The organism is Bacillus thermotolerans (assembly GCF_000812025.2).
Classification (GTDB): Bacteria; Bacillota; Bacilli; order Bacillales; family Domibacillaceae; genus Quasibacillus; species Quasibacillus thermotolerans.
Window position 1 is genome coordinate 114,969 of the sequence record NZ_JWJE02000001.1, and the last position, 57,671, is coordinate 172,639.

General features: G+C 44.0%; 60 protein-coding genes and 1 other annotated feature (2 of these 61 cut by a window edge). Of the genes, 54 read left to right on the forward strand and 6 right to left on the reverse strand.

Features of this window, described 5'->3' with window-relative positions:
• The 5 genes from ctaD to QY97_RS00590 form a co-directional block, all read left to right on the forward strand.
• On the forward strand, positions 1-737 hold the final stretch of the coding sequence (gene ctaD / locus QY97_RS00570; RefSeq protein WP_039231894.1) for a cytochrome c oxidase subunit I. Its footprint begins 1,141 nt before the window's first position; the window shows 737 of its 1,878 coding nt (coding positions 1,142-1,878); its start codon lies beyond the left edge, outside the window; it ends in the stop codon at positions 735-737.
• Positions 737-1,366, forward strand: a complete 630-nt coding sequence (locus QY97_RS00575; protein ID WP_039231897.1) for a cytochrome (ubi)quinol oxidase subunit III — start codon at positions 737-739, stop codon at positions 1,364-1,366. The genes ctaD and QY97_RS00575 overlap by 1 nt, the downstream gene beginning before the upstream one ends.
• A gap of 4 nt (positions 1,367-1,370) precedes the next feature.
• Positions 1,371-1,703, forward strand: a complete 333-nt coding sequence (gene ctaF / locus QY97_RS00580) for a cytochrome c oxidase subunit IVB (RefSeq protein ID WP_039231899.1) — start codon at positions 1,371-1,373, stop codon at positions 1,701-1,703.
• A gap of 165 nt (positions 1,704-1,868) precedes the next feature.
• A complete protein-coding gene (gene ctaG / locus QY97_RS00585; RefSeq protein ID WP_039231901.1) occupies positions 1,869-2,777 on the forward strand; it encodes a cytochrome c oxidase assembly factor CtaG in 909 nt (302 codons plus the stop codon).
• A gap of 174 nt (positions 2,778-2,951) precedes the next feature.
• The gene (locus tag QY97_RS00590; protein WP_039231903.1) at positions 2,952-3,413 is read left to right on the forward strand and encodes a DUF420 domain-containing protein; all 462 of its coding nucleotides are present in this window, start codon (positions 2,952-2,954) and stop codon (positions 3,411-3,413) included.
• A 48-nt stretch (positions 3,414-3,461) separates the two neighbouring features.
• Here QY97_RS00590 and QY97_RS00595 read toward each other — a convergent pair whose 3' ends face one another.
• A complete protein-coding gene (locus QY97_RS00595) occupies positions 3,462-3,821 on the reverse strand; it encodes a YugN family protein (protein WP_039231905.1) in 360 nt (119 codons plus the stop codon).
• A gap of 262 nt (positions 3,822-4,083) precedes the next feature.
• On the opposite strand from QY97_RS00595, the gene QY97_RS00600 reads away from it, so the two are divergent.
• Positions 4,084-5,142: a CAP domain-containing protein gene (locus tag QY97_RS00600; protein ID WP_039231908.1), complete on the forward strand. Its 1,059-nt coding sequence runs from the start codon at positions 4,084-4,086 to the stop codon at positions 5,140-5,142.
• Positions 5,143-5,182: 40 nt separating this feature from the next.
• On the opposite strand, the gene QY97_RS00605 is transcribed toward QY97_RS00600, so the two are convergent.
• Positions 5,183-5,671, reverse strand: a complete 489-nt coding sequence (locus tag QY97_RS00605) for a PaaI family thioesterase (protein WP_039231911.1) — start codon at positions 5,669-5,671, stop codon at positions 5,183-5,185.
• A gap of 182 nt (positions 5,672-5,853) precedes the next feature.
• Between QY97_RS00605 and ylbD the strand changes: the two genes are divergently transcribed.
• The 5 genes from ylbD to QY97_RS00630 all read left to right on the forward strand — a co-directional run bounded on the left by ylbD (position 5,854) and on the right by QY97_RS00630 (position 7,815).
• Entirely contained in the window at positions 5,854-6,201 is a 348-nt protein-coding gene (gene ylbD / locus QY97_RS19415) for a spore coat protein YlbD (RefSeq protein WP_052725829.1), read from the forward strand.
• Positions 6,202-6,231: 30 nt separating this feature from the next.
• On the forward strand, positions 6,232-6,513 hold the full coding sequence (locus QY97_RS00615) for a YlbE-like family protein (protein WP_046128529.1): 282 nt from the start codon (positions 6,232-6,234) through the stop codon (positions 6,511-6,513).
• Between the two features lie 45 nt (positions 6,514-6,558).
• Positions 6,559-6,963 (forward strand): hypothetical protein, encoded by a 405-nt coding sequence (locus QY97_RS00620; protein WP_046128530.1) that lies wholly within the window; start codon positions 6,559-6,561, stop codon positions 6,961-6,963.
• Between the two features lie 77 nt (positions 6,964-7,040).
• Positions 7,041-7,490 carry a YlbF family regulator gene (locus tag QY97_RS00625; protein WP_039232217.1) on the forward strand — a complete coding sequence of 150 codons (450 nt, stop codon included), beginning with the start codon at positions 7,041-7,043 and terminating at the stop codon, positions 7,488-7,490.
• A gap of 49 nt (positions 7,491-7,539) precedes the next feature.
• Entirely contained in the window at positions 7,540-7,815 is a 276-nt protein-coding gene (locus QY97_RS00630; protein WP_039231914.1) for a YlbG family protein, read from the forward strand.
• Between the two features lie 32 nt (positions 7,816-7,847).
• Here the strand turns inward: QY97_RS00630 and QY97_RS00635 are convergent, their stop codons facing one another.
• On the reverse strand, positions 7,848-8,237 hold the full coding sequence (locus tag QY97_RS00635; protein ID WP_039232221.1) for a DUF7147 family protein: 390 nt from the start codon (positions 8,235-8,237) through the stop codon (positions 7,848-7,850).
• A 392-nt stretch (positions 8,238-8,629) separates the two neighbouring features.
• Here QY97_RS00635 and rsmD point away from each other — a divergent pair, with 392 nt between their 5' ends.
• Both rsmD and coaD read left to right on the forward strand, forming a co-directional pair.
• The gene (gene rsmD, locus QY97_RS00640) at positions 8,630-9,184 is read left to right on the forward strand and encodes a 16S rRNA (guanine(966)-N(2))-methyltransferase RsmD (protein WP_039231915.1); all 555 of its coding nucleotides are present in this window, start codon (positions 8,630-8,632) and stop codon (positions 9,182-9,184) included.
• A 17-nt stretch (positions 9,185-9,201) separates the two neighbouring features.
• Complete coding sequence (gene coaD, locus QY97_RS00645) at positions 9,202-9,690, forward strand: pantetheine-phosphate adenylyltransferase (RefSeq protein ID WP_039231917.1); 489 nt, start codon at positions 9,202-9,204, stop codon at positions 9,688-9,690.
• A 101-nt stretch (positions 9,691-9,791) separates the two neighbouring features.
• Here coaD and ylbJ read toward each other — a convergent pair whose 3' ends face one another.
• A complete protein-coding gene (gene ylbJ, locus QY97_RS00650; protein ID WP_039231922.1) occupies positions 9,792-11,009 on the reverse strand; it encodes a sporulation integral membrane protein YlbJ in 1,218 nt (405 codons plus the stop codon).
• 197 nt (positions 11,010-11,206) lie between these two features.
• Between ylbJ and QY97_RS00655 the strand changes: the two genes are divergently transcribed.
• The gene (locus QY97_RS00655) at positions 11,207-12,001 is read left to right on the forward strand and encodes a patatin-like phospholipase family protein (protein WP_039231924.1); all 795 of its coding nucleotides are present in this window, start codon (positions 11,207-11,209) and stop codon (positions 11,999-12,001) included.
• A complete protein-coding gene (locus QY97_RS00660) occupies positions 11,991-13,025 on the forward strand; it encodes a SepM family pheromone-processing serine protease (RefSeq protein WP_039231926.1) in 1,035 nt (344 codons plus the stop codon). Before QY97_RS00655 ends, QY97_RS00660 begins: the two co-directional genes overlap by 11 nt.
• Before the next feature lie 52 nt (positions 13,026-13,077).
• Here QY97_RS00660 and QY97_RS00665 read toward each other — a convergent pair whose 3' ends face one another.
• Complete coding sequence (locus tag QY97_RS00665; protein ID WP_039231930.1) at positions 13,078-14,286, reverse strand: nucleotidyltransferase; 1,209 nt, start codon at positions 14,284-14,286, stop codon at positions 13,078-13,080.
• Positions 14,287-14,490: 204 nt separating this feature from the next.
• Between QY97_RS00665 and QY97_RS00670 the strand changes: the two genes are divergently transcribed.
• From QY97_RS00670 to QY97_RS00680, 3 genes are all read left to right on the forward strand, one after another.
• On the forward strand, positions 14,491-15,018 hold the full coding sequence (locus QY97_RS00670; RefSeq protein ID WP_039231933.1) for a YceD family protein: 528 nt from the start codon (positions 14,491-14,493) through the stop codon (positions 15,016-15,018).
• 66 nt (positions 15,019-15,084) lie between these two features.
• Complete coding sequence (gene rpmF, locus QY97_RS00675; RefSeq protein WP_039231936.1) at positions 15,085-15,258, forward strand: 50S ribosomal protein L32; 174 nt, start codon at positions 15,085-15,087, stop codon at positions 15,256-15,258.
• A gap of 139 nt (positions 15,259-15,397) precedes the next feature.
• Positions 15,398-16,156, forward strand: coding sequence for an enoyl-CoA hydratase/isomerase family protein (locus tag QY97_RS00680; protein ID WP_039231939.1), 759 nt, complete (start codon positions 15,398-15,400; stop codon positions 16,154-16,156).
• Between the two features lie 73 nt (positions 16,157-16,229).
• Here QY97_RS00680 and QY97_RS00685 read toward each other — a convergent pair whose 3' ends face one another.
• The gene (locus tag QY97_RS00685; RefSeq protein WP_039231942.1) at positions 16,230-16,685 is read right to left on the reverse strand and encodes a GNAT family N-acetyltransferase; all 456 of its coding nucleotides are present in this window, start codon (positions 16,683-16,685) and stop codon (positions 16,230-16,232) included.
• Between the two features lie 173 nt (positions 16,686-16,858).
• On the opposite strand from QY97_RS00685, the gene QY97_RS00690 reads away from it, so the two are divergent.
• The 36 genes from QY97_RS00690 to pyrF form a co-directional block, all read left to right on the forward strand.
• Complete coding sequence (locus QY97_RS00690) at positions 16,859-17,749, forward strand: 2-dehydropantoate 2-reductase (RefSeq protein ID WP_039231945.1); 891 nt, start codon at positions 16,859-16,861, stop codon at positions 17,747-17,749.
• Positions 17,750-17,824: 75 nt separating this feature from the next.
• Positions 17,825-19,453: a bacillithiol biosynthesis cysteine-adding enzyme BshC gene (bshC, locus tag QY97_RS00695; protein ID WP_039231947.1), complete on the forward strand. Its 1,629-nt coding sequence runs from the start codon at positions 17,825-17,827 to the stop codon at positions 19,451-19,453.
• A 302-nt stretch (positions 19,454-19,755) separates the two neighbouring features.
• Complete coding sequence (gene mraZ, locus QY97_RS00700) at positions 19,756-20,187, forward strand: division/cell wall cluster transcriptional repressor MraZ (RefSeq protein WP_039231950.1); 432 nt, start codon at positions 19,756-19,758, stop codon at positions 20,185-20,187.
• 22 nt (positions 20,188-20,209) lie between these two features.
• Entirely contained in the window at positions 20,210-21,145 is a 936-nt protein-coding gene (gene rsmH, locus QY97_RS00705) for a 16S rRNA (cytosine(1402)-N(4))-methyltransferase RsmH (RefSeq protein WP_039231952.1), read from the forward strand.
• Between the two features lie 21 nt (positions 21,146-21,166).
• Positions 21,167-21,523, forward strand: a complete 357-nt coding sequence (gene ftsL, locus QY97_RS00710) for a cell division protein FtsL (RefSeq protein ID WP_039231954.1) — start codon at positions 21,167-21,169, stop codon at positions 21,521-21,523.
• A complete protein-coding gene (locus tag QY97_RS00715) occupies positions 21,520-23,817 on the forward strand; it encodes a penicillin-binding protein (protein WP_082090056.1) in 2,298 nt (765 codons plus the stop codon). The genes ftsL and QY97_RS00715 overlap by 4 nt, the downstream gene beginning before the upstream one ends.
• Positions 23,818-23,909: 92 nt before the next feature.
• Entirely contained in the window at positions 23,910-25,826 is a 1,917-nt protein-coding gene (locus QY97_RS00720) for a stage V sporulation protein D (RefSeq protein ID WP_039231956.1), read from the forward strand.
• Positions 25,827-26,122: 296 nt separating this feature from the next.
• Positions 26,123-27,601, forward strand: coding sequence for a UDP-N-acetylmuramoyl-L-alanyl-D-glutamate--2,6-diaminopimelate ligase (locus tag QY97_RS00725; RefSeq protein WP_039231958.1), 1,479 nt, complete (start codon positions 26,123-26,125; stop codon positions 27,599-27,601).
• Position 27,602: 1 nt separating this feature from the next.
• Positions 27,603-28,577: a phospho-N-acetylmuramoyl-pentapeptide-transferase gene (gene mraY, locus QY97_RS00730; RefSeq protein ID WP_039231961.1), complete on the forward strand. Its 975-nt coding sequence runs from the start codon at positions 27,603-27,605 to the stop codon at positions 28,575-28,577.
• Positions 28,578-29,930 (forward strand): UDP-N-acetylmuramoyl-L-alanine--D-glutamate ligase, encoded by a 1,353-nt coding sequence (murD, locus tag QY97_RS00735; protein WP_039231964.1) that lies wholly within the window; start codon positions 28,578-28,580, stop codon positions 29,928-29,930.
• 66 nt (positions 29,931-29,996) lie between these two features.
• Complete coding sequence (gene spoVE, locus QY97_RS00740; protein ID WP_099098518.1) at positions 29,997-31,097, forward strand: stage V sporulation protein E; 1,101 nt, start codon at positions 29,997-29,999, stop codon at positions 31,095-31,097.
• 424 nt (positions 31,098-31,521) lie between these two features.
• The gene (gene murG, locus QY97_RS00745; RefSeq protein WP_039231970.1) at positions 31,522-32,622 is read left to right on the forward strand and encodes an undecaprenyldiphospho-muramoylpentapeptide beta-N-acetylglucosaminyltransferase; all 1,101 of its coding nucleotides are present in this window, start codon (positions 31,522-31,524) and stop codon (positions 32,620-32,622) included.
• A 145-nt stretch (positions 32,623-32,767) separates the two neighbouring features.
• Positions 32,768-33,553, forward strand: a complete 786-nt coding sequence (locus QY97_RS00750) for a cell division protein FtsQ/DivIB (protein ID WP_039231973.1) — start codon at positions 32,768-32,770, stop codon at positions 33,551-33,553.
• Positions 33,554-33,870: 317 nt separating this feature from the next.
• Complete coding sequence (gene ftsA / locus QY97_RS00755; protein ID WP_039231976.1) at positions 33,871-35,160, forward strand: cell division protein FtsA; 1,290 nt, start codon at positions 33,871-33,873, stop codon at positions 35,158-35,160.
• 40 nt (positions 35,161-35,200) lie between these two features.
• Positions 35,201-36,394 carry a cell division protein FtsZ gene (gene ftsZ, locus QY97_RS00760; RefSeq protein ID WP_039231977.1) on the forward strand — a complete coding sequence of 398 codons (1,194 nt, stop codon included), beginning with the start codon at positions 35,201-35,203 and terminating at the stop codon, positions 36,392-36,394.
• A 253-nt stretch (positions 36,395-36,647) separates the two neighbouring features.
• A complete protein-coding gene (spoIIGA, locus tag QY97_RS00765) occupies positions 36,648-37,574 on the forward strand; it encodes a sigma-E processing peptidase SpoIIGA (protein ID WP_039231982.1) in 927 nt (308 codons plus the stop codon).
• 47 nt (positions 37,575-37,621) lie between these two features.
• Positions 37,622-38,341: an RNA polymerase sporulation sigma factor SigE gene (sigE, locus tag QY97_RS00770; RefSeq protein ID WP_039231984.1), complete on the forward strand. Its 720-nt coding sequence runs from the start codon at positions 37,622-37,624 to the stop codon at positions 38,339-38,341.
• A gap of 196 nt (positions 38,342-38,537) precedes the next feature.
• A complete protein-coding gene (sigG, locus tag QY97_RS00775; protein ID WP_039231987.1) occupies positions 38,538-39,314 on the forward strand; it encodes an RNA polymerase sporulation sigma factor SigG in 777 nt (258 codons plus the stop codon).
• 100 nt (positions 39,315-39,414) lie between these two features.
• Positions 39,415-39,687, forward strand: a complete 273-nt coding sequence (locus QY97_RS00780) for a YlmC/YmxH family sporulation protein (protein WP_046128472.1) — start codon at positions 39,415-39,417, stop codon at positions 39,685-39,687.
• A 67-nt stretch (positions 39,688-39,754) separates the two neighbouring features.
• Positions 39,755-40,579 (forward strand): peptidoglycan editing factor PgeF, encoded by an 825-nt coding sequence (pgeF, locus tag QY97_RS00785; RefSeq protein WP_039231988.1) that lies wholly within the window; start codon positions 39,755-39,757, stop codon positions 40,577-40,579.
• A gap of 4 nt (positions 40,580-40,583) precedes the next feature.
• Positions 40,584-41,255, forward strand: a complete 672-nt coding sequence (locus QY97_RS00790) for a YggS family pyridoxal phosphate-dependent enzyme (protein WP_039231990.1) — start codon at positions 40,584-40,586, stop codon at positions 41,253-41,255.
• 17 nt (positions 41,256-41,272) lie between these two features.
• Complete coding sequence (locus QY97_RS00795) at positions 41,273-41,713, forward strand: cell division protein SepF (RefSeq protein ID WP_039231992.1); 441 nt, start codon at positions 41,273-41,275, stop codon at positions 41,711-41,713.
• 5 nt (positions 41,714-41,718) lie between these two features.
• Positions 41,719-41,982, forward strand: coding sequence for a YggT family protein (locus tag QY97_RS00800; RefSeq protein ID WP_039231993.1), 264 nt, complete (start codon positions 41,719-41,721; stop codon positions 41,980-41,982).
• An 81-nt stretch (positions 41,983-42,063) separates the two neighbouring features.
• Positions 42,064-42,840, forward strand: a complete 777-nt coding sequence (locus tag QY97_RS00805; protein WP_039231996.1) for a YlmH family RNA-binding protein — start codon at positions 42,064-42,066, stop codon at positions 42,838-42,840.
• A gap of 110 nt (positions 42,841-42,950) precedes the next feature.
• Positions 42,951-43,475 carry a DivIVA domain-containing protein gene (locus QY97_RS00810; RefSeq protein ID WP_039231999.1) on the forward strand — a complete coding sequence of 175 codons (525 nt, stop codon included), beginning with the start codon at positions 42,951-42,953 and terminating at the stop codon, positions 43,473-43,475.
• 54 nt (positions 43,476-43,529) lie between these two features.
• Positions 43,530-43,752: a binding site (T-box leader), on the forward strand.
• Between the two features lie 70 nt (positions 43,753-43,822).
• Complete coding sequence (gene ileS / locus QY97_RS00815; protein ID WP_039232002.1) at positions 43,823-46,591, forward strand: isoleucine--tRNA ligase; 2,769 nt, start codon at positions 43,823-43,825, stop codon at positions 46,589-46,591.
• A gap of 179 nt (positions 46,592-46,770) precedes the next feature.
• Positions 46,771-47,244, forward strand: a complete 474-nt coding sequence (gene lspA, locus QY97_RS00820; protein ID WP_039232005.1) for a signal peptidase II — start codon at positions 46,771-46,773, stop codon at positions 47,242-47,244.
• A gap of 28 nt (positions 47,245-47,272) precedes the next feature.
• Positions 47,273-48,142: an RluA family pseudouridine synthase gene (locus QY97_RS00825; protein WP_408606231.1), complete on the forward strand. Its 870-nt coding sequence runs from the start codon at positions 47,273-47,275 to the stop codon at positions 48,140-48,142.
• A 195-nt stretch (positions 48,143-48,337) separates the two neighbouring features.
• A complete protein-coding gene (gene pyrR / locus QY97_RS00830; RefSeq protein WP_039232013.1) occupies positions 48,338-48,874 on the forward strand; it encodes a bifunctional pyr operon transcriptional regulator/uracil phosphoribosyltransferase PyrR in 537 nt (178 codons plus the stop codon).
• A 246-nt stretch (positions 48,875-49,120) separates the two neighbouring features.
• Positions 49,121-50,053, forward strand: a complete 933-nt coding sequence (locus QY97_RS00835; protein ID WP_039232016.1) for an aspartate carbamoyltransferase catalytic subunit — start codon at positions 49,121-49,123, stop codon at positions 50,051-50,053.
• Positions 50,016-51,302: a dihydroorotase gene (locus QY97_RS00840; RefSeq protein WP_039232019.1), complete on the forward strand. Its 1,287-nt coding sequence runs from the start codon at positions 50,016-50,018 to the stop codon at positions 51,300-51,302. Before QY97_RS00835 ends, QY97_RS00840 begins: the two co-directional genes overlap by 38 nt.
• Positions 51,299-52,390 (forward strand): carbamoyl phosphate synthase small subunit, encoded by a 1,092-nt coding sequence (locus tag QY97_RS00845; RefSeq protein WP_039232230.1) that lies wholly within the window; start codon positions 51,299-51,301, stop codon positions 52,388-52,390. Before QY97_RS00840 ends, QY97_RS00845 begins: the two co-directional genes overlap by 4 nt.
• The gene (gene carB / locus QY97_RS00850) at positions 52,383-55,601 is read left to right on the forward strand and encodes a carbamoyl-phosphate synthase large subunit (RefSeq protein WP_039232022.1); all 3,219 of its coding nucleotides are present in this window, start codon (positions 52,383-52,385) and stop codon (positions 55,599-55,601) included. The genes QY97_RS00845 and carB overlap by 8 nt, the downstream gene beginning before the upstream one ends.
• Positions 55,598-56,377 (forward strand): dihydroorotate dehydrogenase electron transfer subunit, encoded by a 780-nt coding sequence (locus QY97_RS00855; protein ID WP_039232025.1) that lies wholly within the window; start codon positions 55,598-55,600, stop codon positions 56,375-56,377. Before carB ends, QY97_RS00855 begins: the two co-directional genes overlap by 4 nt.
• Positions 56,374-57,315 carry a dihydroorotate dehydrogenase gene (locus tag QY97_RS00860; protein ID WP_039232028.1) on the forward strand — a complete coding sequence of 314 codons (942 nt, stop codon included), beginning with the start codon at positions 56,374-56,376 and terminating at the stop codon, positions 57,313-57,315. The genes QY97_RS00855 and QY97_RS00860 overlap by 4 nt, the downstream gene beginning before the upstream one ends.
• Positions 57,287-57,671 carry the 5' portion of an orotidine-5'-phosphate decarboxylase gene (gene pyrF, locus QY97_RS00865; protein WP_039232031.1) on the forward strand. Its footprint extends 320 nt past the window's final position, so 385 of the gene's 705 nt are visible here — the first part of the coding sequence; it begins with the start codon at positions 57,287-57,289; the stop codon falls past the right edge of the window. The genes QY97_RS00860 and pyrF overlap by 29 nt, the downstream gene beginning before the upstream one ends.

Sequence of the window (57,671 nt, forward strand, 5' to 3'; positions counted from 1 at the left end):
TTGCTCACTTCCACTACGTTATTGTAGGAGGGGTAGTACTTGCACTTCTAGCCGGTACACACTTCTACTGGCCAAAAATGTTTGGAACAATGCTAAGTGAGAAGATCGGGAAGTTTACCTTCTTCTTCTTCTTTGTTGGTTTCCATTTAACATTCTTCGTCCAGCATTTCCTTGGTCTAATGGGAATGCCGCGCCGTGTATGGACATTCCTCCCTGGGCAGGGACTGGATACAGGAAACTTAGTAAGCTCTGTAGGAGCAGCTTTCATGGCAATTGGGGTTGTTTCTCTACTTGTGAATATTGTAATAACTACTATGAAAAATGAAAGAGTAGGCAATGATCCTTGGGGAGATGGCCGTACGCTAGAATGGGCCCTTCCTTCACCAGCTCCTTTCTATAACTTTAAGCAGTTACCACTCGTTCGCGGGTTGGATGCTTACTGGCTAGAAAAAATGGAAGGCAAGGATACATTGACACCAGCAGAGCCAATCGGCGATATTCATATGCCGAACCCATCCTTTGTGCCGGTTGTCATCTCGTTCGGTCTATTCGTTGCCGCGTTTGGCGCAATGTACCAAGTAGACGATAAGCCATGGGCTATTCCGGTTTTAATTATCGGATTAGCTATCACTTTTGGTGCAATGCTTTACCGCTCCATTAAGGATGACCATGGATTCCATATCCATAAAGAGGACCTAATGGAAGACGATGATGATAATAAGGGGGTTAAAGCGTAATGAATGCTGATGAAAAATACACACCCCAAACATGGCCTGAAGGCCCGGAACGAGCAACGCTTGAAGGGAAGAACAAATTCTTAGGGTTCTGGTTCTTCCTAGGCGGAGAGACGGTATTATTCGCCTCTCTCTTCGCTACTTATATCGCTCTTAAGGACAAAGTGCCAAGCCCGGATCATGCGCTTGCAAAGGATCTCTTTGAACTGCCTTTAGTCTTTGTTATGACGATGCTTCTATTAACGAGCTCGTTAACAAGCGTATATGCAATGTATCATCTGAAAAACTATGACTTCAAGAAAATGCAGCTTTGGCTAGTCATTACAGTGCTCTTAGGTTTAGGATTCCTAGGCTGCGAAATTTATGAATTCGTTCATTATTATCATGCATTTGATCATACTTTTACGAGCAGTGCCTTTGGTTCAGCGTTCTATACATTAACTGGATTCCACGGTGCTCACGTAATTTTTGGATTAGCATGGTTCATTGCCTTGATCGTTCGTAATGCTGGCCGAGGTTTAAACCTCTACAACGCGCCAAAGTTTTATGTAGCGAGCCTTTACTGGCACTTTATCGACGTTGTATGGGTATTTATCTTTACGGTAGTATACTTAATGGGAATGGTGGGATAAGTAGATGGTGAATAATCAATCTAACACAAATAACCCAAGACTCGATTATGAATACCGCCGCAGAAAAAATGCAGAGGGCATGAGGATTCAAGTAGCTACGTTTACGTTAATGATTTTCTTTACAGTGATTTCGTTCGCAGCAGTGGCTGCTGGCTTCTCAAAATGGTTTGTCATTCCAGTCATTTTGCTTTTAGCCGTCATTCAAGTGGGCTTTCAGCTTTACTATTTCATGCATATGGGTGAGAAAGGTCATGAAGCCCCTTCAATGTTTATGTGGTCTGGTATTGGAGTAGCGTTTCTTACAATTTTAGCCTTTGTGACAATTATTTGGTGGTAATGCGCTGGGCATAAATCAGCAAAACCCGTCCTCTTTAGAGGGCGGGTTTTTGCTTGTACAATAGATATCCGCTGTCAAGAACTTGTCATTTCATAACATTGCTAGCAAATTTATAGACAGGTATAATGAAGACGAGGCGTCGAAAATAATAACGAGGTGAATAAAATGCCGATTAGCATTTTTGGCTTTCAAGCTTTATGGAGTCCTTATTTTTTAGGGTTTCTCATTTTAGTGACAGCTGGTTACTTTTTAGTAACAGTGAAATGGAGAAACAAGTTTGAAGGCGATGAACCGTTAACAAAGCGTCAAGGGGCCTTATTTGTCGCTTCCATGGTGATTTTATATGCAGTTAAAGGATCGCCGATCGATTTGTTAGGACATATCATGTTTACTTATCACATGATCCAGATGGCTGTGCTTTATTTAGTAGTTGTTCCGCTGTTTCTGCGGGGAATACCTTGGTGGGTATGGAAAAAGATCATTGACCATCCTGTAGTGAAGCCTGTTTTCGCTTTTTTTACAAAGCCATTAATTGCTTTAATTTTGTTTAATGGCCTATTCTCCATCTATCACTTGCCGATCGTATTCGATTACGTCAAGATGAGCGTGGCTCTTCACACTCTTTATACAGTGGCGCTTTTCATTTTCGCCCTCTTTATGTGGTGGCCGTTATTAAATACAATGCCTGATGGCAAGAAGCTGGGTGGATTAAGGAAGATTGGCTATATTTTTGCTGACGGCATTCTGCTAACTCCTGCTTGTGGATTAATCATCTTTGCTTCTGCTCCAGTCTACGCTACCTATAGTGATGCAAGTGCTTGGATACAGGCAATGGAGCTTTGTGTGCCGACGGGTACCTTACAACAGCTGAATCTAACCGGCCCAGAGCTATTCTCAAGCATGCCGATCTTAGAGGACCAGCAACTGGGCGGCGTTATTATGAAAATTATTCAGGAGATCGTTTACGGCTATATTCTTGCTTTAGTCTTCTTTGAATGGGCTCGCAAGGAAAGAGAAAAAGAAGGTCAAGCGGACGAAGCATTACTGCAGCATCAAACAAATTATATGAAATAAAAGAGAAGTGTATTCTGCCTTCTCTTTTATTTCGTACATACGCTCATTGCTAAGCTGCGCTCGTTTTGATTGAAGGGGAGGGCGCTGCTTTTGGAAGGTGCTTTGTATAATTGTTTTCATTACATGCTTTAACTTCGTTTAAACTTATTACAACGGGAGAGAGGATCCAAAGATATGTCATTACCTATTTTACCAACGATCAGCACAGCGTTTATTGTGCTTAGCGCAATTACGGTCGCTATCGGCTGGGTTCAAATTAAACAAAGAAAAATTGAACAGCATAGGAAGACAATGCTGTTAGCGGCTTTATTTGCTATTATCTTTTTTGTCATCTATGCCAGCCGGACGATTTTTATTGGAAATACGGCTTTCGGGGGACCGGATCAAATTAAGGTATACTATACCGCTTTCTTAATTTTCCATATTACTCTGGCTACTGTAGGGGCTGTGATGGGAATTATCACTATTACGCTAGGGCTAAAAAACAATTTGGAAAAGCATAGAAAACTTGGGCCTATAACAAGTGTAATTTGGTTTTTTACTGCTATTACAGGTGTTGCTGTTTACCTGCTGCTTTACGTGTTTTATGAAGGCGGGGAAACGACTTCTATGATCAAAGCGATTCTGGGATTTTAACAGGAATAACAAACAGCGCATGGCCAGCCATGCGCTGTTTGTTATAAGTTATACTGCGAATTCATTTACTTCATCTTTAATGTCTGTTAGGATTCTTTCGCAAGTTTCTACTAAAGAGGCAGGGAAGCTTTCTTCTTCTCCATACTCGACTCCATGTGGGTAATAATGTTTACCCAATAGTGGAGTCATCAGTTGAATGGTTGCACGGTGTGAACCAACGTCACCTTCTACGGCATAACCGAATAGGCGTAAGTAGTATGTACCTTCTTTTAGTTGGAATTTGCGGTCAAAAGTAACACGTTGATAATCCCATTGTTCTCCATGCACTAGACCGTGTTTTTCACAGATGTAAAGCAAACGTTTAAAGTCGACGCGCTTGTCTTCTAAACCTGTGTTTTCAAATCTCATCAACAATCCCTCCTGAATACCTAAAGTGCTTTCTGTGTATCTGCATATTTTTAGTCAGTCATATCTCCTTTATAATAGTAGAAAATTGGATTTCTTGCAATGTATTGTATGAAATCGTTCTCATCCTCTCTTTATGTTACTTGCCGTCTAGAAGCATATAGACCGTACTTGAAAACTATGATACAGTCTGTCCATAATGTTATAATGTGAGTAATCCTCGGGTATAATGCCAGGATGAGCAGAGAAGAGAGGGGGCGGTCTTCTGCGGTCAGTTATACGTATTTTAATTGTGATGTCTATTATTTTAATTGTTGGTACCTATCTCAATAGAGGTCAGGAAGAAAGCGGAGTGCTTGATCAATCATCAAGCTCGACCCTTTCGGAAATGGATATACAGTCGGATGAAGTGAAGGAAGCGGAGGAGAAAGTTTCAACAGCTGAACAGCCTTCTTCAGGGCCAGGTGCTTATATCGGCAAGCCGGCTTCACTATTAACAAAGAAGATGGGCGAGCCTGATAGAAAGGACCCTTCAGCTTACGGCTATGAATGGTGGGTATATAAGGGAGAACGCCAGTATACGCAGTTTGGCGTTGAAAATAATACGGTAGTTACAGCTTATGCAGCTGGAGACGTCAATGTGGCCCCGTTTGAAATTGACCAGCCGGTAGCTGATATTTTTCAAAATCATGATCTGAAAATGGAAGTCGTTATTACGAAGAAGACGGGCACATACCGTCTGGAGTTGTCGGAAGAGGACTTTAATATGCGGCCGCTTGTTTCTCTTGGAAATATTTATGCGCAATTATACATTGATAAATTTTCTGGCACATTGTCTAGTGTGCGGTTCTTAACGGAGGATTATTTAATCAAACAGCGGTCTTATGAAATGGTTTACAGAGGAGAGCTTCCACCAGAGCCTCAGCTGTCAGACGCTGCCTGGAATGAAATTGAAAAAGGAAGCGAAAGACAGATTTTGGACCTTACCAATATTATTCGTCAAAAACATGGGTTAAGTATCCTTACCTGGGAGGAAGAAGTAGCAACAGTAGCAAAGCAGCATAGTAAGGATATGCATAAAGGACAGTACTTTTCACACGAGTCTCCATCGGCGGGTGATTTAGGAGATCGCCTGCAGGCGGGAGGCGTATCCTACCAGCTAGCGGGGGAAAATATCGCAGCTAATTACGTCGACGGCCCTGCGGCAGTAGAAGGCTGGTTGAACTCCGAGAGTCACCGTGAGGCATTGCTTGAGGAGGAGTTTATCCTCCTTGGGGTAGGCGTATACAGACAATACTATACACAAAATTTTGTGGCAAGATAGCAAAAGGCAGCTGTGCGACCTCGTGCAGCTGCCTTTGGTTTTATTTCTTTTCCAAAACGAAAAATGAGCCTGTTGCATGAGCTACTTTTTTTCCATCGTCCCTTACTACTTCTCCTTCCACAACTACTGTTTTTGATCCTTTGTGAACGACCTGTGCTTTGACTGTAAGCTCTTCTCCTTTTCCAGGTGCAATGTAATGAATATTTAAGTTAGAGGTGACGAGTGGTGTTCCTTTTGGAACAGCTGTATAAGCAGCAGAACCCATAGCTGAATCCAAAACGGTAGCTGTTACTCCGCCGTGGACGATTTGAAGAGAATTGCTTGATAAGCCGGTAATAGGCAGGCGAACTTCGCATCTATACTCTTCTTCGTTAATCTTCCTATCCAATTGCAACAATCTTCCTATGTATGTTCCTTTTCCTTTTACTTTTTCTAAGTGACCCTCGAGCAGCTGCTCCAGTACTTTTAAATCTTCAGGACTTGATTGCTTTAGAGTTTGTTCGAGTAATGAATAAATTCTCTCTGTCATTTTGTCTGATCCCTTCCTCTTCTAGCCGACAATCGTATGATCAGTGTGAACGGCGTTTTATTCTGAATAGTGTAAGCGATTAATTTTATCTTACCACAGATAAGGAAATGGCTGTACACCTTCACTTTTTCTTATGCTCGCCATAATGTAATAGTAGTAAAGCTGCGGGGTGGGGGGATAAAGTGAACAGTCAGTTGCTGCACCCGGAGGTAAAAAGGTTCAAAGTCTACATGGAGAAGCATCCGGACTTAAAGAAGGCAGTCAAGAGGCAGGAAAAAACACTGCAGGAACTATTTGAAGAGTGGTATTGGACACATAGGCATTCGGATGAGAAGAAAGCACATTCGAGAGGAACAGAGAGCAGTACCGGGTCATGGGGAGAAATCATCGGAAAACTAGAAGGTCTTTTATATACGTTCAATATAAAAAAGTGGAACCAGATGATTAGCGATATACAAGGCATGCTGGAAATGGCACAAATTTACCTGGCGGGAATGGAAGAGGAAGAAAAAAATAAGCGATTTAAGTGAGCTTTGTTTTTAAAGTGAAGGAGGATATGTATGAGGCGGGAAATTTTACATTACATCAGGCAAAACAAAGAGTGGCACCAGTATCTGCGGCAGCAGCCTTCCTGGTATCGGCGTCTAAGCCGAGAACCAAAGGAGTTGGCCGCTTTTGAGCTGGCCAGCCAAAAATTCTACAAAAAAACGATACCAGACCGAATCCAGCGCTTTCATGATGGTATGCAAATGGCTTCTGCCCTTTTTTATATGATGAGTACACAACCTGCTCCGAATACATCAGGTTCTGATACATCGGAAACGACCGGGAATTCTCAATAAAAAGTGCGAAACATGCACACACTAACGAAAAAAGGAGTGTGTGTTATGAGATGGTTAGTGATCGTTGCAGCAGTTATGATGACAGCAGGATGCAAGCAAGCTTTTCCAGAACCTGAAGCATGGCTGCCCTCTACATCAAGCAGCCATGCGGAGGCTCAGGCAGAGGAGAGCGCGCGCGAATGGACGGTTCATCACTTATTAAGAGGCAACAATGTGCTTGTTGAGCTCGTTGTACCGGGCGTTTCTTTTTCGGCGAAGGGGACAGCCTCACAAAAGGCGGGGCAGGCCGCTGTTTATATTAATGGGCAGCATTTTCAAACCTACCATACTGCTGCATTTATAGTAAAAGGACTTCCTTCAGGGACTCACAAAGTAGATATTAAATTGCTGGATCAAAATAATCAGCCTCTTGGCTATGAAAAGTCGTTCAACGTATCGATTCCTTCATAAGAAGTAAATAAAATACTCGTGCGTGTTCACAAAGCAGGAGCATATTATGTTAAAATAGGGGAACGGAGGTGGGCAATTTGCTTACAGCTACACTTGAAAAAATACAAACCATTGAGCAGGCTGAGCAGCTTGGTCAAATGATCCTGCAATCTGAGATCGCTCACAAGTATCGGTCGTGCTATGAGTTGTTGTATATAGATAAACAAACGAAAGCGAAAATTGATCGCTTTCAGCGCTTGAAGGAGCAATACGAAGAAGTACAGCGGTTTGGCCGTTATCACCCGGATTACAAGTGGGTAATGAAAGAAGTCAGAGTAGCCAAAAGAGAGATGGATTTAGACGAAAACGTGGCGGCCTTCCGAGTTGCTGAACAAGAGCTTCAGTCACTTCTGGATGAAATCAGTGTCTTGATTGGCCGTTCTGTTTCGGAGGGGATTAAAGTGCCATCTGGCAATCCATTCTTCTCATCAGCTTCTGGCTGCGGCGGTGGCTGCGGAACCGGTGGCGGTTGCAGTTGTTCCGCATAAAGAACAATGGCGCTTTTATTTTTTATAATAAAGAGCAGAAGGGGATACCATGTTTACTGATCGACAAGCTATTATTGTTTGGCTGCATCACTTAAAGCCGGCTAAGGTGCTGAGAAAGTATGGAAATGTTCATTATGTTTCCAGGCGAATGAAATATGCAGTTGTCTATTGTGACCAGCAGGAAATTGAGGACGTAATGGAAAAGCTGAATGCTCTTTCATTCGTCAAAAAAGTGGAACCATCTTTTAAGCCGTTTTTGAAAACAGAGTTTGAAAATTCAAAGCCGGATAAAGCGAAAGAATACGATTATAAGATAGGTATATAAAAAGTCCTAAAAGCTTAGCTTTTAGGACTTTTTTAAGCAAGAGAGGCTACCAGCCGGTTCAATCGTAAAATGCCAATTAAATATTGGAAATATAACTCACGCTCGGCAAAGGTGCTGGATGGTTTCACATCCATTTCGATTAAGGGTTTTCCTAGCGCTTCGGCTGTTTGCTTAAATAAATTAAACCGCTTGTTTGGCGCGGTATGCGGGTAGGGAATTCCCTCTCGGCATATGTAAATCGGCTGAAATTCTCCTGGATCTGTTGGTGAAAGAATGACAGCTAGGGAGGTGGATGGTCGCTCTTCTAAGGGAGTATGCAGGGCAAGCATGTGCATCAGCCGCTGTTTATTATTATGAGCAATCTCTAAAAGCTCGTATAAGTCTGAATATCCTTCTCCAAGTTCAATAAATCGCTGAATCAAAATAACTCCTCCATTTCTAAATAAAGTTCCTTTCCAAGCCATTCCATTGTACCTTCAAGGGAACAGAAGCTCAAGGAGAGGGAGGGGAAAGGAATCATAAGTATCTTGAAATAAAAAATGCCCTGCCGAAAATTCAGCAGGGACCTTCTATGTCTAAATCAGACAGAAGGCAAAGGGAGAGGAGAAACTGGAGAAAGAACTCATTGGGGAATATAAGCCTTCTCCGTGATCAACAACATCCTAGTGGACGCTGTTACTAGTAGTATGAACCAATTAAGCGCCTTTTAAACATGAATAACAAAGAATTACCTATCTATTCTTAAACATCTAGATTTCAATCAATAACTTGTGGTAACATAAATAAAGAAATTTTTTGCGAATGGTGGATACATATGAGAGTAATATCAGGTACACATAAGGGGCTTCCGCTAAAAGCCGTACCGGGCAAGGACACGAGACCGACTACCGATAAGGTGAAGGAGTCCATTTTCAATATGATTGGTCCTTACTTTTCAGGCGGCCTTGGGCTCGATTTGTTTGCTGGAAGCGGTGGCTTGGGGATTGAAGCACTAAGCCGAGGTTTCTCCAAAGTTATTTTTGTAGATCGCCAAATGAAAGCGGTTCAAACAGTAAAAACCAACTTAGAAGCTTGTCGGTTAACTGAACAGAGTGAGGTATACAGGAATGATGCAGACCGGGCTTTGAAAGCCCTGCTGAAACGTGAGCTTGTATTTGACGGAATTTTCTTGGATCCACCTTATAAGCAAAGGCAGCTAGAACGTCTGCTGGCGATTATTGAGGAACATGATTTGTTGGCTAAAGATGGCTTTATCGTATGTGAGCACGGTTCTGAACATTCTCTGCAAGAAGAAATAGGCCGGCTTCGCCAAGTAAGAGTGGAAACCTATGGAGTGATTCGGGTTTCGATTTACAAATGGGGGAAATGAATAAAGGGGGATTTAGTATGACAAGGATTGCCGTTTGCCCAGGGAGCTTTGATCCAATTACAAACGGACACTTAGATATTATTCAGCGGGGCACAGAGATTTTTGATAAGGTATATGTAGTGGTATTGAGCAACTCGTCTAAAACACCGCTCTTCTCTACAGAGGAAAGAATGGAATTAATCAGAGAAGCAACGAACCATTTGCCAAATGTCGAAGTAGACAGCTTTAACGGCTTGCTTGTTGACTACGCAAGAAAAGTGGAGGCGAACGTGATCTTAAGAGGTTTGCGAGCTGTCTCTGACTTTGAATATGAGATGCGTATTACTTCAATGAACAAAGTATTGAATGACGATGTAGAAACACTCTTTATGATGACAAAGAGCCAGTACTCCTTTTTAAGTTCAAGCATCGTGAAGGAAGTAGCTAAATACAATGGGGATATTACAGGGTTCGTGCCGCCGGTCGTTGAACAAGCGCTTCAAGCAAAAAGAGAAGACGTTAAATAAGCAGCCGGTCCTGTAGGTTATACATATATACATATTATAAGAAAAGGAAAGAGCCGACTTCTCTATTCGAGAGTCGGCTCTTTCCTTTATCTTCAAGGGGTTCAAGACTTATACTTTTGTTTGTTATCGGCAACATAAATAACTATGTAGACCATCAGCATACTAATTGTTACGACTGGCCCAATATGCTGCAAGTTTTCAAGAACCCTTTCCCACAGGCTTGATGCAGCATGAGGCAGGGATATAACTGGCTCTGTATCTTCTGAATGAAAAGCAGGCTCGTAAATAGGCTTCCATAGCAGAAAGGCTAGCCCTGCAGAATAGAGTCCATGAAGCAAACGGGCGGTCAAAAACGGGCGAAAACGGATATCCGTTTCAGCCAGTATGCTTGCTACTTGAGCGTGAACACTTAAACCGCTAAAAGCAAGTACAAAGCTTACAACGATGACTTGCTGCAGCAAGTCAGCAGTATCAATTTGGCTGATCATCTGGCTGCCGAGAGTAATTTCGAACACGCCGGCGATAAATGGAACGCTTAATTCAGAAGGCAGATTAACTAACGATAATACGGCGGCTGCTCCGGCAGCGAGCACAGAAGTTACATTGAGATAAAATAAAACCTTATTCAGTACTGAAAAGAGAATAATAAATCCGCCAATCATCAATAGTGTATGAATAGAGGAGATGACTGCGTCACCCATCAGCTTTCCAACCGGCCGGCCATCCTCCTCTCTAGCTTCATGCATAGCAGCAAAGGCGGAAGAGAGTGAAAAGGAAGACGCTGAGGCGGGGGTGATTTCCTGTTTCGGGTGGTACAACCGCATCGTTAGTCCGACAAGCAAATTTCCTCCGTAATGAGCAACCGCCAGCAGTAAACCGAGCTGAGGATCATGAAAGAATCCTACGGCGACCGCTCCGACAATGAAAAGCGGATTAGAGGAGTTAGTGAAGCAAACAAGACGTTCAGCTTCAATTTGGGTGAGTTTCCCGCTTTGGCGCAGACGAGCCGTCAGCTTCGCCCCGGATGGAAAGCCTGAAGCCATAGCCATGGCCCAAACGAACCCGCCTGCTCCAGGGACTTTAAATAGCGGCCGCATAAGCGGTTCCAGTAGAAAACCGATGAAGCTGACAACTCCAAGACCGATCATCATTTCAGAGACAATGAAAAAAGGAAGCAAGGAAGGAAAAACAATTTCCCACCACATGTTTAATCCTCTAATAGAGGCTTCGAGAGAAATTTCAGGAAATGAAATTAATGAACCGGCAAAAGCGGTGACGATAAATGCCAGTAATAGGGTTTTTGCCTGAGCAGATGTCAACTGCAGCCCCTCCTTGTCTTCAAAGTCAGGTCTCATTCTAGGATTCGTTTCTGGTTTCGGGTAAAATACCGATAGAGCCACCCTCTTTATTAGAGGTTATTAGAGGAGTGAAACTTGTCCAGTTTTTATCAATATATTCATACAATAAAGAAATAGACCATAGCTTAAAGAGAAATAGACATATGGGGGGTCACACATTGTCACGACCGAAAATAGGGATCGCTCTTGGATCAGGAGGTGCCCGCGGATTTGCTCATGTTGGGGTATTAAAAGCCTTTGAAGAAGCGGGTATTTCTATTGATATGATTGCCGGAAGCAGCATGGGTGCTTTCGTGGCCAGCATTTATGGCGCTGGTCATAACATGGAGCAGTTCTACAAACTAGCTGCTGCGTTTCAGAGGAAGTACTTTCTTGACTTTACTGTACCTAAAATGGGATTTATTGCTGGAAAGAAGATCAAGGATTTTATCCAGCTTTTGACTCATAGAAAAAATATTGAAGACTTAAATATTCCGATTGCGATCGTAGCGACCGATATAAATAAAGCGGAAAAGGTCATTTTTACTAAAGGATCAGTTGCGGATGCTGTTCGGGCGAGTATTGCCATTCCGGGGATTTTCGTACCCGAGAAAATTAATGGCCGTCTGCTCGTAGACGGCGGTGTTATCGACCGGGTGCCGGTCTCTGTTGTAAAGGATATGGGAGCGGATATCACGATCGCCGTAGATGTTGCTTCAGTAAAAAAAGACGCTAAAATTCAGACGATTTTTGATGTTATTATGCAAAGTATTGATATTCTTCAGCTGGAAATCATTGATAACCGGCAAATGGCTTCAGACATCATGATTCGGCCGCCTGTGGAAAAGTACAACTCTAAAGCCTTTACGAATATTGAAGAGATTGTATTAGCAGGTGAAGAAGAAGCAAAGAAGAAAATACCAGAGATTTTAGAAAAGATCAGGCATTGGAAGGAGAACCACCATGAGACGTAGATGGCTGCCTTTTGCTTACTTATTCCTACTTCTGCTAGTAGGAGCTGCTTTCATTGATTTGCCTTACTATGTAATGAAGCCAGGTGATGCACACCCTCTGAAGCCAATGATAGAGGTAGAAGGCGGAGACAAAGATGACGGCACTTTAATGATGACGACCATTCGAATGGGGGAAGCGAATTATATTTCGTACCTTATTGCTTCCATACGGGACGAGGAGGAGATCCGGCCTGTTGAAGAAGTGAGAAGACCGCATGAATCGAATGAAGAATATAATGTTCGTCAGGAATATTTAATGGATAATTCTCAGCAGGATGCTATTACGGTTGCTTTTGATGCAGCGGATAAACCGTATACGTTTCATTATCAAGGCATTTATGTGCTGAATGTATTTCCAAACATGCCTGCGGATGGGAAGCTGGTGGCAGGTGACCGTATTACAGCAATCGATGGCAAGAGGTTTGAATCCTCTAAACAATTTATTGATTATGTACAGTCCCGGAAAGCAGGAGAGAAAATCACCGTTTCTTTTGTGAGGGAGGGCAAGGAGCGAGAAAAAGCCATTCAGCTGAAGTCTTTTGCTAATAATGCTGGAAAGCCCGGGCTTGGTATTAGTCTTGCCGATCACAAGGAGCTGGTGAGCCGTCCGGAAGTGAAGCTCAAAGCAGATGCGATTGGCGGGCCTTCTGCTGGACTGATGTTCAGTTTGGAGATCTATAATCAACTTGTTGAGGAAGACATAGCAAAAGGGAGAAAGGTTGCCGGAACAGGAACGATTGACGCCGAGGGAAACGTAGGACGTATCGGCGGCATTGCACAAAAAGTAGTCGCTGCTCATAAGGCGGGAGCAGAGGTATTTCTTGCACCAGCTGATGAAATTTCTCCTGAGATGCGCAAGAAGCTGCCGGGTATTCAATCGAACTATGAGGAGGCAGTAGAAGCAGCTAAAGCCCTTCGTACAGAAATGAAGGTGGTTCCAGTTCATACTTTTAAAGAGGCGCTGGATTATCTTCTTTCTGAATAAGGAAAACGGCTGAACACGCGCTGTACCGTGTTTAGCCGTTTCCTATATTTATTTAGGTCAGGATAACGGGCGGTTCGTTATATTCACTTAAAACGAGGGAATGAGAAGAGTAAGGTTCAAGACCTAAAGCGTACACCTCTGTTGCTTTTATATCCAGAGCCAGTTCTTTTTTGTAGGCGGCAGCTTTGGTGATTAAGGGGAGAGAAAGATTCTTCTTTATCTCATTTAAATATTGCCGTCCTTTTCCGTTCATGCCGAGTAAACGGATGTAGCGGGCGCTTTCCAATGCTTCATTCATTTCTTCTTTTGGCACGTTTAGAAGAATATGGACAAGCATGCGCTGGATACGGGTCCAAGTATACCGTTTAGTTTTCACGGCTTGCATAAAATCCGTGAAGCTTGAAGCAGAGCGAGCTGCTTGCTGCAAACGGTATTCAATTCCTTCGGTTACTTCATACAAGCATGCCAGCTCGGAAGGGGAGCTTGATAGAAGACGGTACTTTAAGAGCGGCCAGTATAATTCCCATGAATGAAGCTGACCATAATAGTTATAGTAACGAGTTAATTCCTTAAATACAGAGGGCGGGACATACTGCTCGACTGCCTTTAGCCCTTTACGTTCATGGATGGCCTTTCGGATACCTGTAGCGCTCGCAATAGGCTGGTCGCTTAATGCCTCTTCGTGAAAACCAGCCTGCTGCCGCTTAATGGTGAGCGGCTCCATAGGTGTTTCGAGTGTCCGGTTGGCCTGAACATAATGGAAGCCTAATATGTTGTTTGGCTGAGACAAGTCCAACGGCAAGGTATCTTCAAATAATTCTTCACGGGCAAGCGTTTGAGCTTTTGGAAAGCTGACTCCTTTACTCATATGCTTTCGAATGAGCGGATTCAAAAGGTGAGATGAAGCCTCTACCTGTTCGGCTGAAAGGAGGAAATCTCCGATCCGGCCATTCTCACTTCCGAAACAAAAGGAATTGCACGACAGCTCGTGAAGAATAGAGACAGCTCCTTTTGAAAAATACTCTGCTTTCTGGACAGAGAAGGCGTACGGCAGCTCAACGACAAGGTCCACTCCGTTTTCCAAAGCCATACGCGCCCGGGCCCATTTGTTCACAATCGCAGGCTCTCCCCTCTGCAGAAAGTGTCCGCTCATGACGGCGATGACAAGATCAGCCTTTGCAGCTTGGCGGGCTTGACGAGCATGATATAGATGACCGTTATGAAAGGGGTTATATTCAACGATAATACCAACTGTTTTCATTGTAACGTTCCTTTGTTATAGTTAATAAATAGTACGTAACCTTATTTTTATGAAAGGCAGGGAGCTTGTCAACTTCTTCGCTTATATATCAGGAAGTAGAAGACTGGCTTTACTCTTTTTGTCTCCCAGTATTGTCAAGAAAATATATTGACAAACGTTTTTGTGAAAGCTATAATTACTTTTGTTGCCTTGAGGTGATAAATAATGAAATGGTCAGTTATTCAACTACAGAAATTCCGTGACAAGGGCTTAGAAATCGATGAAATGGTAGATATGAGCCATTTGACAAGCCGTGATACGGATATTAGAAAATTAGCGCCCGTTCATATAGAAGGAAGAGCGGATATCGGCACGAATAAAGTTACATTCCATCTGAATGTGGAAGGACAAATGGTTTTGCCTTGTTCCCGTACATTGGTGGACGTCGATTATCCTTTTAACTTCTCTTTAACGGAAACGTATCTACTGAAAGCTTCTCTGGCTGAGGAGTATCAAGAAAGTGAAAGCGTTCATCTAGTACAAGGCGATGTCATTGATTTACAGCCGGTTCTTGAGGAAGAGATTCTACTGGCCGTGCCTATGCAAGTGATCAGTGAAGAGGCCGATGAACATGTACTTTCTTCAGGCAAGGGCTGGGATTATAAGGATGCTGAGTCTGATACTGAAGAAGAGGCAAAAGTAGACCCGAGACTTGCTGGATTGGCCGACTTTTTTAAATCAGATGAACAATAAACAATGAGAAGTACCAGCTATTTCTGGCTTCATATAGTTACATTCTCTTTTAAGGAGGTGGAAATAATGGCAGTACCTTTTAGAAGAACATCTACAACTAAAAAGAACAAGCGCCGTACGCATTTCAAGTTAGAAGTACCTGGAATGGTGGCATGCCCAAATTGCGGTGAAATGAAACTAGCTCACCGAGTATGCAAAGAGTGCGGAACATATAAAGGAAAAGAAGTAGTAAGCAAATAATCTATTTGCCCGCTCTTAATCCTGTCGAAAAAAACACGAAGAGACCATGGCTCTTCGTGTTTTTTTCATGCTGAAGAAAGTAAAATCCTGTTGAAGCTCCTCACTCGCACAAGATACAATATAAGTGGGAGGAGATCATATGGATTATTCAATTATACGTCAGGCGAGGGGCCTGCTAGTATTCACAATTACACGGGCAGCAAAGAGGAATGCGGTCAACTTCGAGGTAATGGAAGGATTAAAGAAAGCGATTGAGCAGGCAAAAGGAGAAGATGTCCGAGCCCTCGTTATTACAGGTGAGGGAGAGCAAGCCTTTTGTTCCGGCGGCGATTTATCGGTTTTTCATGAATTGCGCACAGAAGAGCAAGCGTACGGCATGCTCTCCAAAATGGCTGAAATTCTTTACAGTTTAGCTGTACTGCCGAAACCGACAGTTGCTTTAATTAATGGTACAGCGGTAGGCGGAGGATGTGAAATTGCTGCTGCCTGTGATTATCGGATTGCTAGGATCGGTGCGAAGCTTGGGTTTATTCAAGGAGGTTTAGCTATCACGACAGGCTGGGGAGGAGGAACACTGTTGCTCGAGCGAACGAACGCCTCTCATGCTTTAAAGCTGCTGACGGAAGCATCCGTGTACAGAGCAGAGCAGCTGGACCACATCGGATGGATAAACAAAGTGGTGGAGAAAGCCTCTGTGATAGAGGTGGAGCAATTTTTAGAAAAGGAACTTTCTATGTACAGTGGTGTTCTATCTGCTTATAAAGAGATTCAAGTTCGGAAATGGCAGGAGACAGACTTGCATGGACGTATTCTTCAAGAAGTCAGGACCTGTGCACAGCTATGGGCCCAGGAAGAACATCATCAGGCGGTAGATGCTTTTTTAGACAAAAATTCCTGACCAATCATACATAGGTGATATAAAAAGGCCTATCCTGTATAGTGCTGCAGGATAGGCTCTGTATTTTTAGTAGTTAGCTGATTTTTTTATGAGTGGCTGGCGGTGTCCACAACAGGCGGGAGCTGGTTTCTGAAAGAGGATTAAACTCCATTTTCTCCCAGAATGTATGAGATTTTACCCTTGGTTTTGTTAGAATAGGTAAATTAAACGTCTTGGCAAATTCGACAAGCTTTAAGCCGAAACCTTTATGCTGGTAATGGGGCAGCACTTCAAGCTTCCAAATTTCTATATATTCCCCACTGTCTGTTGGAAGCAAGCGGTCGGTATCCTTCTTCACATAGAGGCACATCCGGGCAGCCAGTCTGTCTCCATAGTATATACCGTAAAAAGGAGAAGAAGCATTGTCTTCTACCATATTAATTTGAAATTCCTCCAGCATTGAAAGTTCCTCTAGCCCGTACTCTTTAAAGCTTTTAAATTCTTCCAGTGTTTTGAAGTTTATTTTGAGATTTTCAACTGATAAAGCCATATTAATGATCCCCCTCTGCCTGTATAAAAAATAATGTTATATGACAAATCATGAACCTGCTACACTTATTATATAATAGTTGCGTGCAGAAATAAATAATTAGATTGATAACGCTTTCAGATTTAGTAGTTTTATATAGGACTGACTAATTATGTGTAGAAGAGGTGGAAAACGTGAAGGTTGGCGTGCTGGGCGGCGGAGCTATTGGCTTATTATTTGCTGCCTACTTAACAAGACAGTATCCAGTCACTCTGTTTACTAGAACAAAAGAGCAGGCAAAAAGGATAAATGAGCAAGGGCTTGTGCTTCAAGAAGGAGACAAAGAAAGTATATATAGCGTGGATGCCAAGACAAAAGAAGAGCTTGCCTACGTTTCATTAGACTGTCTATTTGTAGCAGTCAAGCAGTATGAAATGAAGAATATCCTTCCGCTTTTGAATAAAATAAATACTGAGACAGCGATTGTTTTCCTTCAAAACGGCATGGGCCATTTAGAAGAGGCTAATCGTTTGCCGCACAGTCATTTGTTTGCAGCTTCCGTAGGGCATGGTGCAGTAAGGCGGGGACCTGCAAAAGTTGAGATTCGAGGAAAAGGAAAGACGAATATAGCTGTATGTCGGGGGGATTGCCAGCTGCTTGCTCACCTTGTTCAGAGAATGGAGAAGGAATTTCCCATGCACTGGAAGGAAGATTATGAGAGTATGCTTTTAAGAAAATTGGCAGTTAATACGGTGATTAATCCATTGACAGCCGTTTTAAAAATAACAAATGGAGAGCTTATAGAAAACTCTTACTACCGCCGGCTGGCCGTCTCTGTATATGAAGAGTTCATGTCTGTATTTAGAGAAAAAGCGGGTGAGGATCTATGGGAGGAGGTTGAAGCTGTTTGCCGAACGACCGCCTCTAATCACTCGTCTATGCGCAAAGATATTGAGCTTGGGCACCCAACAGAAGTAGATGCGATACTTGGCTACATGCTTTTAAAAGCAAAGGAAGGGAATAAAGCGGTCCCTATCACAACTGCCTTGTATCAGATGATTAAGGGGCTAGAGCAAGAGGAATGAAGCAGAACATTGTTTCTCTTTAGCGTTAGATGATATACTCAAACAAGTAAAATGCACGTAGAAAGGAAGACACTTATGGAGCTGGAATCAATTTCTCTTCCTGCAATCAACCGGTTTGCTTCTCTTTATTTAGAGCAGAAGCCGCCTGTAACGGACTTCTTTCATTATCATTTATCTGATGAACAAGCATATAAGAAAAGAGCGGTTGATTTACAGGGACGCACTTATAAAAGGGAAGCGTTAGCTGCATGTATTGAGGAGTATATGGAGCCGTTCCCTTATTCGAAGGAGGTATCTGCTTCTATCGAAAAGCTGAAAGATGAGCGTTCAGCGGTCGTAATAGGCGGACAGCAGGCTGGGCTTTTAACTGGGCCTCTTTATACTATTTACAAAATTATTTCCATCGTTCAGCTTGCTGAAAGGAAGGAGAAAGAATTAAATATCCCGGTAGTGCCGGTGTTTTGGATTGCCGGTGAGGACCATGATTTTCAAGAAGTTAACCATGTTTACATAGAGAGCGAATCGGCGATGAAGAAAGCGGCGTATCCGGAACGTATTCTTGAAAAGAAGATGGTCTCAGATATTGAGTATGATCAAAAGCAAATGGCAAGCTGGATACATAAGGTGTTTACAGCATTTGGGGAAACGGAGCATACGAATGATCTGCTGAGATCTGTACTGAAAGAAGCAGAACGAGCAAAAACGATGACAGAGTTTTTCGCCCGTTTGATTCATTCCCTGTTTAATAAATATGGCTTACTATTGATTGATGCTGCTTATCCAACCCTGCGGAAGCTCGAACAACCTTTTTTTAAGCAGCTGATTGAAGAAGCACCTGACATTACAGAGGATGTGCTGAAGGCTCAACGGGAGCTGGCGGGCTTTGACTTCCAACGCACAATAGATCTGGCAGACTCGGCTGCCAACTTGTTTGTTTATGAACAGGGCAACCGGGTGCTTTTAGATTATGACCGTGAAACGGATGCGTTTTTATCAAAATCAGCAGGCATAAGGTATAGCAGGGCAGAGCTCCTTGATTTATTAGAGGAAGCGCCGGAAAGATTCAGCAATAATGTAGTGACCCGTCCGCTTATGCAAGAGTGGCTGTTCCCGACGCTGGCATTCATCGCTGGACCTGGTGAAATTGCTTATTGGGCAGAACTTAAGTATGCTTTTGAGCGAATGGGGATGGATATGCCGCCAATTGCTGCCCGTTTAAATGTCACACTGCTTGAAAGAAATATTGAAAGAGATCTCCAGGATCTTGGCATTCCTCTTGATTCTGTGCTCTACAAAGGAGTTGCTGCTGAGAAGGAAGAGTTCTGGAATTCTGTAAAGGACGATCATTTTCATGAAATGATTGAGCGTGTACAGCAGTCGCTTATGACGCAGTATGAAGAGATTGAGCAGTACGCTCATCAGTTTCATAAGGGAGCGATTCCGATTGTGCTGAAAAACCGGAACTTCCATTTGGAACAGCTCCAATTCCTCGCTCGAAAAACAGATGAAATCATCGGAGAAAAGCATGCAGCAGTTTTGAGAAAATACAGCCGGCTGCAAAATGCGCTGCGTCCTGAGAATGCTCCGCAGGAACGTATGCGAAATGTCTACGAGTATTTAAATAAATATGGGACAAATCTCGTTTCAAGCTTGATGGATATCGATTATCCATTTAACGGACAGCACCACGTAGTCAAACTATAGAGCATACAGCTGCTATGACGGCAGCTGTATGCTTTTTTGAGTTTATAGAAAAATCCTCCATTTTTCACATTAGTCCTGTCGATTTCTTCAATAAATGTATGGGAATGACGAACTTTTTCCCGGGTTTCTTCCTTTTTTAAACAGGCATGTAGAAAAGCACGGTTTTCTAAGGGAAAACCCCGAAAGAAAACGATGAAATATTTCTTATTCGAGCAGGGAATAATAGAGTTTAGGAGAAATCAAAAATAGTGGAGTTAAGTGGGGGAATGTGGTACAGTTAGGTAGGAAAGTGGGGGAAAGGTATGTTCAAAGGTGAATTTCATCATTCAATTGATGCGAAAGGCCGTTTGATCATACCAGCAAAGCTCCGTGAACAGCTAGGCGAAACATTTGTACTCACGCGAGGAATAGACCGGTGCTTGTTTGGCTACCCGCTTAAGGAGTGGCAGTTACTTGAAGAAAAGCTAAAGGCTTTACCTCTTACAAAAAAGGATGCCCGCGCTTTTATGCGCTTCTTTTTTTCAGGAGCGAATGATTGTGAACTAGATAAGCAGGGCAGAGTAAATATTCCTTCCACGCTCTCCGAGTACGCCCGTTTAGGGAAAGAATGTGTTATTCTTGGGGTTTCTAATCGTATAGAGATTTGGAGCAAGCCTATCTGGGAAGAGTACTTTGAGCAATCAGAAGAATCCTTCTCTGAAATTGCGGAGAAGATGGTTGATTTTGACATTTAAGATGTGAATGGACTGATCAAGAATGAGCTTTGAGCATACAACTGTGCTATTAAAAGAAACGGTAGAAGGCTTAAATGTTCGTCCAGATGGTGTATACGTTGATTGTACACTAGGTGGGGCGGGCCATAGCGAATACTTATTGAGCCTGCTTGGCGAAAAAGGAAAGCTATATGCATTTGACCAGGATGAGACAGCGCTTCGCCATGCGGAGAAAAAGTTAGAGCGGTTTGGCGACCGTGTCACGCTGATCAAAAGTAATTTTAAGCATATTAAAGAAGAGCTTGCACATCTAGGAGTAGAGAAAGTGGATGGTGTATTATATGACCTGGGTGTTTCTTCGCCTCAGCTGGATACGCCTGAACGAGGGTTTAGCTATCACCATGATGCACCGCTGGATATGAGGATGGATGTAACAGGTGACGTGAGTGCTTATGATGTAGTAAACCACTGGTCATACGAGGCTTTAGTGAGGATTTTCTTCCAATATGGGGAAGAAAAATTCTCTAAACAAATTGCCCGCAAAATCGAAGCGGCTCGTGAGACGAAGCCGATTGAAACAACCGCAGAGCTGGTAGAGCTAATAAAGGAAGGCATTCCAGCCCCAGCCCGCAGGAAAGGCGGACACCCCGCTAAACGGATCTTCCAAGCTATTCGCATTGCAGTAAATGATGAGCTGCGTGTATTTGAGGAGTCACTTAAATCTTCTATTAGCTTGTTAAAGCCACAGGGAAGAATTAGTGTTATTACCTTTCACTCATTAGAAGACCGTATTTGCAAGACAATTTTCAAAGAAGCAAGCCAGCCGCCGGATTTGCCGCCAGGTTTGCCAGTTATTCCAAAAGAATATGAACCAGAATTGAAGCTGATTACAAGAAAGCCAATCTTACCTTCAGAGGAGGAATTGGAGAACAATAACAGGGCCCGTTCTGCTAAGCTGCGCATTGCAGAGAAACGGTGATAAATAAAGAGGGGGGATAAGATGGACAATCTAGCAAAGAAGCAGACAATAAACCAAGAGGTTAAAGCAGAACCGAAGAGAAAGAAACAGCTCATTCAGAAGCGTCTGTTTACTCCGGGGGAGAAGATTCTCTTTTTATTGTTCGCCTTGACGATTTGCTTTATGGGAGCAAAGATCATTTCAACACAAGCAGCTTTATATGAGGTAAGCAAAGATATTCAGGACGTAGAAGCACAGATTCAGGAACAGAGTAAAATCAATCATGACCTCGAGGTACAAGTCAGCGAAGAAAGTACATACGAGAAAATCGGGGAACGTGCAAGAGAGCTGGGCTTGGAGCTAAGCGAGCGGAACATTAAGGTTGTGCAGCCGGAATGAAAGAGAACAAATTAAATATGAAAAGAGGGGCAGCGGTATTATTTATTATATTCGCGCTGCTCTTTTTTGTCTTATTTGCTCGTTTTTCCTTTATTCAAATAACAGGAAAGGCCGATGGACATTCATTGAAAAATGAAGCGCTTCAAAAGTATTTGAGAACGGATACACTGGAGGCAAAAAGAGGAACCATTTATGATCGCAATGGTTCAGTTATAGCAGAGGATGCGACCTCTTTCACGATTGCGGCGATCTTAGATCCGGAAATGACGACAGACCCGGATAATCCGCAGCATGTTGTTGATCCGGAGAAAACAGCTGAAGTTCTTTCTAAATATATTGATATGGAAAAGGAAGATATTGAGAAGCAGCTGCGCAAGGAAGGAGTCTTCCAGGTTGAATTCGGAAGGTACGGAAGGGATTTATCGAGTAAAGTAAAGAACCAGATCGAGGAAGAAAATCTGCCCGGCATTATTTTTATGAGGGACTCTAAGCGCTTCTATCCAAATGGCAAGTTCGCCTCTCACTTGATCGGATTTACCCAGGAGCTTGAAGAGAAGAAAGGCGACAGCATTGTGAAGAAGACAGTCGGTCGAATGGGGATTGAAAAAGTATACGAGGATTACTTGAGAGGTGAGAACGGAAAGGTTCAGTACAAGAGTGACTTGTGGGGATATTTGCTAGAAGACAAGCAACAGATGGTCCAGGACCCGGATAATGGGGACCACATTTATCTAACCATTGATTCCAAGATTCAAACATTCCTAGAAGATGCTTTGAATGAAGTAGACAAGCAGTATAATCCAGAGAAGGCATTTGCAATTGTTGCAGATGCGAAAACAGGTAAGATTCTTGCTATGGGACAGCGTCCCTCCTTTCACCCGGACACGCGTGTAGGTTTAGGAGAGAACTGGCAAAATGACCTTGTAGAATACTCATTTGAGCCGGGATCAACTATGAAGATCTTTACCATTGCTTCTGCTATTGAAGAAGGCGTATTTGATCCAGACGAGACATTTGAATCCGGCACATATAAGATTGGTGATACGGTGATCCGTGATCATAACAATGGAGAAGGCTGGGGAAGGATCACCTATTTGGAAGGGGTTCAGCGCTCATCCAATGTAGCAATGGCCAATCTATTAGATAAAATGGGACCGGATGTATTCAAGCAATATTTAAAGGATTTTCGATTTGGCCAGAAAACGGGGATTGAACTGCCAAATGAAGCAAAAGGACAAATCTTGTACAATTGGCCTGTGGAACAGGTTACCTCTTCATTTGGACAGGGAACAACGGTAACGGCGCTGCAAATGGTGCAGGCAGCAACAGCCATAGCCAATGATGGAAAGATGATGCGTCCATTTATAGTTGATAAGGTAGTAGACGACAAGACGAACGAAGCGATTATTGATCAAAAGCCTGAACAAGTAGGAGAGCCGATTTCGAAGGAAACAGCTGAAAAGGCACGTGAAATATTAGAGACTGTTACTTCCTCAGATGTTGGCACAGGTCAAATCTACCAGATTCAGGGGTATGAAGTATTAGGGAAAACGGGCACTGCCCAGATGCCTGACCCCAATGGGGGGTATTTACAGGGCAGCGGTAACTATATTTACTCCTTTCTAGGTATGGCGCCTGCTGATAATCCTGAATTGATTGTTTATACGGCTGTCGCCAAGCCCCAGCTTGAAGGAGAGGCTGGTTCGGCTCCTGTTTCTAAAATATTCAATTCAGTTATGCGAAACAGCCTTCAATATCTGAACGTCCAGCAAGAAGAAATGCCAACCATGGAGACGGTAAGCCTTGAGGACTACGAAGGTGAAAAGGTAGAGAAAACGGTTGAAGCGCTTGAGAAGAATGGCGTCATCCCGGTGGTACTGGGAGACGGCAAAGAGATAAGTGAACAGTTGCCTAAACCTGATACTGCTCTCTTAGAAGGAGAGAAAGTTCTTCTAAAGACAGATGGAGAGATGACTATGCCTGACATGGAAGGCTGGTCTCTGCGTGATACAATCAAAGCTGCTGATTTGATGGGCTTAAAGCTTAGCTACAGCGGAGAAGGATATGTAGTTAATCAAAACATTGAGCAAGGACGCAAGGTCAAAGAAGGCCAGAAGCTGATTGTTAAGCTGGTGCAGCAAAAAGAAAGAGTACTGAGAAATGATGACCAGACAGAAGAGGAGCAGCCAGGGGAAGGGCAATCAGCTGAGGAACAAGAAGAAACATCAGAGGAGGATGAGCAGTCCGAAGAGACTTCTGAAGAGCGAGAGAGCCAGGAAGAACAAGATGCCTAGCAGGCACCTTGTTCTTTTTTTTGTGTCGAATCCCCAATCATATTTCTTCTCCCGTCTCATATATTGAAGGAGAGTGAAGGGAGGGGACAGGCTTGAAGAGAGTTTCTGCCGTTACAGCGAGAAAGCGGCTCATCTTCGTATTATTTGCCGGTCTTTTTATATTTTTTGTGATCGGTCTTCGTTTAGCTTATGTTCAATTTGCGCTTGGAGATGATTTAACCGATAAAGCAAAGGATTTATGGAGCCGTAACATTCCTTTCGAAGCGGAGAGAGGAAAAATTATTGATCGAAACGGAGAAGCCTTGGCAGAGAATAAAAGTGCACCGACAGTTTATGTAGTTCCCCGTCAAATTGAGAACCCTGAGGAAGCAGCTGAACAGCTGTCGGCTGTGCTGAATATGTCAGAGGAAAAAGCGTACAGACATGTAACAAAAAAGCAGTCGATTGAACGGATTCACCCCGAGGGAAGAAAGATTTCATTTGAGAAAGCTGAAGAAGTGCGGTCTCTTGGCATAAAAGGAGTATATATTGCAGAGGACTCGAAACGCCATTATCCATTTGGCAAAAGCCTGGCACATGTTTTAGGCTTTGCTGGAATTGATAATCAGGGGCTAATGGGACTTGAGGCCTATTATGATGAAGAACTGAGCGGCGAGCAGGGGGCTATGAGGTTTTTCTCTGATGCCAAAGGGCAGCGTATGCCGCAAATGCCGGACGGCTACACGCCTCCGCAGGATGGATTGGATTTAAAGTTGACCATTGATTCGAAAATTCAGACCATCGTAGAAAGAGAGCTTGATATTGCGGATGCCAAATACAATCCTGATGGGGCCATCGCGATTGCTATGAACCCGAACAATGGAGAAGTTTTAGCGATGGCAAGCCGTCCTTCCTTCAACCCTGAGAAGTTCCAGGATGTATCGCCTGAGGTATATAACCGGAATTTGCCGATTTGGAGCACCTTTGAACCAGGTTCCACCTTTAAAATTATCACGCTTGCTGCTGCATTAGAGGAAAACAAGGTTGACCTTCATAAAGAACATTTCCATGACCCAGGAGCTGTAGAAGTAGATGGGGCCAGGCTGCGCTGCTGGAAAGCGGGAGGGCATGGACATCAGTCCTTCTTAGAGGTAGTGGAGAATTCCTGCAACCCAGGGTTTGTAGAGCTTGGTCAGCGTCTTGGAAAAGAAACGCTATTTAAGTATATCCGCAATTTTGGCTTCGGTCAGAAAACTGGTATTGATTTGCAAGGGGAAGGCAGAGGAATCTTGTTTGCTATGGACAGGGTAGGCCCCGTTGAGCTGGCCACCACAGCTTTTGGACAAGGTGTGGCCGTCACGCCGATTCAACAGGTTGCCGCTGTGTCGGCAGCTGTTAACGGAGGGATTCTTTATCAGCCTTATGTAGCGAAGGAGCTTATTGACTCGTCTACTGGAGAGGTGGTAGAGAGGAAGACGCCCGTCGCTAAGAGGAGAGTCATTTCCGAGGAAACATCGAAGGAAATCCGCGGGGCGCTTGAGAGCGTAGTCGCTCAAGGAACAGGTCGAAACGCTTTCGTTGATGGATACCGTGTAGGCGGAAAAACAGGAACCGCCCAGAAGGCTCAAGGAGGCCGTTATTTAGAGAATAACCACATCGTATCGTTTATTGGTGTAGCTCCTGCGGATGATCCTCAGCTAGTGATTTACGTAGCAGTAGATAACCCAAAAGGCACCGTGCAATTTGGAGGTACGGTCGCAGCGCCGATTGTCGGAAAGGTCATGGAAGACAGCCTGCAAGTAATGAACGTGAAACCTCGTAAACAGCAGATCGAAAAGGAAGTACAATGGAATGACCCGCAGATTGTTGAAGTGCCTGATTTAAAAGGACTTTCGCAAAAGGAGCTATCCCTGCAGCTTTATGACTTTAAGCTGGAAGTAGAAGGAAAAGGCAGCAAAGTTGTTCAGCAATCACCAATGGCAGGGGCGAAAGTAGAATCTGGTTCAACGATTCGCGTCTTTCTGCAGTAGAAAATTTGATGGCCCGCCGCTCTAGAACGGCGGGCTTTTTTATGAGGAACCAAGAAAGCTATTTTCGGATGATTCTTTCAGAAGAAAAGAGAACAAATAAAAAACGAGACGAAAACATCATGACATGAGGTGAATTTATGATAATATGGTCGTTGTGACTGAATGAGCAAAAACGAAAAGAATAAATCCATCTAGGCAGCTTTTGAAGAGTCGCATCATTTGTTTTTTGTTAAAATAGTAAAGAACTTTATTGGTAGAATATACATAATCAACAGAAACAGAAAGGATGAAGCACTTTGAACCTATCAGACTTATTAAGGGCCCTCCCTTTTTATACATTATCCTATGAAGCGAACCCTGATATTCTTTCATTAGAAAATGATCATCGCCGCGTCGCAGAAGGGGCTTTGTTTATTTGCATTAAAGGCTATACCTTTGATGGCCATTCAGTAGCCCAGGAGGCGGTCAATAATGGAGCAAGAGCCGTGCTGGCTGAACGGCCGGTTGATGTAAAGGGGGCGCCAGTCATACTTGTAGAGGAAACAAAGCGGGCGATGGCGGTGCTGGCTGATCATTTTTATCAGTCACCGACTGCCCAGATGAAGCTGATTGGTATTACAGGAACAAATGGAAAAACAACGACAAGCCACCTTTTAGAGGAAATATACAGAGAAGCTGGTGAGACTACTGGTTTGATTGGCACAATGTATATGAAAATCGGTGAGGAAGTCATTGAAACGAAAAATACAACACCAGAAAGCTTGACTTTGCAAAAGACTTTTAAGCAAATGAAGGACCGTCATGTTACCGCTGCTGTGATGGAGGTATCCTCTCATTCCCTTGTTGAAGGAAGAGTATGGGGCTGTGATTATGATGTGGCGGTATTCACCAACTTGACTCAGGATCACCTTGACTACCATAAAACAATGGAAGAATATAGGAGGGCAAAAGGCTTATTATTTGCCCAGCTTGGCAATACGTATCAAGCGAGCCGTCCTAAATTTGCAGTATTAAATGCGGATGAAGAGGCTTCTTCTTTTTACAAGAAAGAAACGGCTGCTCATATTGTTACATATGGAATTGAAAAAGAAGCCATGTTCCGGGCAGAAAACATTCAGTTGACCTCAGAAGGAACAGCATTTGATGTGATTTATCCAGGCGGCGTAAAAAAGGTTAAAACAAAGCTTGCTGGAAAATTCAATGTGTACAACGTACTGGCAGCTCTGTCCGCTGCTCATGCTTCAGGAGTGACCTTAGACACGGCTGTAAAGGCGGTCGGGAAGATTAGCGGAGTGGCTGGAAGGTTTGAGCTTGTGCCGAATGAGCAGGGCATACTTGTAGTTGTGGATTACGCCCATACACCTGATAGCCTTGTTAACGTGCTTCAAACAGTACAGCCGATCACAAAAGGCGAGGTTTTAACCGTTATAGGATGCGGCGGTGACCGCGACCGGACCAAGCGGCCGCTAATGGCTAAAGCGGCCTGTGATTATTCGGATCAAGCTATATTTACATCGGACAATCCGCGCAGTGAGGATCCGCTCTCCATTTTGAAAGACATGGAAGCCGGGGCTAAGGGCCAAGCGTACACGACTATTCAGGATAGAAAAGAAGCAATTTTTTATGCTGTTGGACGGGCTAAACCCGGGGATACGGTAGTTATTGCAGGAAAGGGACATGAAACATACCAAATTGTCGGTGATAAGGTGCTTGATTTTGATGATCGGATAGCAGCTAAAGAAGCATTAGCTGCCCGTAAGGAAGAGGAGAAGTAAAATGCTGGAGAGAGATATTTTTTTAACAATGTTTATAGCGTTTTTTATTACGGTCGTGCTTGCCCCGTTGTTCATTCCTTTCTTAAGGAGACTGAAGTTCGGCCAGAGTATTCGGGAAGAAGGACCGGAGTCCCATCAGCAGAAATCAGGAACGCCGACAATGGGTGGGCTTGTATTCTTAACGGCTATTCTGATTACTTCTGTTTTCATGATTCAAATGTATGCGGAAATCGGAACTGAAACGATCCTGCTCCTGCTTACGACAGTAGGGTTCGGTTTATTGGGCTTTTTAGATGATTTCATTAAAGTTGTTATGAAGCGCAACCTGGGCTTGACATCAAAGCAGAAACTTGCTGGACAGGTGATTATATCGGTTCTATTCTACATCATTTACATTCGAAGCGATTTATCCACAGAGCTGACATTACCGTTGGTTGGCTGGACCTTTGACATAGGCTTCTTGTATCCTTTATTTATTGTGTTTTGGCTCGTTGGCTTTTCTAATGCCGTTAACTTGACAGACGGATTAGACGGTCTCGTATCAGGGACAGCTGCAATTGCCTTCGGGGCATTTGCCGTACTGGCCTGGAGCCAGGGATTAACGGAAACAGCCATCTTTTCCTTTGCTGTTGTGGGCGCTGTACTAGGGTTCTTAGTATTTAATGCCCATCCAGCTAAAGTATTTATGGGGGACACCGGCTCGCTTGCTTTAGGAGGAGCCATTGCGGCGATTTCCATCCTAACGAAGTCAGAGCTTCTCCTGCTTATTATTGGAGCAGTCTTTGTGGCAGAGACCTTATCTGTTATTATTCAAGTAATTTCCTTCAAGACAACAGGAAAACGTGTGTTCCGCATGAGCCCGCTTCATCATCATTTTGAGTTAGGCGGCTGGTCGGAATGGCGGGTAGTCGTAACTTTTTGGACAGCTGGAGTCCTTTGTGCTGCAGCTGGAATTTATATCGGAGCGTGGATGTAAATGAAAACAATTACTACATTTCAACACAAAAAAGTTTTAGTTCTTGGTCTTGCTAAGAGCGGTGTCAGTGCGGCGCTACTTTTGCATAAGCTTGGGGCGTTTGTCACTGTGAATGACTATAAGCCGTTGAATGAAAACCCTGAAGCACAGCATTTGCTTGAGCAAGGGATTACGGTTATTTGCGGCAGTCACCCTATTGAGCTTCTGGATGAAGGGTTTGAATGGATTGTTAAAAACCCAGGTATTCCTTATCACAATCCGATTGTGAGTGGGGCGGTTGATCGGGGCATCCCGGTGCTGACAGAAGTGGAGCTTGCTTATTTGATTTCCGAAGCACCCTTTATCGGTATTACAGGCACAAATGGGAAAACAACGACAACAACGTTGATCCATAAGATGATTCAAGCTGACGAAAGGAAGGCGATTCTTGCTGGGAACATTGGTGAGGTAGCTTCTGAAGTGGTTCAGACAGCAGAAGAGGATGATCATGTAGTAATCGAGCTATCATCCTTTCAACTGCTGGGAATCGATCAGTTTCGTCCCCGCATTGCCGTAATCACCAACTTGTATGATGCCCATCTTGATTATCATGGAACCAAGGAAGAATACGCTAAAGCGAAGCTTAATATTACGAAAAACCAGACTGAGGAGGACTATTTCATCGTTAATGCTGATCAGCAGCACTTAATGGAACTCGCGTCCTCTACGAAAGCGACCATCGTCCCATTCTCTACTGTACAATCTGCAGAATCAGGAGCCTGTGTAAAGGAGGGGATGGTGTATTTCCGGGACGAAGCGATTATTTCTCTCCAAGAGATTGTGCTGCCTGGAGCTCATAACCTTGAGAATATTCTGGCTGCCGTATCAGCGGTTAAGCTGTCGGGCGTATCAAATGAAGCGATTCGGCAGGTGCTGACCACTTTTGAGGGAGTAAGGCATCGTACTCAATTTGTTCGAGAGTGGAACGGCAGAAGGTTCTACAATGATTCTAAAGCCACAAACACATTGGCTACGAAAAGTGCTTTAAATGCTTTCGAAAGCCCGATTGTTCTCCTGGCTGGTGGATTGGACAGAGGGAATGGATTTGATGATTTAATCCCTTACATGAGCAATGTTAAGGCACTCATTACATTTGGCGAGACGGCAGATAAACTAGAAGAGACAGCCCGCAAAGCCGGCGTACAAATAGTCGTGAAAACAGAGAATATGCAGCAGGCTGTTCAGTCTGCCTATAAGCATTCGTCAGAAGGAGACGTCATTTTATTGTCTCCTGCGTGCGCGAGCTGGGATCAGTACAAAACTTTTGAACAGCGTGGAGATATATTTATCGAGGCAGTGCATACATTGAAATAAGAGCTTGTCTTGTTGAGCGAATGTTTTCAGACAAGCTTTGACTCTTGTCCTTAGAGGTGTATGCTATTGTCTGCAAAAAAATTTGCTCCTGATTATGTGCTGCTGTTCCTTATTCTTTCCCTGCTGGCAATTGGTGTAACAATGGTATACAGTGCGAGCGAAGTTTGGGCTCAATACAGGTTTAACGATGCTTTCTTCTTTGCAAAAAGACAGCTTCTGTTCGCCATTGTAGGCTTGATTGCTATGACGCTGATTATGAACGTGGAGTATTGGACGTGGCGCCGCTTTTCTAAAACAGTCATTATTGTCTGTTTTGTTCTGCTGATTCTTGTCTTGATTCCCGGCATCGGTATGGTAAGAAACGGCTCGCAAAGCTGGATTGGTGCAGGAGCTTTTTCTATCCAGCCTTCTGAATTTATGAAGCTTGCTATGATTTTGTTTCTTGCAGGTTACTTGGCGGAGAACCAAAAGAAGATCATCTCATTTAAGAGCGGGCTTCTTCCTGTATTAGCTCTTGTGTTTACGCCATTCGCTCTTATTATGCTGCAGCCTGACCTTGGAACTGGCACAGTTATGGTCGGCACGTGTTTAGTTATGACATTTATCTCTGGTGCCCGGATCCGCCATTTCGTGATGCTTGGGTTTCTTGGCCTGGCAGGCTTTGCGGCGCTGGTTTTGTCTGCTCCTTACAGGATTAAACGCATCACCTCCTTCCTTGACCCCTGGTCGGATCCACTGGGGAGCGGCTTCCAAATCATTCAGTCGCTGTACGCTATTGGTCCAGGCGGATTATTTGGGTTAGGAATTGGAGGGAGTCGGCAGAAGTATTATTACCTGCCTGAACCGCAAACAGATTTTATCTTTGCTATTTTGGCAGAAGAGCTTGGATTTGTCGGCGGAGCCCTCCTTCTTCTGTTATTTGCTTTACTTCTGTGGAGGGGTATCCGTATTGCGCTCGGAGCACCTGATTTGTTTGGCAGCTTCCTAGCTGCCGGCATTGTATCCATGGCTGCTATTCAAGTGACAATCAATATTGGCGTAGTTATTGGTCTGATGCCTGTTACTGGGATTACTCTCCCTTTTCTAAGTTATGGGGGCTCTTCGTTGACACTTATGCTGGCGGCATTTGGGATTTTACTTAATATTAGCCGTTATTCCCGTCATTGAGGAGAGCAGGGATACCTGCTTGCCAGCTTGCAGTAAATGAACATTCAATTTTTGCAAGTCAAAGAAGAAACCTATTTTTAGGTTTCTCTTTTGTTTTATGGAATCTTTTTCTGCTGGTGATGAAACGGTTGGTATGCAGAAGACAGACACAACGATAACGAAGCATGATAGTATAGTAATTGAAGCAAACTTGTTATATTTTTTCATTTTCTTTTTAAGAAAGACAAGCTATATTTATATAATGGGAAAGTATAGTATGATAGAGCAATAGCTTGATTGTTGAGAAGAAGATGGCGAACTCTTCGCTCAACGACACATATCATATGAACAAAGGCTTTGTTCAAACACAAGAGCTGACTGGCTTGTTAGAGTAAAAGCCGGCATACATGATGAGACAGAGATCAATTTGATGGGGTGAAAACATATGAAGATCGTTGTCAGTGGAGGAGGAACTGGCGGACATATTTATCCGGCTCTTGCTCTTATACGGACAATTAAAGAAAAGCATCCAGACACTTCCTTTCTATATATTGGGACAGAAAAAGGCCTGGAGTCGGATTTGGTTAGAAGAGAGAAAATTCCTTTTCGCTCCATTGAAATTACAGGGTTTAAAAGGTCTATCTCAATGGAGAATGTGAAGACGGTTACAAGGTTTTTGAAGGGCGTAAGAAGGTGTAAAAAGCTGCTGAAGGAATTCAAGCCCGATGCGGTTATCGGTACAGGAGGCTATGTATGCGGCCCGGTTGTGTACGCGGCGGCAAAGCTGGGGATCCCAACCGTTATCCATGAACAAAACAGTGTACCGGGATTGACTAATAAGTTTTTAAGCAGATATGTGGATCAAGTGGCTATCTGCTTTGAGGAAGCAAGACAGTTCTTCCCGCAGGAGAAAGTGGTTTTGACAGGGAATCCGCGAGCGTCAGAGGTAGCTAATGCTCAGCCATCTAATGCACTTCAATCCTTTGGGTTATCCAAGGACAAGAAAACTGTTCTTATATTCGGGGGAAGCAGGGGAGCTCGTCCCATTAATGAGGCGGTTATTAAAGCCGTCCCCAAGCTAGCTTCCAAGCCATACCAGATTCTCTACATTACAGGTGATGTCCATTTCGAAAATGTTCAAAAAGAATTGGATGCCGCTGGCAAGCCGGCAAATGTGGCAGTAGCCCCATTTATCTACAATATGCCGGAAGTATTGGTGGAATGTGACCTCGTTGTTTCACGAGCAGGTGCGACAACGTTGGCGGAGCTGACAGCTTTAGGCATACCCAGCATACTAGTGCCAAGCCCGTATGTAACGAATAACCATCAAGAGAAAAATGCTTCCTCATTAACAGAGCATGGGGCAGCGGTTATGCTCGTTGAGAAAGAGCTGACGCCTGATACGCTGCTTGAAAAACTGGATCAAGTGCTATTAAGCGAGGAATGGAAACATATGAAGGCGGCTGCCTCTGAATTGGGCATCAAAGATGCTTCAGACAGATTATTTAAAGTCATGCTTGAATTAGCAGCTCAAAAAAAGGGATAAAGAAAGAATTTTTTTATGTTTATCCTTTTATCCTTTTTCTGACTGCTTTACAATAAGTATCATAGGTGAGAATCTGCGGCATGGGCTGACATGTCGTCTTCCTTATGATTTTCTTATGCAGACCGTTGAACCGGGAGGAAAAGGCATGGAAAGAGAGAACATGGTCTCTATTGAAGACAGGATTCCAAAGCTGAAGAAGCTGAGAAAGAGAAAGACGAATCGCCGTCTCATCTTTATTATCTCTTTATTTTTTTTAATCATCCTTGTGATTATTTATTTTCAGTCTCCGCTAAGCAAGATTCATTCTATTAAAGTAGAGGGAAATGAGCTGATACCTACAGTAGAGGTATTGGAGAAAAGCGGATTAAAGGAGAACCAAGGAATTTGGGAATCGAGCCTGAAGCAAGCGGAGAAGAAGCTCGAGCAGGATGAAAGGATTCAAGAAGCGGATATATCCATTGGCTTCCCGAATAGGTTGAATATCTCGGTGACAGAACAGAGAAAGATGGCTTATCTTTCTGATGGAGAAACGTTATATCCTGTCCTTAACAACGGGGCCATAATCAAGGAAGCAACAGGCGGTCCTCTTGAGCAATTGCCAATTTTGCATAATTTTGAGGCCGGCAAGGTGCTAGACAGGATGATGACTTCCTTAGAGGAACTCCCTCCAGAAGTACGGAATGCCATTTCAGAAATTTATTATGTCCCGAAGAAGAATGATAACCTTCGAATCCAGCTGTTTATGAACGATGGATTTGAGGTTTCTGCCAATCTTAAGACTTTTTCGGAGAAGATGGTCTATTACCCTGAAATTGCTAGTCAGCTTGATCCTGACGTAAAAGGGATTATTGATTTGCAGGTAGGCTCTTATTTCCGAGCTTATCCTTCCGAGAGGGATGAAATGACGGAAGAAGCCCCGCCAGAACATTGATTCTGTCTTTTCCTGCTTATTTGGAAAGCTTCGCTTGATTTTTTAACGGCAAAAGCCGTTTCTTAAAAACTCTCTAATTAAATCGCTTTTCTAGGCTGATAACTTAGTGTAGACTTGTAAATAGCCATTCTTTCTTCAAGACAGATATTCAATCTGCGCAGGTGGCTGAACTATCTATGAAAAAGGCAAGTTTATAAAAAATATGAAAATTTAAGAGGGAATTAAGTTGAAAATGACGAATGTTTCTATAAATCATTTAATTGGAAACAAAGTATTGTTGTTCGGACGAGTCGTTGAGTTAGAGGAGGTGCCAAGGAATGAACAGCAATGAAGTATTGGTAAGCCTTGACATCGGTACATCCGCGATTAAAGTAGTAATTGGTGAAATGGATAGTGATTCCATAAATATTATCGGTGTTGGGAATGTGAAATCGAAAGGAATTCGTAAAGGTTCTGTTGTTGATATAGACGAAACCGTTTATTCCATAAAAAAGGCAATTGAACAGGCAGAAAGAATGGTTGGCATTGAGATTAAGAAAGTAGTTGTAGGCATCGCCGGCAATCATGCACTTTTGCAGCCATGCAACGGAGTGGTAGCTGTATCTAGTGAGAACCGTGAAATTACAGACGTGGACGTAGGGAGAGTTATTGATGCGTCGCAAGTAATGTCCATTCCTCCAGACCGTGAAATCATCAATGTCATTCCCAAGCAGTTTATCGTTGATGGACTTGATGAAATTACCGATCCCCGCGGCATGATCGGTGTGCGTTTAGAAATGGAAGGAATTATCGTTACAGGATCGAAAACTTTCTTACATAATACATTGCGTTGTGTAGAGCGAGCGGGTCTTGAAATTACCGAAATCGTTTTCCAGCCGCTTGCGGCGGGAGAAATTGCATTATCAAAGGACGAAAAGAATCTTGGTACGGTGCTTGTCGACATTGGGGGCGGTTCAACAACTGTTGCTTATTTTAACCAGGGGCATATTAAAGCAGCGGCTGTTTTCCCTATCGGCGGAGACCATATCACGAAAGATCTGTCGATTGGATTAAGAACAACTACCGAGGATTCAGAAGAAATTAAACTTAAGCATGGACACGCTTTTTATGATCTTGCTTCTGAAGAGGAAGTGTTCAGCGTTCCAATTATCGGCAGTGATCAACATCAACAGTTTAGTCAACTTGAGGTTTCTGATATTATTGAAGCAAGGCTTGAAGAATTATTTGAAATGGTCCTCGATGAGTTGAAGAGCCAGGGAATTCATGACGTACCAGGCGGTTTTGTATTGACAGGAGGAACGTCCAGTCTTCCAGGTATTTTAGAGCTGGCTCAGGAAGTTTTCCAAAGCCGGGTCCGTTCAGCTGTTCCAGACTATATAGGCGTTAGAGAACCGCAATATACGGCTGGGGTTGGATTAATCAAATACGCCTACAAAAATGCAAAGCTGCAAGGCCGAAAGGTAAGTGCTGTCCAGGAGCCGGTCTCGATAGCTGAGGCGCGCGCCCAGGAAGCGGCACCATCGGAGAAACAAAAGCCTGAGAAGAAGCAGGAACAAAAATTGAGTTCAAAAATGAAAAAGTTTTTCGGTTACTTTTTTGAAGAATAAGTCATCGTAGAGGAATAACGACGAATTAGGAGGATCTGTCATGTTGGAGTTTGATACTAATTTAGATTCATTAGCGACGATAAAAGTCATTGGCGTAGGCGGCGGCGGAAACAATGCTGTAAACCGTATGATCGAGCACGGTGTGCAAGGGGTAGAGTTTATCGCTGTAAATACAGATGCCCAAGCGCTGAACTTATCAAAAGCAGAAGTAAAAATGCAAATTGGCTCAAAATTAACTCGCGGACTCGGTGCGGGTGCAAATCCAGAGGTAGGAAAAAAAGCTGCCGAAGAGAGCAAGGAACAAATTGAAGAAGCACTTCGCGGAGCAGATATGGTATTTGTTACCGCCGGTATGGGTGGTGGAACAGGTACGGGAGCTGCGCCGGTCATCGCTCAAATCGCAAAAGATCTTGGCGCTTTAACGGTCGGCGTTGTTACGCGTCCGTTTACTTTTGAAGGCCGTAAGCGTGCGACTCAGGCAGCAGGCGGAATCGAAACGATGAAAGCATCTGTTGATACGCTAATCGTTATTCCGAATGACCGTTTGCTTGAAATCGTAGATAAGAGTACACCAATGCTTGAAGCGTTCAGAGAAGCAGATAACGTCCTTCGACAAGGTGTACAAGGTATTTCTGACTTGATTGCTGTTCCTGGATTAATCAACCTTGACTTTGCCGATGTGAAAACAATTATGTCTAATAAAGGGTCTGCATTAATGGGTATCGGTGTAGCTTCCGGCGAAAATCGTGCAGCTGAAGCAGCGAAGAAAGCAATTTCCAGCCCATTACTTGAAACATCTATTGATGGGGCACAAGGGGTACTGATGAACATCACTGGAGGTTCCAGCTTAAGTCTTTATGAAGTACAGGAAGCAGCTGACATTGTAGCTTCTGCATCTGACCAAGAAGTGAACATGATTTTTGGTTCCGTTATTAATGAAGACTTAAAGGATGAAATTGTGGTAACAGTTATTGCTACTGGCTTCTCTGAGTCCACGTTGCAGCAAACGAAGCAATTCCGCCCTGGATTCGGACAAATGAAGCAACAGACGCAGCAACAGCAGCAACAGCCACAACCACAACAAAATCAACCTTATCCTACTTCCCCGCAAAGACGTGATTATAGGAATGAAGAGCCATCCCATCATGAAGCACCACCGGCACAGCCGTCTCAGCCGGTCGAGGATACACTCGACATTCCAACGTTCTTGAGAAATAGAAATAGACGCCGCTAATAGATAAGTAGCGTACCATTTATACAGTGTCGAGGACTGTTCTATTGAACAGTCTCTTTTTTTTGTTGTTTGGAAACATTTGTTCCCGTTTGTAGTTGAAAGAGGGGGCTTTTTCGTTTGACAAAAAACGAACATATCTGTGAAAACTTGTTCCGTTTCTCTTCTAGATTGTGACACACTTCTTTTTCATTCACCTATATACTTTTAATCAAACTCCATATTGAATCTAATAGAGAGAAAAGGGAGGGATGGTGTGGTTGTCTATCTGGATGCACTATGGCTCTTAAATTGGTTTGCTGATGCATTGCTGTTGTGGATAGCTGCTATTTTTTTGAAAAAATCCGTAAAATGGTATCGGCTAGCCGCAGGGGGATTGATTGGTTCGGCAAGTATTTGGCTGATGGTAACGCCAATAGCAGAGGAAGCCGGGCATCCTGTGGCAAAGATCATGTTGTCTGTATTGATGGTTTTAGCTGCGTTTGGATTCAAGAGGTGGAAATATTTTCTTGTTCACTTGGCAGCCTTTTATTTTTCGACTTTTTTAACAGGCGGTTTACTTTTAGGCATTCATTATTTTATTCAGTTTGACATGCAAATGGAATCTGCTGTGTTTTTAGCAGAGCTAAAAGGCTTTGGAGACCCTGTCAGCTGGCTTTTTGTTATGTTTGGCCTGCCGATCGCTTTCTATTTTGCGAAGGGAAGGGCAGATGAGTTTGAAACGGCCAGGCTCCAGCATGATCAGCTTCTTCACGTTAAAATAAGGATCAATGAACAGGAGTTTCTGCTAAAGGGCTTAGTAGATACAGGAAACCAGCTGTATGACCCTATATCAAAGGCACCTGTTATGCTAGTTTCTGTTAACGGCCTGGAGGATCAGCTGCCCGCACAGATTTTAGAAGCCGCAGAGAATCCTGAAGTATTGCTTTTTCAAGAGAAAGAGCTTCCAGAGGAATGGCTTGAGAAAATGCGGTTAATTCCTGCTCAGTCTGTTGGAAAGTCTCATCAGCTGTTGCCTGCATTTAAGCCTGATTTCCTTGAAATAAGCAATGGAGTGAAAACCACAGTCGTCTCAAAAGGGGTGGTCAGCTTTACGACGATGAGGCTCTCCTCTGATGATCAGTTTTCCTGCATTTTGCATCCTAAAATGGCATTGCCTTTATCGTATGAAGAGGTTTCATAAAAAATGAATAGGATCTATTTATTTTTATTATTAAGGGGGGCTGTTTTATGAAAAAATGGCGGTTAAAATTCACTTATTACTGGTACAAGCTGCTGATCAAGCTAAAATTGAAGACAGATGAAATCTATTACATCGGCGGCAGTGAAGCTCTTCCTCCTCCACTTTCAAGAGAGGAAGAGGAGAAGCTGCTGACAAAGCTGCCAAAAGGTGACCAGGCAGCCCGAGCACTCTTGATAGAAAGAAACCTTCGCCTTGTCGTGTATATTGCCAGAAAGTTCGAAAACACGGGCATCAATATTGAAGACTTAATTAGCATCGGAACAATTGGGCTTATTAAAGCGGTTAATACATTCAATCCCGAAAAGAAAATTAAGCTTGCAACATATGCTTCTAGATGTATCGAGAACGAGATTCTTATGCATTTGCGCCGCAGCAATAAAATACGATCTGAAGTGTCGCTGGATGAACCATTGAATGTTGACTGGGATGGCAATGAACTTCTGTTGTCAGATGTATTGGGAACAGATGATGATATCATTACAAAGGATATTGAAGCAGGTGTAGATCGGAAGCTGCTGTTTCAAGCGATGGAGCATCTGTCTGATAGAGAAAAGCAAATTATGGAGCTTCGCTTTGGGCTAAGAGGGGAGAAAGAAAAAACGCAGAAGGATGTAGCTGATTTGCTAGGCATCTCTCAGTCTTATATCTCCCGGCTTGAAAAAAGAATTATCCAGCGTTTGCAGAAGGAATTTAATAAAATGGTGTAAATAATGCACGATAAAGAATCTGTTCCAAGCATTGCTGCTGATGGAACAGATTTTTTTATGGAGAAGGGCCGTGAGCCGGCTTTTACCCGTCTATAAGCGAGGCAGGATGTCATACCTTTCAGGTCATGCATAGTTTTCTGCTCATAGGAGATACTGTTTGTGTACAGCAGTTCCTGCGAGGAGGGGGATTTTCATAATGGCGCGTAATAAAGTGGAAATATGCGGTGTAGATACTTCGAAACTCCCAGTGTTAAAGAATGAAGAGATGCGTGACTTGTTTGAGCGTCTGCAAAAAGGAGAACTGAGTGCAAGAGAAAAGCTGGTGAATGGAAACTTAAGGCTTGTTTTAAGTGTTATTCAACGGTTTAACAATCGCGGTGAATATGTAGATGATTTATTTCAAGTAGGCTGTATTGGTTTAATGAAATCAGTAGATAATTTTGATTTAAGCCATAATGTGCGTTTTTCTACATATGCAGTACCCATGATTATTGGGGAGATCCGCCGTTATCTGCGGGACAATAACCCTATCAGGGTATCACGCTCATTAAGAGATATTGCTTATAAGGCCTTGCAGGTAAGAGAGAGGCTGATAGCAGAAACTTCTAAAGAGCCTACAGCTGAAGAGATTAGCAAAGAGCTTGATGTACCTAAAGAAGAGGTTGTGTTTGCTTTAGATGCTATTCAGGATCCTGTATCTTTGTTCGAGCCCATCTATAATGATGGAGGAGATCCGATTTTTGTCATGGACCAGTTAAGCGATGACAGTCATAAAGATACAGACTGGATTGAAGAGATCTCTCTAAAGGAAGGATTAAAGCGGCTAAATGATCGTGAAAAAATGATTATTAAAAAGCGTTTCTTCCAAGGAAAAACACAAATGGAGGTCGCCGATGAGATCGGGATTTCCCAGGCTCAGGTTTCCAGACTTGAGAAAGCAGCTATTAAACAAATGAATAAGAATATTAATTAATTAGAACAGACTCTTCATGGCAGAACACGTGAAGAGTCTTATTTTTTTATTTTCGCATATATTATGGTATCGGTATCGAGGTGATAAAGGAGGCATCACATTGGGAAGAATATCTGAATTTCAGATGAAGGATATTGTGAACGTTGCCAACGGTAAGAAACTAGGGAATATTTCTGATATTCATTTGAATCTGCATTCCGGAACGATTGACTCCATCGTTATTAGCCGTTCAGGTAAGTTCCTCGGCCTCTTTGGGAAAGAAGAAGAAATTATTATTCCTTGGACACAAATCGTCAAGATTGGTGAAGATGTTATTCTCGTGCGTTATGCAGGACCTCCACTTCCCGCAGAAAGGAATGCGAAAGAGGAATAATTTGTTTTTCAGTGACGTTTTTTGCTTAATTGTGTTACACTATAAGAAAATATTCGGGAGTAGGGACATGACAGAACCTTTTGTTTCTAAACATAACAGTTTTTATGTCATACAAGACTGGCATGAAGACATTCCTGGACTTGTAGCCGGCTTTTCAACAAAGCATGGGGGACAAAGCACAGGAGTCTTTGAAACCTTGAACACAGGGTTTCATGTGAAGGATCGACCGGAGGATGTGCGCGCGAACCGGAAAACGATTGGCCGTCTTCTTGATTTTTCGACCGATCAATGGGTTGGTGCTTGTCAAACACACGGAAACCGGATCGCTCATGTAACAAAGCAGGATGCCGGCAAGGGGGCTCTTAATTATGATACAAGCCTGCCGGATACCGATGGGTTGTATACGGAGGATCCTGGACTTTTACTGACGCTTTGTTATGCTGATTGTGTGCCTCTTTACTTTTTATCTCGAAAGCACAAGAGGATTGGAACAGCCCATGCTGGATGGAAGGGAACTGTTCTCGGCATCGGATGGAATATGGTAAAGCAGTGGGAAAAAGAGGGCATTAACCCTGAAGAGATTGAAGCAGTTATCGGGCCTTCGATTTGTGAACAATGCTATCAGGTGGATGAACGCGTAATTGAAGGGGCTCGGCGCTGGATTAGCGGCAACGAGCCGCCCTTCACACCAGTTTCCAAAGAAGAAGGTCAATTTTTGCTTTCACTGCAGAAGCTTAATGAAATGATTTTGCAGAAAGCGGGCATACCAAAGAAGAGTATCCGTTCAACAAATTATTGTACAAGCTGCAGCCCAGAATTTTTTTCCCATCGCCGTGACCAAGGCAAAACTGGAAGAATGATTGGATTCATTGGCTGGAAGGAGAAAGTGTAACTTCATGAAAGTAGCAGATAAATGGCAAAATGTAAAACAACAAATCGAGGCGGCTTGCGAGAGAGCAGGCAGACAAGCCGAAGAAGTAACCGTCATTGCTGTAACGAAATATGTATCGACAGAAAGAGCGCAAGAAGCATTAGAAGCAGGTCTGCGTCATTTTGGAGAAAACAGGGATGAAGGACTCCTTGAGAAATGGAACAACCTGGGAGACAAGCCGGTTTGGCATTTTATTGGAACGCTGCAGTCAAGAAAGGTGAAAAACATCGTTGGTAAAGTTTCCTATATTCATTCACTTGATCGCCTCTCGCTGGCAAAGGAAATTCACAAGCGGGCAGAACAGCCGATTAACTGTCTTGTGCAGGTGAATGTGTCAGGAGAAGAATCTAAGCATGGGATATCTCCAGAGGAAGTGATTCCCTTTATTCAACAGCTGGCTCAGTATGATCGGATCACTGTAAACGGACTTATGACAATGGCTCCTTTAACAGATGACGAAGAGGTACTTAGAGGCTGTTTCCGCAAGCTCAAGCAGCTTCAAGAAGAAGTGCAAAAGCTGGATCTGTCTTATGCACCGTGCGCAGAGCTCTCTATGGGCATGAGCAATGATTACTCAATCGCCATAGAAGAAGGTGCAACGATGGTAAGAATCGGTACTGCCCTTGTAGGTGAATAAACCGGGGAGGTGATGTGATGGGAATCAAGTCTAAGTTTAAATCTCTTTTTCTTTTAGATGACGATGACTATCAGCTCATGGAAGAGGCCGAGGCGCCTGAAATGGAACAGGTACCGCATTCTCAAACAGCAAAAAAGAACGTTGTTAGTTTAAAAAGTGTGCAAAAATCCTCAAGCTCAAAGGTCATTCTCAGTGAACCCCGGGTATTCGCAGAAGCGCAAGAAATTGCTGATCATCTGAAGTACAAAAAAGCAGTGATTATTAATCTGCAGAGAATTCAGCATGACCAAGCTAAAAGAGTTATTGACTTTTTGAGCGGTACGGTATACGCCGTTGGAGGAGAAATTCAGCAGCTCGGCCCGAAAATTTTTCTTTGTACACCTGAGAATGTAGAGGTCGATGGAAGCATTACTCAATTTTTAGCGGAAGACGATATTGACAATACGAGGTGGCCATAAGCAGTATGGAATTTATTATTGTAGTATTGATGCAACTTATTAACCTATATTCATGGGCGCTCATCATCTACATTTTGATGTCCTGGTTTCCGAATGCGCGTGAGACATCAATTGGCCGTTTTTTGGCTAGGATCTGTGAGCCCTACTTGGACCCGTTCAGAAAGATCATTCCGCCGCTTGGAATGATTGACATTTCTCCAATTGTTGCTTTCATCGTACTAAATTTAGCAACAAGAGGACTGGCCCAGATAGCGCAGTGGGCAATTTAATAAGCTTCATGAAAGAAAGGGAGCCGCAAGCTTCCTTTTTTGCTTTTTAGGGCAGAATGATAATAACAAGGAGGGCAAAGCATGTCATCCATTTATCAGCACTTCCGGCCGGAAGAGAAAGAATTTATTGATCAAGTGCTTGAGTGGAAAAGAGAAGTAGAAGAAAGGTATGCACCAAAGCTAACGGATTTTCTTGACCCGAGAGAACAGGAAATTATCCGCTCACTAATTGGAGCACAAGGTGAAACAGCGGTATCTTTCTTCGGAGGAACTGCAGAAGCAGAAAGAAAAAGAGCCTTGATTTATCCAGATTATTTCATACCTGAAGAAAGTGATTTCTCCGTTGTATTATTTGAGATTCATTATCCCGAAAAGTTTGTGTCGCTTTCTCACCCGCACGTGCTTGGGAACCTAATGGGCCTGGGGCTGCGTCGCGGGAAATTTGGCGATATTATCCTCAGTCAAAATAGAGTCCAATTTTTTGCGGCTCAGGAAATAGACAACTACATAGAACTGCATTTGACCCAGGTTGGAAAAATAAATGTTACGCTGAGCAAGCAGCCTTTCCATAAGGTGGCGGCGAAACAGGAGGACTGGAAAGAAATGAGCTGCACGGTGAGCTCCCTTCGGCTGGATGCCGTTATATCCGCTTTCACAAACCAGTCCAGACAGAAAGCGCAGACATGGGTGAGGAGCGGGCTGGTTAAAGTTAATTGGAAGCAAATAGAGAACCCAGCTTTTGAATGTGCAGAAGGGGATGTATTGTCTGTTCGAGGAGCAGGAAGAGCCAAGCTGCTTCGTTTAGAAGGAAAGACAAAAAAAGAAAAATGGCGCATTTCTTTAGGAATCTTGAAATAAATAAGGAAAAATGCAAGGATTATTACCACAAACCGTAGAAAAACCTTTATAATAGGAAGCGTTAATATATAAACTTTTGTTCATTAGAGATTTGCAGTGGAGGTGGGCTTATGCCTTTAACGCCGTTAGATATATATAATAAAGAGTTCAGCCGTGGATTTCGCGGCTATGATGAAGATGAGGTTAACAGCTTTTTAAACCAGATTATTAAGGATTATGAGCTGCTTATTAGAGAGAAGAAAGAGCTTGAGGAACGGCTTAAGCTTCAGGAGGAACGGCTGAATCACTTTACCAGTATTGAAGAAGCGCTGAACAAGTCGATTTCGGTTGCACAGGAATCTGGCGAAGAAGTAAAGAAAAACGCTTATAAGGAAGCTCAATTGATTGTAAAAGAGGCAGAGAAGAATGCGGACCGCATCGTCAATGAATCGCTCACAAAAGCCAGAAAAGTGGCGATTGAGGTTGAGGATTTAAAGAAGCAGTCTAAGGTTCTTCGCGCTCGTTTGAAGCTCCTGATGGAAGCACAGCTTGAGCTGCTCAACAATGATGATTGGGACAAGCTAATGGAGTTTGAAGTGGATAACACGGAAATCCAGCGGCTATCTGAATCAGATCTTTCGAAAACGGAAGCGTGAGCTTGACGAATAAGCGGGCAATTCATATAATTGAAACATTATAAGGCGAATAGTGACAACGCGATGATAGGGACAGTACATTTTTTAGCTGTTTAAGCGAGTCGGGGAATGGTGAAAGCCCGGCAGAGGCGAAAAATGGAAGATCACCCTGGAGCGCTCTTTTCGAACGGGATCCTACTAGAGAAGAGCGGGTCATTCACGATACGAATGCTTAAGTGAACATGGCGTTGCTATGTTAATCAGGGTGGTACCGCGGGAAAACCTTCTCGTCCCTTTTTTAGGGATGGGAAGGTTTTTTGTTTTGTCTATGAATGGTTATAAAGATACGTAATCAAGGAGGAGCTATGATGGAATACAAAGATACATTGCTAATGCCAAAAACTGAGTTTCCAATGCGAGGCAATTTGCCGAAGCGTGAACCGGCGATGCAGGAAAAGTGGAATGAAATAAACATCTACCAAAAGGTGCAGGAACGGACGAAAGGCCGGCCGATGTTTGTGCTGCATGACGGTCCTCCGTATGCCAATGGTGATATTCATATGGGACACGCCATGAACAAAATTTTAAAGGATTTCATTGTTCGATATAAGTCAATGAGCGGCTACCATGCGCCTTACGTGCCAGGTTGGGATACACATGGCTTGCCTATCGAACAGGCGCTGACCAATAAAGGGGTTAACCGTAAGGAGATGACGGTTGCTGAGTTCCGCAAGCTGTGTGAAGAATACGCTTATGAGCAGATTGCCGGCCAAAAGGAGCAGTTTAAGCGCTTAGGTGTGCGGGGGGATTGGGAAAACCCTTATATTACACTGAAGAAAGAATACGAAGCCGAGCAAATTAAAGTATTCGGTGAAATGGCCAAGAAGGGATACATTTACAAAGGACAGCGTCCGGTGTACTGGTCTCCTTCCAGTGAATCTGCTTTAGCTGAAGCGGAGATTGAATATAAGGACAAGCGCTCTCCTTCTATTTACGTTGCCTTTGACGTAAAAGACGGAAAAGGTGTGCTTGAAGAGGGAACAAAGATTGTTATCTGGACAACAACTCCTTGGACAATTCCAGCCAATCTCGGGATCTCCGTGCATCCAGATTTGACGTATGCAGTTGTAGCTGCGAATGATGAACAGTATGTCATTGTAGAAGAGCTGGTAGAAGAAGTAGCGGCTAAAGTAGGATGGGAGTCGCCTGAAATTGTGAGAAAGGTAAAAGGCGCTGAGCTTGAATATGTAACAGCGAAGCATCCGCTTTATGACCGCGAATCACTAGTCATGCTTGGAGAGCATGTAACAACAGATTCCGGTACGGGCTGTGTTCATACAGCGCCAGGACACGGGGAAGATGACTTTGTTGTCGGCAAGAAATATGGATTAGATGTTCTTTGCCCAGTTAATGACCGTGGAGTTATGACGGAGGAGGCTCCTGGATTCGAAGGGTTATTCTACGACAGCGCTAATAAGCCGATCACAGAAAAGCTGGAAGAGGCAGGAGCTTTACTGAAGCTGGAATTCTTTACACATTCTTACCCGCATGATTGGCGGACGAAGAAGCCGGTTATTTTCCGTGCAACCGCTCAATGGTTTGCTTCTATTGATAAGTTCCGTGACGACCTTCTTGAGGCAGTCAAGGAAACGAAATGGGTGCCGGCCTGGGGAGAAATACGTCTATTTAACATGGTGCGTGACCGAGGAGATTGGTGTATTTCTCGTCAGCGTGCCTGGGGGGTACCGATTCCGGTATTCTATGCAGAAAATAATGAGCCGATCATCACTGATGAAACGATTGCCCATATTTCCAACTTGTTCCGTGAGCATGGCTCTAATATTTGGTTTGAACGGGAAGCAAAAGATCTTCTGCCAGAAGGGTTTACACATCCTGGAAGCCCGAACGGCCAATTCACGAAAGAAATGGATATTATGGATGTATGGTTTGATTCCGGCTCTTCCCACCAGGCGGTTTTAGAAGAACGTGATGATCTCGTTCGTCCGGCTGATTTATATTTAGAAGGCTCTGACCAATACCGGGGCTGGTTCAACTCTTCTTTAACAACTGGAGTGGCTGTAACCGGAAAGGCGCCATATAAGGGAGTCTTAAGCCATGGGTTTGCTCTGGACGGTGAAGGACGCAAAATGAGTAAGTCACTTGGAAATGTGGTGATTCCAGCTAAAGTCATGAAGCAGCTTGGTGCGGATATCTTGCGTTTATGGGTAGCCTCTGTTGACTTCCAAGCTGATGTGCGTATTTCAGACAACATTCTTAAGCAAGTAGCAGAAGTGTATCGGAAAATCCGTAACACGTTCCGTTTCCTGCTTGGTAACCTTGCAGACTTCGAACCGGGGCGGGATGCGGTAGCCTACGGAAATCTGCGTGAAGTAGACCAATTTATGCTTGTAAAATTAAATGAATTAGTGAAAGACGTGCACCGTTATTATGATAACTACGAATTTGCAGCCATTTATCATGCTGTTAACAACTTCTGTACGGTGGATCTTAGCGCCTTTTATCTGGATTTTGCGAAGGATATTTTGTACATCGAACCGGAAAATCATCAGGATCGCCGTGCCATTCAAACGGTGCTCTATGAAACATTGCTTGCTTTAACGAAGATTCTTTCTCCAATTCTTTCCCATACAACAGACGAGGTGTGGGCGTACATTCCAGGTGTAGAAGAGGAGAGCGTTCAGCTGACGGACATGCCGGAACCAAAAGAAATGCCTGAAGCAGAAGCTTTGAAAGAGAAGTGGACCAAGTTTATGAAGCTTCGCGATGATGTACTGAAAGCCCTTGAGGAAGCACGTAATGAAAAGGTAATCGGAAAATCGCTGACCGCAAAAGTCACTTTGTATGCTGATGAGGAGACAAAGGCACTTCTTAAATCTATTGAAGAAGATGTGAAGCAGCTTCTGATCATTTCCGGCTTTGAGCAAGGAGGCTCTCTTGCTGATGCACCGGAGCATGCGTTGAAATTCGAGCATGCCGCAGTCGTGGTGGAAAAGGCAGAAGGCGAAACATGTGAGCGCTGCTGGATTGTTTCGACAGACGTCGGTGAAAATGATGCACACCCAACACTATGCTCCCGTTGTGCGGATGTTGTGTCTAACCATTATACAGAAGTGTAATCAGTGCAGTAAGACAGTCGGTTCAACAGTTTGCAATCAAAGCTGTCCTGAGGGTGTCGATAGCGACACGCTGCTTCAGGGCAGCTTTTTGCTTTTACATCTGGCTTATACACTTGGTAGAATAGACATAGTATTCGTTTAAAATGTACAGATAAGTGAATAAAAATGGAGGAATCCCTTTGTATTATTTATTGGCTTTACTGGTTATTTTGCTGGACCAGTGGACAAAGTGGCTTATCGTAAAAAGTATGGAAATCGGTGAGAGCATTGAAATAGTGAGAGACTTTTTCTATATTACATCTCACCGTAATCGGGGAGCAGCCTGGGGGATGCTTGAAGGGCAGCTTTGGCTGTTTTATATTATTACCGTAGTTGTCGTCGCAGGAATTATTTATTATATGCAAACAGAAGCTAAAGACAAGCCGCTTATTAAGATCTCACTGGCCTTCCTGCTCGGAGGAGCTATCGGGAATTTCATCGATCGGCTGTTCCGCAAAGAAGTTGTTGATTTCTTAAATACGTACATCTTTAGTTACGATTTCCCGATCTTTAACATTGCTGATGCCTCCTTGACAATTGGAGTCATCCTATTAATGGCCGCTATGCTGATCGAAGATAAAAAGGAAAAGAGGAAGATGAATGGATCACATTGAACATGTTGTTTCCACAGAAGAAGACCAGATGCGTGTAGATAGAGTTGCCGCAGGACTGAGTGAGGAGTGGTCGCGTGCTCAAGTCCAAGGCTGGATTAAGGAAGGCTTGGTGAAAGTGAATGGCCAGGCCGTTAAATCAAATTATAAATGTGCAGAGGGTGACGAGCTGCTGATTGAAATTCCTGAGCCTGAACCGCTTGATGTAGAAGCAGAGGAAATGCCTTTAGATATTTATTATGAAGATGCCGATGTTCTTGTAGTGAACAAACCGCGCGGTATGGTCGTTCACCCGGCGCCTGGACACTTGACAGGTACACTTGTCAATGGCTTGATGGCCCATTGCAAAGATTTATCCGGAATTAATGGGGTAATGCGCCCAGGTATTGTGCATCGAATTGATAAAGATACATCAGGTTTATTAATGGTGGCGAAGAATGACCTCGCCCATGAGAGGCTTGTACAGCAGCTTGTTGATAAATCTGTTACCCGAAAATATCAAGCAATCGTTCATGGAATCATTCCGCATGATCATGGGACAATCGATGCACCGATTGGCCGTGACCCGAAGGATCGCCAAAGTATGACGATTGTTAACGGCGGAAAGGAAGCAGTCACACACTTTCGAGTGCTCGACCGTTTTAAAGATTTTACACTCGTGGAATGTGTGCTTGAGACAGGACGGACACATCAAATACGGGTGCACATGAAATATATCGGTTATCCGCTTGCAGGGGATCCGAAGTATGGGCCTAGAAAAACATTGAATATTGACGGTCAGGCGCTCCACGCAGGAGTGCTGGGTTTTGTTCACCCGCGCACGGAGGAATATATGGAATTTGAGGCACCGGCCCCGGAAGATTTTAAGCAATTGTTAAAGTTATTGTCGAAAAGCAATTGACAAAGTGTACAAGAAGCAGTAAGCTTAAAGCAGTTGAATAAGACCTTTAAATACAGTCCCGTGAGGCTGAGAAGGTAGCGGATTATAGCACAATTGGAGGAGTAGTGTATTCTTCTCCGCTGTGCACAGCTGTCCTCTCGTCTTGGTGGCGAGAGGATTTTTTTATCACTACCGACTCACGTATGAGGTGATGAAATGGAGAAAGCAATAGTGATGGATGAGCAAGCCATCCGGCGCGCACTTACGCGGGTGGCCCACGAAATTTTAGAAAAGAATAAAGGGATCGAAAACTGCGTGCTGATTGGCATCAAAACGAGAGGCATCTATTTAGCGAAGAGGCTGGCAGAACGAATTAAACAAATTGAAGGGCAGGAAATTCCGGTTGGAGATTTAGATATCACACTTTACCGAGATGACCTTTCCATAAAAACGATCAATCAGGAGCCGCAAGTGAAGGGATCCGACATACCGGTAGATATCACGAATAAGGTTGTTGTCTTAGTAGATGATGTGCTGTATACAGGGAGAACGGTAAGAGCAGCGCTCGATGCCGTAATGGATATTGGCCGGCCTTCTCACATTCAAATGGCCGTACTGGTTGATAGAGGACATCGTGAATTGCCAATACGAGCAGATTATGTAGGGAAGAATATCCCGACTTCCAGCAGTGAACGAATTGTAGTGAAGCTTGAAGAGGTAGATAAGACCGACGCAGTAACTATTCATGAGTAGCAGGCGTTCTTTTTAATAGCTATCCCGTGAGATTAGCAAAAAGAGATGAAGCACTGCCGAATTAGATCATACATCTTCATTTATAAACATGCACAATTTCATAGTACCTTTTAAAAATGTCCAGAGAGGCATTTAAGGGTGTTCAAGTACAGCGTGGAAGGGTTTCATACGGGAACTATACACGCCAACTAAAGGCCACCCTTATAAAAAGGGTGGTTTTTTTATGGAAATGGAGGCGGAAAAGCAATGTTAAGAAATTTAGTTTCAATTAAGGATATGCATAAAGATGAAATTCTGTTAATATTAATGCAGGCGAAAAAATTTGCTCAAGGAGAGCAATGGCACGCCGGCAAGCAAATGTTTGTTGCTAACTTGTTTTTTGAAGCAAGCACACGGACGAAAACAAGCTTTGAAGTCGCTGAAAGAAAGCTGGGATTAGAGGTTATCCCATTTGAAGCGGGAAGCTCCAGCGTTTTAAAAGGTGAAACGCTGCACGATACAGTTCGGACATTGGAATCAATTGGATTAGACGCTGTCGTTATACGCCATGAGGCTGACCGGTATTACGAGCAGCTTATCAATAAAATTAATATCCCAGTAATTAATGCGGGAGACGGCTGCGGCCAGCACCCTACTCAGTGTTTACTCGATTTGTTTACCATCCAGCAGGAATTTGGGCGGTTTGACGGATTGAAGGTTGGAATCGTAGGAGATATCAGACACAGCCGGGTAGCGCGGTCAGATGCAGAAGCGCTTCGCAAACTTGGTGCAGAGGTTCGATTCTCAGGACCGCCAGAGTGGTTTGAAGAGGAATATTTATCAGCTGGTGAATTCGTACCAATGGATAAGCTTGTCGAGGAAGTAGATGTGCTTATGCTTTTACGCATCCAGCATGAACGGCATGACAGCGAAGCAGAAATGACGAAAGAGCAATATCATCAAATGTACGGACTGACTGAAGAGAGAGAGAAGCGAATGAAAACAGGAAGCATTATCATGCATCCGGCACCGGTGAACCGCGGAGTAGAGATTGCCAGCTCGCTTGTAGAATGTGAGCGGTCGCGCATCTTTAAACAAATGGAGAACGGTGTATTCGTCAGAATGGCTGTTTTAAAACAAGTGCTTGAAGGGAGATTGACAAATGAATTGGCTAATCAAAAATGGCAATATTCTTGCTGAGAACGGTGAACTAAAAAAACAGGATATACGCATACAAGGAACAACAATCGCTGAAATGGGCGAGCACTTGGAAGCAAATGGCGAAACGATTGTGGATGCAGAAGGGAAACTCGTACTGCCAGGGCTTATTGATTTGCATGTTCACTTACGCGAGCCTGGCGGCGAACATAAAGAGACGATTGAAACAGGTACGATGGCAGCGGCAGCAGGCGGTTTTACAACCATCGCAGCTATGCCAAACACGCGCCCTGTACCCGATACAGTTGAACATTTATCAGACTTAAATAAAAGAATTGAAGAAACAGCTCATGTACGTGTGCTTCCCTACGCTTCCATTACGATCAGAGAAGCAGGAAAGGAATTAACAGACTTTGCAAGCTTAAAAGAAACAGGCGCTTTCGCCTTCACTGATGATGGAGTAGGGATCCAGCAAGCAGGCATGATGTATGAAGCTATGAAGCAGGCATCGGAAATCGGTGCAGCGGTAGTGGCACATTGTGAGGATAACTCACTTATTTACGGCGGGGCTGTTCATGACGGTGAATTTGCAGAAAAGCACAACATCCCGGGGATCCCATCTATTTGTGAAGCCGTTCATATCGCGAGGGATGTGCTCATTGCTGAAGCAGCGGACTGCCATTACCACGTATGTCATATCAGTACAGAACAATCTGTTCGGTCGGTGCGTGATGCAAAAAGAGCGGGTATCCGTGTGACAGCGGAAGTGACGCCTCACCATTTGCTGCTTTGTGATGAAGACATTCCAGGCGAAGATACGAACTTTAAGATGAACCCGCCGCTGCGCAGCAGAAACGATCAAAAAGCGCTAGTGGAAGGACTGCTTGATGGCACAATCGACTTTATTGCTACCGACCATGCTCCGCACACAGCGGAAGAGAAAGCAGTTGGAATGAAGACAGCACCATTTGGGATTGTCGGTTTAGAAACAGCGTTTCCACTTTTGTACACACATTTGGTAAAGAAAGAGATCATTTCACTGAAGCAGCTTGTAGACTGGATGACAATTAAGCCAGCTGAAGCTTTCGATCTGCCTTATGGCAAGCTTGAAGAAGGAGCGGCGGCGGATATCGTTATCATGGATCTGGAGAGAGAAAAGGAAATCAACCCTGATGAATTCCGTTCAAAAGGAAAGAATACACCATTTGCTGGCTGGATGTGCAGCGGATGGCCGGAAGCTACATTCTCACAAGGAAAACTCGTATGGCAGGAAGGAAAGGTGCAAGCATGAAGAAACAGTTGATACTTGAAGATGGGACTATCTTAGTCGGAAAAGGTTTCGGAAGCGAAGGAGATACAGTAGGAGAGGTCGTGTTCACAACAGGAATGACAGGGTATCAGGAAGTACTATCTGACCCTTCCTATTGCGGACAGATCGTAACCTTTACGTATCCGCTAGTAGGAAACTATGGAATTAACCGAGACGATTTTGAAACGATTCAACCAGCGGTTAAAGGGCTGATCGTTAAAGAAGCAGCTGAATATCCTTCAAACTTCCGCAGTGAGATGTCTCTTAACGAATATTTGAAAATGAAGAACATTCCCGCCATTAGCGGTATTGATACAAGAAAGCTGACAAGAGTCATCCGTCAGCACGGAACATTAAAAGGGGCGATCGTCTCTATCAATGAAAATGCAGAGGAAGTGATCCACCGTCTGCGTGCCACCGTCCTGCCAAAGGATCAGGTAGACCAGGTTTCAACAAAGTCAGCCTACCCGAACCCGGGCCGCGGTTATCGCGTTGTACTGATGGACTTTGGAATGAAGCATGGCATTTTACGGGAATTAAACAATCGTGATTGTGATGTTGTCGTAGTCCCGCATGATACAACAGCCGAAGAAATTCTACAGTTTAAACCAGATGGCATCATGCTCTCCAACGGACCCGGCAACCCGAAAGATGTGCCGCATGCTATTGAAACAGTAAGAGAGTTGATTGGTCAGGTGCCAATCTTCGGAATCTGTCTTGGACATCAGCTGTTTGCTCTTGCTTCAGGGGCAGATACATTCAAACTGAAATTCGGACACCGCGGCTCCAACCATCCGGTAAAGGATTTAGCCACAGGCAAAACAGCGCTCACTTCTCAAAACCACAGCTATGCGGTTAATGAAGAAACGCTGAAAAATACAGAGTTGGAAGTTACACATGTCGCGTTAAACGATGGCACAATCGAAGGAGTGGCTCATAAAGTCTACCCGGCCTTCTCCGTACAATATCATCCAGAAGCTTCACCAGGACCAGAGGATGATAACCACTTATTTGACCGCTTTATCAACATGATGAAAGTAAACGCTGGAAAGGAGATTCAACATGCCTAAACGCACAGATATTCAAAGTATACTCGTCATCGGATCAGGGCCGATTGTCATCGGTCAGGCAGCAGAATTTGACTATGCAGGAACACAAGCCTGCTTAGCTCTTAAAGAGGAAGGCTACCGTGTTATACTGGTAAACTCCAATCCGGCAACTATCATGACCGATACACAAATTGCAGATGCCGTTTACATTGAACCAATCACACTGGAGTTCGTCAGCCGAATCATTCAGAAGGAGCGTCCAGATGCGGTCCTGCCAACGCTCGGTGGGCAGACAGGTTTAAATATGGCTATGGAGCTTTCTAAGGCTGGTGTATTGGAAGAGTACGGCGTTAAAGTGCTTGGTACAGAGCTTTCAGCAATTGAACGAGCAGAAGACCGCGAATTGTTCCGTGATTTAATGAACGAGCTGAATGAACCGGTTCCTGAAAGTGATATCATTCATACTTTAGAAGAAGCATATACGTTCGTTGAAAAAGTGGGATACCCAATCATTGTGCGCCCGGCGTATACACTCGGGGGAACAGGCGGCGGTATTTGTTCCAACGAAGCAGAGATGATTGAAACGGTGAAAAGCGGACTGAAGAACAGCCCGGTGACACAGTGTCTTCTTGAGAAGAGTATTGCGGGCTTTAAGGAAATTGAGTATGAGGTCATGCGTGATTCTAACGATAATGCAATCGTTGTATGTAACATGGAAAACATTGACCCGGTTGGTGTCCACACAGGTGATTCTATCGTAGTTGCACCAAGCCAAACGTTAAGTGACCGTGAGTATCAGATGCTGCGTAATACATCGTTAAAAATCATCCGCGCGCTCGGCATTGAAGGCGGCTGTAACGTACAGCTGGCATTGGATCCTTACAGCTTCCAATACTATGTGATTGAGGTAAACCCTCGTGTCAGCCGTTCATCTGCACTTGCTTCTAAGGCGACAGGTTACCCAATCGCCAAGCTGGCAGCCAAAATTGCTGTTGGCTTGACATTAGATGAGATGATGAATCCGGTAACTGGCAAGACATATGCTTGCTTTGAGCCAGCACTTGATTACATCGTATCTAAAATTCCAAGATGGCCGTTTGATAAGTTCGAATCAGCAAACCGTACACTCGGCACACAAATGAAAGCGACCGGGGAAGTTATGGCGATTGGACGCACCTTTGAAGAGTCACTTCTTAAGGCAGTGCGTTCTCTCGAAAGCGGTGTGTATCACCTAGGCATGGATGAATTAAAGGAAATGGATGATGCTTTCATTGAAAAGCGTATTAGAAAAGCAGGAGACGAGCGCCTCTTCTATCTTGGAGAAGCTCTGCGCCGCGGAATTTCAATCGAAACCATCCACGGGTGGTGCCAAATTGACCTCTTCTTCCTGAAGAAGCTGTCTAACATCGTAGAATTTGAAAAGGAAGTAGCAGCTCATCCGTTTGACCAAGAAACAGCCCAAACGGCAAAGGAAATGGGATTTGCAGACCGTACAATTGCAGAGCTATGGGGAGCATCAGAGAAAGAAGTGTATGACTGGCGCAAAGCAAATGCTATCGTTCCTGTCTATAAAATGGTCGATACCTGCGCGGCAGAATTCGAATCGGCTACACCTTACTATTATGGAACATACGAAGAGGAAAATGAGTCTATCGTGACTGATCGCAAGAAGGTCGTCGTGCTTGGTTCCGGCCCTATCCGTATTGGCCAGGGGGTTGAATTCGACTACGCGACGGTTCACTCCGTATGGGCAATCAAAGAAGCTGGCTACGAGGCAATTATCATTAATAATAACCCGGAGACTGTTTCTACAGATTTCAGTATTTCCGATAAACTGTATTTTGAACCGCTAACCATTGAAGATGTCATGCACATTATTGATTTAGAAAAGCCAGAAGGAGTGGTTGTTCAGTTCGGCGGACAAACAGCCATCAATCTAGCTGATAAGCTGTCTGAGCATGGAGTGAAGATCCTCGGTACATCTCTAGAGGATATTGACCGTGCAGAAAACCGGGACAAATTCGAGCAGGCGCTTGGAGAGCTTGAAATCCCGCAGCCGCTTGGAAAGACAGCCTTCTCTGTAGAGGCTGCCGTGAATATCGCTAACGAAATTGGCTATCCTGTACTGGTTCGTCCATCTTACGTGCTTGGCGGCCGCGCAATGGAGATCGTTTATAAAGAAGAAGAGCTCCTTCACTACATGGAAAATGCCGTAAAGGTAAATCCGGAGCATCCAGTGCTAATTGACCGTTACTTAACAGGCAAAGAAATTGAGGTCGACGCTATTTCGGACGGCACGGACGTAGTCATTCCAGGTATCATGGAGCACATTGAACGTGCTGGTGTGCACTCCGGTGACTCTATTGCTGTGTATCCACCTCAGCAGTTAACGCCAGAGCAAAAGGAAACGATTATCGACTACACGATTCGACTAGCAAAAGGGCTGAAGGTAGTGGGCCTTCTGAATATTCAATATGTCATTTCTAAAGGTGAAGTTTTCGTCATTGAAGTGAATCCGCGCTCAAGCCGTACGGTGCCATTCCTGAGCAAAATTACGAATGTACCGATGGCGAATATTGCAACGAAGGCGATTCTCGGCCAAGCTCTGAAAGAACAAGGCTACGAAACTGGTCTTGTAAAAGAAGAGTCTGGCGTCTTCGTAAAAGTACCGGTCTTCTCTTTTGCTAAGCTTCGCCGTGTGGATACAACACTCGGACCAGAGATGAAATCAACGGGAGAAGTAATGGGCAAAGACAGCACGTTAGAAAAAGCTCTTTACAAAGGTCTCGTAGCAGCGGGAATGAAGATTCCAACTAAGGGAGCTGTATTGATGACAGTAGCCGATAAAGACAAAGAAGAAGCACTGGCTATCGCGAAACGCTTCCATAATATTGGCTATAAGCTAATGGCTACACACGGAACAGCTCAGTATTTAATAGAATCCGGTGTGCCGGCAGAAACAGTAGCAAAGATCGGTGCAAAAGGTCCAGACATTTTGGATACGATCCGTTCAGGAGAGGCACAATTTGTGATTAATACCTTAACAAAAGGCAAACAGCCAGCCCGCGACGGCTTCCGTATTCGCCGGGAAACAGTAGAAAATGGCATTCCGGCCCTGACATCACTGGACACGGCTATAGCTCTTCTGCGCGTGTTGGAGTCTATGATCTTCTCAGCTGAATCGATGCCTGCTGTAAATACTAAAGATGAAGTTGAGGCGGTATTTTCATGATTAATAAGGAATGGATGACTGTCCTTTCTCAAGAAAAAATTGCTGTGAATATATATGAACTAACTCTCAAAGGAGAGTTAGTTCAACAGATGAACGAACCTGGACGGTTCGTTCATCTTAAAGTAAATGAGCAAATGATGCCGCTGCTGCGCCGTCCAATCAGTGTTGCCAGTATCGATAAGGAAAACTCTCAATTCACGATGATCTATCGTGCAGAAGGCGAAGGAACAAAGCTCCTAGCTCAGAAAAAAGCAGGAGAAACCATTGACGTGCTCGGCCCGCTTGGAAATGGGTTTCCGGTAGAAGCAGCACAGCCAGGGGACACCGCTTTATTAGTTGGCGGGGGAATCGGTGTCCCGCCGCTTTACGAGCTCTCTAAGCAGCTGAACGAGCGTGGGGTAAGGACCATTCATGTGCTCGGTTTCCAGTCAGCAGACACGTCTTTCTATGTAGAGGCATTCTCAGCGCTCGGCGATACGTATGTAGCAACAGTAGACGGTTCTCTCGGTGTAAAAGGCTTTGTTACAGACGCCATTCAGCAGTACGGTTTAGAAGCGGATATCCTGTATTCATGCGGCCCGCTCCCTATGCTAAGAGCATTGGAAGAAGCGCAGCTAACGAAAAAAGGATTTATTTCCCTTGAAGAAAGAATGGGGTGTGGTATCGGAGCATGCTTCGCTTGTGTATGCCATACGAAGAGTGACCCGACAGGAACGGACTACCGCAAAGTATGCAGTGACGGTCCTGTATTCCCGATAGGAGAGGTGGCATTATGAGCAGATTAGAGACTCAACTACCAGGACTGACGCTAAAGAATCCAATAATGCCCGCATCAGGATGCTTCGGTTTCGGAAGAGAATTCAGCCAGCTTTATGATTTAAACGTGTTAGGATCCATTATGATTAAAGCGACAACAGAAGAAGCCCGCTTCGGCAACCCTACACCGCGTGTAGCTGAAACACCAGGCGGCATGCTAAATGCCATTGGTTTACAAAATCCGGGACTGGAGAAAGTCGTAGAGCAAGAACTGCCGTGGCTGTCTCAGTTTGACCTGCCCATTATCGCCAATGTAGCCGGCTCACAGGTGGAAGATTATGTAGAAGTCGCTCGCACCATTTCTCAGGTGGAAAATGTTCATGCTCTAGAGCTGAATATCTCTTGTCCGAACGTCAAAACGGGCGGCATTGCTTTCGGAACCGTACCCGAAACAGCCAGGCACTTAACGAAAATGGTAAAAGAGGTTTCTGAAGTACCCGTGTATGTTAAGCTTTCTCCAAACGTTTCCAATATTGTAGAAATGGCAAAGGCGGTGGAAGACGGCGGGGCTGATGGCTTAACTATGATCAACACCCTGGTAGGCATGAGAATTGATGTGAAGACAGGTAATCCAATTTTAGCCAATCGTACGGGAGGATTATCTGGCCCAGCGATCAAGCCGGTCGCTATCCGCATGATCTACGAGGTCAGCCAGCAGACAGACCTGCCGATCATTGGTATGGGCGGTATTTCTACGGTAGAGGATATTATTGAATTCTACCTGGCAGGTGCCAGCGCCGTGGCAGTCGGAACAGCGAACTTTGCAAATCCTTTCATTTGCCCGGAACTAATCGAAGGGGTAGAGCAGTACTTGATCGACAACAAAATTGATCATATCAGCGATTTATCAGGAAGGAGCTGGAAAAAAGATGTCAAGAGAGCCTATCATTGCTCTTGATTTCCCGACATGGGAGAAGACCGAGCGATTCCTGAAACCATTTGAAAATGAATCGTTATATGTAAAAGTGGGAATGGAGCTTTACCTGCAAAATGGCCCTTTCATCGTCGAACAGATTAAACAAATGAATCACCGTATTTTTTTAGACTTAAAGTTGCATGATATTCCTAACACGGTCGGGCAGGCAATGAAGGGGCTAGCTGGCTTAGGTGTAGACATGATCAATGTCCATGCAGCAGGCGGCCAAAAAATGATTGAAGCAGCAAGAGAGGGACTAGAGCAGGGAGCCACAGGTACACGCCCTATTCTTCTTGCAGTTACTCAGCTTACTTCGACTTCTGAAGGACAGATGAATA

Excerpts from the sequence above, each read along its gene's own strand:
- pgeF (WP_039231988.1), top strand. The coding sequence starts at position 39,755 with ATGACAGAACCTTTTGTTTCTAAACATAACAGTTTTTATGTCATACAA.
- QY97_RS00670 (WP_039231933.1), top strand. The coding sequence starts at position 14,491 with ATGAAATGGTCAGTTATTCAACTACAGAAATTCCGTGACAAGGGCTTA.
- QY97_RS00825 (WP_408606231.1), top strand. The coding sequence starts at position 47,273 with ATGCGTGTAGATAGAGTTGCCGCAGGACTGAGTGAGGAGTGGTCGCGT.
- ileS (WP_039232002.1), top strand. The coding sequence starts at position 43,823 with ATGGAATACAAAGATACATTGCTAATGCCAAAAACTGAGTTTCCAATG.
- QY97_RS00630 (WP_039231914.1), top strand. The coding sequence starts at position 7,540 with ATGTTTACTGATCGACAAGCTATTATTGTTTGGCTGCATCACTTAAAG.
- QY97_RS00620 (WP_046128530.1), top strand. The coding sequence starts at position 6,559 with ATGAGATGGTTAGTGATCGTTGCAGCAGTTATGATGACAGCAGGATGC.
- sigG (WP_039231987.1), top strand. The coding sequence starts at position 38,538 with ATGGCGCGTAATAAAGTGGAAATATGCGGTGTAGATACTTCGAAACTC.
- mraZ (WP_039231950.1), top strand. The coding sequence starts at position 19,756 with ATGTTCAAAGGTGAATTTCATCATTCAATTGATGCGAAAGGCCGTTTG.
- QY97_RS00665 (WP_039231930.1), bottom strand. The coding sequence starts at position 14,286 with ATGAAAACAGTTGGTATTATCGTTGAATATAACCCCTTTCATAACGGT.
- QY97_RS00810 (WP_039231999.1), top strand. The coding sequence starts at position 42,951 with ATGCCTTTAACGCCGTTAGATATATATAATAAAGAGTTCAGCCGTGGA.
- QY97_RS00805 (WP_039231996.1), top strand. The coding sequence starts at position 42,064 with ATGTCATCCATTTATCAGCACTTCCGGCCGGAAGAGAAAGAATTTATT.
- QY97_RS00840 (WP_039232019.1), top strand. The coding sequence starts at position 50,016 with ATGAATTGGCTAATCAAAAATGGCAATATTCTTGCTGAGAACGGTGAA.
- QY97_RS00800 (WP_039231993.1), top strand. The coding sequence starts at position 41,719 with ATGGAATTTATTATTGTAGTATTGATGCAACTTATTAACCTATATTCA.
- ftsA (WP_039231976.1), top strand. The coding sequence starts at position 33,871 with ATGAACAGCAATGAAGTATTGGTAAGCCTTGACATCGGTACATCCGCG.
- QY97_RS00660 (WP_039231926.1), top strand. The coding sequence starts at position 11,991 with ATGAGACGTAGATGGCTGCCTTTTGCTTACTTATTCCTACTTCTGCTA.
- rsmD (WP_039231915.1), top strand. The coding sequence starts at position 8,630 with ATGAGAGTAATATCAGGTACACATAAGGGGCTTCCGCTAAAAGCCGTA.
- rsmH (WP_039231952.1), top strand. The coding sequence starts at position 20,210 with ATGAGCTTTGAGCATACAACTGTGCTATTAAAAGAAACGGTAGAAGGC.
- QY97_RS00615 (WP_046128529.1), top strand. The coding sequence starts at position 6,232 with ATGAGGCGGGAAATTTTACATTACATCAGGCAAAACAAAGAGTGGCAC.
- QY97_RS00605 (WP_039231911.1), bottom strand. The coding sequence starts at position 5,671 with ATGACAGAGAGAATTTATTCATTACTCGAACAAACTCTAAAGCAATCA.
- QY97_RS00795 (WP_039231992.1), top strand. The coding sequence starts at position 41,273 with ATGGGAATCAAGTCTAAGTTTAAATCTCTTTTTCTTTTAGATGACGAT.
- pyrR (WP_039232013.1), top strand. The coding sequence starts at position 48,338 with ATGGAGAAAGCAATAGTGATGGATGAGCAAGCCATCCGGCGCGCACTT.
- carB (WP_039232022.1), top strand. The coding sequence starts at position 52,383 with ATGCCTAAACGCACAGATATTCAAAGTATACTCGTCATCGGATCAGGG.
- QY97_RS00575 (WP_039231897.1), top strand. The coding sequence starts at position 737 with ATGAATGCTGATGAAAAATACACACCCCAAACATGGCCTGAAGGCCCG.
- ftsZ (WP_039231977.1), top strand. The coding sequence starts at position 35,201 with ATGTTGGAGTTTGATACTAATTTAGATTCATTAGCGACGATAAAAGTC.
- QY97_RS00835 (WP_039232016.1), top strand. The coding sequence starts at position 49,121 with ATGTTAAGAAATTTAGTTTCAATTAAGGATATGCATAAAGATGAAATT.
- bshC (WP_039231947.1), top strand. The coding sequence starts at position 17,825 with ATGGAGCTGGAATCAATTTCTCTTCCTGCAATCAACCGGTTTGCTTCT.
- murD (WP_039231964.1), top strand. The coding sequence starts at position 28,578 with ATGAAAACAATTACTACATTTCAACACAAAAAAGTTTTAGTTCTTGGT.
- ctaF (WP_039231899.1), top strand. The coding sequence starts at position 1,371 with ATGGTGAATAATCAATCTAACACAAATAACCCAAGACTCGATTATGAA.
- QY97_RS00790 (WP_039231990.1), top strand. The coding sequence starts at position 40,584 with ATGAAAGTAGCAGATAAATGGCAAAATGTAAAACAACAAATCGAGGCG.
- QY97_RS00680 (WP_039231939.1), top strand. The coding sequence starts at position 15,398 with ATGGATTATTCAATTATACGTCAGGCGAGGGGCCTGCTAGTATTCACA.
- QY97_RS00590 (WP_039231903.1), top strand. The coding sequence starts at position 2,952 with ATGTCATTACCTATTTTACCAACGATCAGCACAGCGTTTATTGTGCTT.
- QY97_RS00860 (WP_039232028.1), top strand. The coding sequence starts at position 56,374 with ATGAGCAGATTAGAGACTCAACTACCAGGACTGACGCTAAAGAATCCA.
- QY97_RS00685 (WP_039231942.1), bottom strand. The coding sequence starts at position 16,685 with ATGGCTTTATCAGTTGAAAATCTCAAAATAAACTTCAAAACACTGGAA.
- mraY (WP_039231961.1), top strand. The coding sequence starts at position 27,603 with ATGCTGGAGAGAGATATTTTTTTAACAATGTTTATAGCGTTTTTTATT.
- QY97_RS00855 (WP_039232025.1), top strand. The coding sequence starts at position 55,598 with ATGATTAATAAGGAATGGATGACTGTCCTTTCTCAAGAAAAAATTGCT.
- QY97_RS00845 (WP_039232230.1), top strand. The coding sequence starts at position 51,299 with ATGAAGAAACAGTTGATACTTGAAGATGGGACTATCTTAGTCGGAAAA.
- ftsL (WP_039231954.1), top strand. The coding sequence starts at position 21,167 with ATGGACAATCTAGCAAAGAAGCAGACAATAAACCAAGAGGTTAAAGCA.
- QY97_RS00595 (WP_039231905.1), bottom strand. The coding sequence starts at position 3,821 with ATGAGATTTGAAAACACAGGTTTAGAAGACAAGCGCGTCGACTTTAAA.
- coaD (WP_039231917.1), top strand. The coding sequence starts at position 9,202 with ATGACAAGGATTGCCGTTTGCCCAGGGAGCTTTGATCCAATTACAAAC.
- QY97_RS00750 (WP_039231973.1), top strand. The coding sequence starts at position 32,768 with ATGGAAAGAGAGAACATGGTCTCTATTGAAGACAGGATTCCAAAGCTG.
- ctaG (WP_039231901.1), top strand. The coding sequence starts at position 1,869 with ATGCCGATTAGCATTTTTGGCTTTCAAGCTTTATGGAGTCCTTATTTT.
- rpmF (WP_039231936.1), top strand. The coding sequence starts at position 15,085 with ATGGCAGTACCTTTTAGAAGAACATCTACAACTAAAAAGAACAAGCGC.
- sigE (WP_039231984.1), top strand. The coding sequence starts at position 37,622 with ATGAAAAAATGGCGGTTAAAATTCACTTATTACTGGTACAAGCTGCTG.
- murG (WP_039231970.1), top strand. The coding sequence starts at position 31,522 with ATGAAGATCGTTGTCAGTGGAGGAGGAACTGGCGGACATATTTATCCG.
- QY97_RS00715 (WP_082090056.1), top strand. The coding sequence starts at position 21,520 with ATGAAAGAGAACAAATTAAATATGAAAAGAGGGGCAGCGGTATTATTT.